This window comes from Mycobacterium sp. 852014-50255_SCH5639931 (assembly GCF_001665605.1).
Classification (GTDB): Bacteria; Actinomycetota; Actinomycetes; order Mycobacteriales; family Mycobacteriaceae; genus Mycobacterium; species Mycobacterium paraffinicum.
This window is the reverse complement of record NZ_LZSV01000035.1, coordinates 1-55,998: the sequence shown is the minus strand read 5'-3', so window position 1 is coordinate 55,998 and position 55,998 is coordinate 1. Positions and strand designations below refer to the sequence as shown.

The following is a 55,998-nucleotide window of genomic DNA, read 5'->3' as shown; positions in this document are numbered from 1 at the left end:
CGCGGCCCGCATGAATGGCGGCACGAAACCGAACACAACCACCGGCCGAAGTACTTCCCGCGACCGGAAAGCGAACGCGGGATCATGCGGCACAAGTCCTACAGCCTGCCCACCTGCACGGTTGAAGAGGCCGCGCTGGAGATGGAGCAGCTCGACTACGACTTCCACCTCTTCACCGAGGAGGGCACGCAGCAGGACAGCGTGCTATACCGCGAAGGCCCGACCGAATACCGCCTGGCACAGGTCAATCCGGGCTCTGCCGATAAGCTGGCGCCGTTCCAGTTGCCGCTGACCGTCAGTTCGCAGCCGGCCCCGCGGCTGGAAGTCCAGCAGGCCATCGAGCGGATCGGCTTGCTCGGCCTGCCGTTCCTGTTCTTCGTCGACGCCGCCCGGGACCGTGGCAGCGTGTTGTATCACCGCTACGACGGACACTACGGGCTCATCGCACCGGCGAGCTGAACGCCAATAGGCCAACCGAAGCCGCGGCGGTCCCGGCAATCCCCCCGTCCGGGACCGCCGCTCCAAACTTTGACATTGTCAGCTTCGCCATTGCCTGTTTGCCGCAGCGTCGGTTGGCATCGGTGTTGGCGGCGATGACCTGAGCATCCTTTCGGTGGCCTTGGTCTGCATGGGTCGTGGTGAGGATGCGGCTGGAGGCTTGCGCCGCTGGGGTCTCGCTGAGGCGGCCCGTAGGGCGTCCATGGCTTGCGCGACTCGTGGATAGACTATGGCGGGGCCGAGCCAGCGGGACACGAAGTGACGCAGAGTGATGCCATCACGTGGGGGCTGTCCTGGATCGACGAGAATTGAATGCAGTGTGCGCAGACTGATTTCAGCTAGTTCGTCGAGTGCGGCTTCGTCGAACCCGTGCTTATCCCAGTCGACGTCGAGCCGATGGAACATCGAGCGTCCGAATGCCCGCGCGGTGTCGGAGGTCAACGAAATATTCGAGCCATCCTGTGCACCATTGCGGAGTAGGTTCTCGATCTGTCGGTCTCCCGCAAGGGTTTCGGCAGCGAAGGCGACTCCTTCGACGATCGCGGCAACCGGTTCGGTCAGCCCGCTGATGTGCTGGGCGAGCTGGTCGAGGAATCCGTTTGCCGAGCGCATGGCGCTGCCGATCAATAGGGCTTCGGTCCCGGGAAAGTAGCGATACACCGTCTGCCTTGTGACTCCCAACATGCGGGCGACGTCGGTGATGCGGATCGGCGAGCCCCGTTGCGCGATAATGTCGTCGGCTGCATCGAGGATCCTGTCGATAGCCTCTTCATCGGTGCCCGGGGCGTTTCCGGACCAGCCGTGGCTACGCACGGGAGAACTCTATCGGCAGGCTTATCGGCCAGCTCATACCCATCACCGGTTTCCAGGGTCTTCGGGTCCGTAGGGCCCGAGGGCGATCGCGGCGGTTTGCTGTGTGGCTTCGATTCGCGGGTAGACGTCGGCCGGGGTATCGGTGTAGTCGTACGCGATCGTCGGCAGTCCGGCGTCGAATACATTGGGGCATAGGACGGCAACGCTCATCGACTCTCCTAGCTCACCGTGCTGGGTGGTGTTCGGGTGGCCTGTTCGCGCGGGACCGCCGCTGGCCGTCGGCGTGCTGCGATGTGGGGGAACAGTGCCACTCCGCTGACGATGATCAGGCCGGCGGTCTGGACGACGATGTACGGCGTGATGCCGCCTTCGTGAGCCACGTTGGCGACCACCATCGCGCCAAGGTTCGCGACGTAGACGAAGATGATGCCCGCGGTGATGCCCTCAGGTGGAGTGTGTGGTCTCGCGGAGTGCAGCGCGGTCACGGCGACCGCGGTGTAGGCGGCCACCAGCAGCATCACGATCGGCCATTGCGGTCCGCCCAGTGCGGTGACGATGACCACCGGGGATATCAGGATCGGACCGAGCATCAGGACAGCCAGCGCAGCCAGTGCCGGGAACGCGCCTAATGCATTGGCGTTCGACCATCGGGCGGCACCGTTGCTTACCGCGACGTCGATTCGCGGTAGTGCCCGCAGCATGATGTAGATGAACACCGCATCCCAGATGCCCTGCCAGCAGAGGTCGAGCAGGGGCCACCCGACCCAGTACTGGAAGAACTTGAAGTTTGGATCCCAGGTCCACCACACGACGTGGCGCAGGTTGCCCTCGATGATGTAGGGCGCGTCGAGGGCTATCATGAACAATCCGCCGGTAACGGCTGCCTGCCATCGCTTTTCGATGCCTAACGCCTCGACGACCTTGAAGCCAGTGAACAGAAAGACCGGGTAGAAGATGACCACGTAGGCGGGCATCATCGTGGTGCCACGCCACAGCGGGAGCACAGGCCAGTTGATCATCAACATGAAGTCGCCCTGCTGATACATGTTGAGCGTGGCCATACCGGCCAGTTCCAGGACGAGCCCGTAGATGGTAGCGGCGATCAGTACTGCGCTGTAGATGCGCCGACCACGACGGAGCTGCACGAAGCTGTAGGCCACCGCCGCCGAAAACATCGTCAGCAGCATCAGATCGCACAGATTGGTTTGCCATGGAAGGTCGGCGGGGTTATTGATCACGATCAGGTTCATGTGCTCACCTGCGAGGACTGGGACTGGACGATTAACCAGAAATGTATGGCCATAGACCATCTGTGTCAATATCATCGCTGCATGGCGACCACAAGACCATACAAATTCTAGACAACGTCTTGTCGCGGACGCGTGGGATCGATAGCCTTGACGCATGACGGACCTACAGGTCAGGCGAGTCCGGTTCGATTTCGCAAGCGCCGATGTCCCGTTCAACTGGCAACCGGAGCGGCCCGCATTCGGAATGCAGTGCAACGTGATCTCTTTCTTCGCACCGGGATTCGAAAAGTTCATCGTCGAAGCGACGCGTGAGGCGATACCGCTGATGCGAAGCACCGCCGACGTCGAGGAGGCCGGGGCCTACTTGCGCCAGGAGGCTCAGCACTCGGCCGCGCATGCCAGCCATCTACGCGCACTCATCAAGCGTTGGCCGGGCCTGCAAGAGACACGAGACGAGGTCATTGCGTCCTACGACCGCCTGACCGCGACCAAACCGCTGGCCTGGCGCCTCGCGTATGCCGCTGTGGTCGAGGCCACGTTCACCCCGTACTTCAAAGTGTTCCTCGACCATGAGGACAAGCTGTTTCGGCCTGGTGACGAACGTGTCGCGTCGCTTTTCCTGTGGCACTTCGTTGAGGAGATCGAGCACCGCAGTTCGGCGTTGATCGTCTACGACGCCGTTCACGGCAGTTACCTGTACCGGCTGTGCACGATCCCTGGGGTGGTCAAGCACATGGGTGAGATCATTTCGATGATCGCGAGTGGCTTCGAGAAGCACGTCCCGAAAGAGGACGGCGGATACTACGGCCGCCTTATGCCAAAGGGGTTGTCGTACGGCGCGATCCGCGAGAGCATCGCTGCCGCGCGAGAGGTCAATAAGACCCGCCGATCGACGTATTCAGGGGTCGGGCGGCGTGAACTGCTGGCGATGCTGGGCGGCCTGGTGCGTTCACAGGCGCCCAACCATGATCCGCAGCACGAGAGATTGCCTGAGTTCGCGGCTGGATGGTTCAAAAAGTACGAGGAAGACCCCAACGTCGCTGCGCGCTGGTATTCCGTCGGCGTTGGCTTGCCGGCCCCGACCGTTCCTCGAATCCGTCAACTGGGTGCCTCGGGGCAGCCCATAACTCATGTTGAAGAGGAGCGGTCATGACTTTGAACCCTGAGACCGATATCCGTTATCTCAATAAGGATCTCACTCGGCGGGCGTTGCGCTTGGTGCTCGATAAGACTACTGACATGGCAGCCGACGTGCTGCACGTTCCGCTGCGCTATTACAACGACCCCAAGCTCACCGAGATCGAGCAGACCCAACTTCTGCGACGCACACCGTTGGCGGTGCTGCCCAGTGCCCAGATCGCAAGGACCAACGACTACGTGGTGCGCTCAGTGATGGGCATTTCGCTGCTGATCACTCGTGACAAGTCCGGCCAGTCGCACGTGTTGCTGAACTACTGCCGCCACCGGGGGGCGATGCCGGCCTGCGGATCGGGCACCGCCGGCCGATTCACCTGCCCCTATCACGCCTGGACCTACACCAACACCGGCGAACTGTCCATGATGCCCGGCAAGTCCGGCTTCCACGGAATCAATCCGCGTGACTACGGGCTCGTTGAGCTACCCAGCCAGGAACGCTACGGCTTCATCTGGGCGGTCCTCACCGCCGACGCTGACATCGACGTCGATGCCCACCTAGGCGCACTCGGACCGCAGCTGGCTGAACTGGATTACGCCTCATTCGGCTACCACGACCACCGCGAGTTCGAATCCGAAGTGTCCTGGAAAGGAGCGCTGGAAGCGTTTGGCGAGGGTTACCACTTTCCCTTCGTGCATGGCGAAAGCCTGATCGGCATGAACGCCCTACCCAACACCGCCGTCTATGACGAATACGATCGACATCACCGACTTGGCTTCCCCTTCAAGTGGATTACCAACCTCGAAACCGATCTCGACGGCTCGTGGGACGTCCGCGACAACATGGGCGTCATCTACTGGATCTACCCCAATCTCATCCTGGCCAACAGCAGCGTCGGCGTGGAAATCATCGACATACTGCCCGCCGGCTCACCCACTCGCTGCACCGTGCGCCACACCTGGCTGGCCCGCGTCCCCGCCATCAACGACGATATGCGGGCGGGCTACGACACCATCTACGACGCCGTACACGCCGCCGTGCGCGACGAAGACTTCGCCATGCTGCCCCAATGTGGCCAAGGCGTACGCCACGGCCAACACGATCACATGATCATCGGCCGCAACGAGGTCGCCGTCCAACACATGATCAGAGTCTTCGCCCACCAACTCGATGTCGCCCTCGAGCCACCGCAACCCGGCGTTTCGATATAACCTCCGGTGCAATAGAACCGGGACGCCGCGGCATTATCGTGATGCCGATTGCTTGGGGTGGTGCACGCCACCGAGCACCGCCTGCCGAATGCGGCCGTCGGGGATCGATGCCCAGAACCGTGGTGGGCCATGGCGGTTCGCGCCTATGCGCCGCGACGACGAGCCCGGTCGCCTGCGGAGTAGCGCAGCAGGGCGCCCACTCCTTCGGCGGGTGCCATCAGCTGACCGGCCCGGACCAACGAGGCGCCCACCGCGATGGCGTTGAAAGGCAACGCCTCGTCGGCCCTTGCCACCCGTGCCACCGGTTCGCCGAGTTCGGACAGCGCGTCGGCGTTGGCCGCGATGGTGGTCAGTGCCTTGCCGGTGACCACAGTGGCATCGCCGAGCTCGCCGACGATCAGCGTGTCGACGTTGCCGTCGCGAAGGGCCCGGCAGGCATCGGCAAGACCTTCGGTCGCCCGTCCGGATCCGCGGCCGATCTCCGCTTCGAATCGTTGGGCCAGGGCGGACATCTCGATGCCACGACGCCGGGCGAACTCCTCGCCCGTCAGCTCGCTCATCTCTTCGTCGTCGCAATGGCTCTTGCGGGTCCCGGCATGCAACTCCGACACGCGTTCGGAGACCCGCTCGGGTAGTTCGGCAACCAGATCCGCGAGCGAACGCACTTCCCCGCACAAGAACACCACTTCGGGATCCGCGTCGTCCACCAGGCGCGTGAGTTCGTCGGCGACCGCACGGCAATTCATTCGAATGGCTTCCTCGGTCGTGTGCTGAAAGTCGCCGTAGCCGTTCCAACCGGCGGTCGTCGGCTTGTGCACCGGATAGCCCCCGCCCTCAACGCTTTCGGAGCTGACGGCACCGCCCCGGTACAGGCTGATGTCCGCCCCGGTACGGTCGATCGCGGCGAACACGTAGGTGGGGCGCCGAATTTCCGAATCGATCAACGGCACGAGGTAGGGATACTCCGACACCCGAATCACCGTGGCCGGCGGCGGGTTGATCAGGTGCTCGTTGATCAGTACATGTTCGGCGGTCGCGATCACCGCGCGGCCGCGCCGTCCGACGGCAGGTCGATGATGCAGCACCGCATCCTCGAGCATGCCGACGATTGCCCCGTCAGCGCCCATCTCGTGCAGATGCTGACGGATGCCGTTCCATTTCGCTTCGAGCTGCTCGGCGGCGTCCAGGGTGTCGTGCGAGTCGTCGAAATATACCGAGGCGAATGGGCCTTTTACTTTTACCAGCCACCTGAGGCGATCTGATTGCATGCCATCCCTCTCCACTGTTGCCATTGCCGATATCCGCCCACCGTATGGACGGTGGACATAAATCCACGAGAGTCGTTAGCCCCCAGCGCCGGGTCTTAGGTCCCGGGCGGAAGGCCTGGTCGTCAACGCTCGTAGAGGGCATCGAGGCGGTCGGAGAATTTGTCGATGACCGCCTTCCGGCGCAGTTTCATGCTCGGTGTCAGATCACCCGACTCAACGGTCAGTTCGCGGTCGGCGATCGTGAACTTCTTGATCTGTTCCCATCGATTCAGTTCGGTGTTCAGGGCGTCGAGGTATCCGGCGATCAGCTGCTGTGTCTTGTCGTCACGCGCAATCTCGGCGAAGGACTTGCCCGCCAGGTCGTTCTTGTTGGCCCAGTCGGTGATCGCCTCGCTGTCGAGGCTGACCAGGGCGACACAGTAGGGCTTGCCCTCGCCGTAGACCACCATCTCGCTCACGTACGGGCATGAGCCTTTGAACCGCGCATCGATCGCCGACGGCGCCACGTACTTGCCCTGGGAGGTCTTGAACATGTCCTTCTTGCGGTCGGTGATCCGCAAAAATCCGTCGGGGTCGACCTCTCCGATGTCGCCGGTGTGGAACCACCCGTCTTCATCCAGCGCCTCGGAGGTGGCGTCCGGCAGGTCGTGGTAGGCGGTCATCAGGCCCGGGCCTTTGAGCAATACCTCGCCGTCGTCGGCGATCTTCACGTCGGTGGCGGGGAATGGCCAGCCCACGGTCCCGAGCCGATAAGCGTTGGGGCGGTTGATGAATGATGCCGCCGCGGTCTCCGTCAGCCCGTAGCCCTCGAGCACGATGATGCCCACGGCGTCGAACCACTGGGCGACGTCGCGGTCCAGCGCGGCGGCGGCGGAGACGAAGAACCGCAGACGTCCGCCGAACCGCTCGCGGATGTTGGTGAACACCAGGCGGTCGGCCACCTTGTAGGCCAGCGATGTCGCAAGCGAGGGCTTTGTACCGGTCTGCCGGGCTTCCGACACCTTGACACCGACCTTGATCGCCCAGTCGAACATCATTTTCGTGAGTCCGCCCTGTTCGGCGATCATGTCCTGGACGCGGGCATGCGCCTTCTCGAAGATGCGTGGTGCCGCGCCCATGATGGTGGGCCGCAGGGCGGCCAGGTTATCGACGATCCGCTCGACGCGGCCGTCGATGGCGGTGGGAAAGCCGATCTGCAGGGGCAATGCGAGCATCACCTTGCCGAACGCGTGCGCCAGTGGCAGCCAAAGGAAATTCAGGTCGGTGGGGCCGAGGATGTCCAGCGAATCGATGGCCGCGGCGGTGTACGTCCACGCGCCGTGCGTCAGCCGCACACCCTTAGGCCGCCCGGTGGTGCCGGAGGTGTAGATGAGGCTCGCCAGGTGATCGGGGCCGACGGCTGCGACCCGCTCGTTGACGGCGTCGGGTGAGTCCGCGAGCAGTTGCTTGCCCAACAGATCCAGGTCGGCGAGGGTGATCACCCAGTCGCCGTCGCCGTTGCCGTCGATGACGACGACCTTGCTGACGTCGGGCAGTTCGGCCCGGTGTTCGATCAGCTTGTCGAGCTGGGCCTGGTTTTCGGCGACCACCACCCGGCTCCCGGAATTGGCGACGATATACGCGACATCGGCGGCGTTCGTCGTCGGATACACGGTGGTGGTGGCGGCGCCCGCGCACATGATCGCGAAATCGACGAGCACCCACTCGTAGCGCGTCGCCGAGGCGAGCGCCACCCGGTCCTCATGCTCGATGCCCAGCGCGATCAGACCCGCGGCGAGATTGCTGACGCGTTCACCGACTTGCTGCCAGGTCACGCTCGCCCAGGTGTGGTCCTGCGGGTAGCGGAAGGCCTCCGCGTGCGGGGTGGCGGCGACACGGTTGACGAACATCTGTGCCACCGAGGGCGCGCGGTTTTCAATCTTGCGGAAATCGGGCCTCTCCATTGAGGCCAGTGGTGCTTTCATAACGCGATCCATTGCTCCCGAAACGTTTACCGATGACATAGGCGAACCGGTATACCGTTCGATCCTGCGGAGCGCGGTGGCTACTCGGTAGTGACGAAAGTCATGTGGGGATCGGCAAACGTCCCCGGGGCACGGGCCCCTGTGCCGGCCGTCAGTCGGCCAGGGCTATCTCGATGGAGAGGCACTCGCCGAGGGCGTGTGCCGCGGACCAATCGCCGCCTTCGACCGCGCGCTCCAGGTCGTCGACCAAGGGGCTGTGGGCGCCGAGCTCCGCCAACCAAGCGGACACGGTCGCGGGTATCTGATGGGCGGGCACTCGGGCAACATGTCCCTCGTGGAGGCGATCGGTCAGCTGATAGATCGCGGCCGTCGACCTGCGCTGCGACCAATGCGGCCGCCACTTCGCTGTATTCATGTTCCCTCCCCGCTAGCCTTAGCGATCTATCCGACCAGCCCTAGAGGTCCGGCCGTAGAGGCCAACAGCACGACTATCGAAAGGCTTTGGTCTTCCTTCCGGCCTGCCGAAGTCCCAGTCCGACAGGGTCTTTTGTCACTACCGTCACCTACTTACTTCTCCGGCGATGGCGGTGCAGGTCGCGTACCGTACATCGGGGAGGGTGCATCGCCACGTTACTCGTTTCGGGCGCACCGGATTACGAAATTGGCGAGATGACCGATTTAGCAATGGATTCGCAATCGGGGCGTGATTCGGGCCGCAGTCTCGGGCTGACGGGCAGGCCGGCGTGAGTGCTGTCGGCGCCGAGGAGCTGGCGGCGCTTCCGGTGTTCGCCGACATTGCGGCGGAGGACCTTACGGCGCTGGCCGCTCTGCTCGAGCCCCTGCACGCCGCACCCGGGGAGGTCCTGATGCGGCAGGGGGAACGAGCGGAGTCCTTCGCGATCATCGCGTCCGGTCGAGTCGTGGTGAGGCACGTCGGTCCGAAGGGCCGGGTCATGACCACCGAGCTGTCATCCGCGACGATCGTCGGCGAGATCGCGTTGCTGCGGCGCGCGACCAGAACGGCGACGGTGACCGCGCGGGAGGACGTGCACGGCTATACCGGATACAGCGCGGCCTTCGACTGCATGCTGGCCATGCCGGCGATCGCCGACCGGATGCTGCGCACCGCGCGGCAGCGGTTGGCCGCGTACATCGCCCCCATCCCGGTGTCGTGCAGGGACGGCGCCCCGCTCTTGCTGCGGCCCGTCCTGCCCGGCGATGCCGAGCGGTTCAAGAGCAGCGGTTCCTTCTCGAAGGAGACGCTGTACCGGCGGTATCAAGGTGGCACCCCAACCGACGCGCGCCTGACGTATCTGTTCGAGGTCGACTATGTGGACCACTTCGTCTGGGTCGTCACCAACGGCCCGGCGGGGCCGGTCGTCGCCGATGCCCGCTTCGTCCGGGATCAAGACGACCCCGTCTCGGCAGAGGTTGCGCTGACCGTGGCGGACGGCTACCAGGGGCGCGGGATCGGTACGCTGCTGCTCGGCGCACTGGCGGTCGCGGCCCGCGTCGACGGCATCAAGCGCTTCCATGGCCGCGTGCTCTCCGAGAATCCGTCCGCGCGCGCGTTGGGCGAAAAGGTGAACGCGTGTTGGGAGCGCGAGGAACCGGGCGTGGTCACCGCGACGGGGGAGATACCGCGCTTTCGCGATCTGCCCCTCGATCGCGGTGTGTACGAGCAGATTCGGCAGGTGGCCCGCCAGGTGATCCAGGCATTCGACTAGCGGACGCAAGTGACAAATGCCCCGCCATCTGATGGCTTTGCGCCCTTATCGGAAGGCCGGAATCGGCCGCAGCATAGGACCTGCTTGCTAGTCGAAGGAGTCGCGCCGACCGATGGCACACCAAGAATGCGCTCCTCCCGTCCTCGCGCTGGTGCGTGGCCTCGTCGAAGAGGTTCACTCGCAGGCCACGCCACCCTCGGTGACGCTTGACAGCTCCTTCGACAACCTGGGCATCGGCAGCCTGGAACTGGCGGAATTGTTGCTGCGCGTGCAGGACGAATTCGGGGTGGCGCTGCCGCCCCACACCCTGGCCAGCGCGGAGACACCGCGCGACCTGGTGGCGGCGCTCAACCCGGTCCTGGGTCGGGGTCACGCCGCGGTGCGCGCGGACCGTGGCGTCGTCTCGCTTCCGGCCACCGCATCGTCCGCGCCGGCGCCCGAATCAGCGCTGACCGTCAACGACGCCCTCAACTGGCACGTCGGTGCGACCCCGGGCCGCATCCACCTCCGGATCCTCGACGATGCGGGTGACCCCCGGAACAGCACCGACATGACCTATGCGGATCTGCACCGCGAGGCGGCCGCGGTGGCGGCCGGACTGATCGCGCACGACGTCATGCCGGGTGACGCTGTCGCGATCATGCTGCCGACCTGCCGGGCGTATTTCGTGACATTCGCCGGCGTGGTCCTCGCCGGCGCGGTGCCCGTCCCGGTCTACCCGCCCGCGCGGCCGTCTCAGCTGGCGGACCACCTGCGTCGCACCGCCGGCATCCTCGCCAATGCACGCGCCACGATGCTCGTCACGGTGCCGGAGGCCGTCGCCCTGGGCCACCTGTTGCGCTCGAACGTCGAAAGCCTGCGTCATGTCCTCGTTCCCGAATCTCTCACGCACGCAGGCGAACACGCACCATCATCGCTTCCCAGGCCGCGGACTGACGACCTGGCGCTGGTGCAGTACACCTCCGGCAGCACCGGGCAGCCCAAAGGGGTCGCGCTGAAGCACCGCAACCTGCTCGCCAACATCCGGGCGATGGGTCGCGCCGCGGCGGCGACCGGGTCGGACACGTTCGTCAGTTGGCTGCCGCTGTATCACGACATGGGTTTGATCGGTGCATGGTTGGGCAGCTTGTACTTCGGCGTCCCGCTGGTCGTGATGAGCCCGCAGGCGTTCCTGATCCGCCCCTCGCGATGGCTGTGGGCGATCCATGCCAACCGTGCCACCATGTCGGCCGGCCCGAATTTCGCCTATGAACTCTGCCTGTCGAAGATCCGCGACGAAGAGATCGAGGGACTCGATCTCAGTTGCTGGCGGCTTGCCTACAACGGCGCCGAACCGGTGAGCGCCGCCACCATCGAACGTTTCGGTGATCGCTTCGCCCCGTACGGGTTTCGCCGGGAAGCGATGACACCGGTCTATGGGCTGGCCGAGTCGTCGGTGGGGCTGGCGTTCCCCCCACTGAACCGAGGGCCGATCATCGACCGGATTCGCCGAGACACCTTCGTCAGGTCCGGGCAGGCCGAGCCCGCCAAGCCCGGGGAGCGGGACCTTCGATTCGTCGCCTGCGGCCGACCCCTGTCCGGGCACGAGATCCGGATCGTCGACGCGGCCGGCAACGAATTGGGTGACCGCCGTGAGGGGCGGGTGGAGTTCCGCGGTCCGTCGGCAACCGCAGGCTATTTCAACAACCCGGCGGCGACGCGCGCACTGTTCCACGACGCCTGGCTCGACACCGGCGACCTGGGGTACACGGTCGAGGCTGACCTGTACGTCACCGGCCGGATCAAGGACATGATCATCCGGGCCGGACGCAACCTGCACCCCGCGGAACTGGAAGAGGCGGTGGGCAACATCCAAGGTGTCCGCAAGGGCTGTGTGGCGGTATTCGCCTCTCCCGATCCCTCCGGTGGCCCCGAGCGACTCGTGGTCATGGCCGAGACCCGAGCGATTCGAGACGACGCGCGCGCCGCGTTACGCTCCGAAATCGCGGCCACTACAGTCGATCTGCTCGGGGTAGCGCCCGACGATGTGGTGCTGGCGCCACCGCGCACCGTACTCAAGACTTCCAGCGGCAAGATCAGGCGGGCCGCCAGCCGGGCCCTCTACCACTCCGGCAAGATCGGTGCGCGACCACGGGCGTTGTGGTGGGAACTGGCACGGCTTCGCCTCCGCGGCGCGATGCCTTCACTGCGCCGCGTTCGTCGCGCGGCGGGCGACGTGGCCTTCGCCGGCTACGCGTGGGCGGTGTACACGATCCTCGGGCTGGCGGTTGCCGCCTCGCTGCTGCTGCTACCGCGGGCGGATTGGCGTTGGCGGGTGGCCCGCGCCGCGGTCCGGTTGCTGGCTCGCCTCACGGGGACGGTGATCACCGTGGATGGCCTCGACCGCTTCCCGGCAGGCGCGTCGATTGCGGTGGCCAACCACCCCAGCTGGATCGATCCGCTGGCACTGGCGTCGGAAATGCCGCAACGGTTTCACTTCGTCGCCGCCGAAGTCCTTGAGCATCAAAGCATCAACGGATTCGTGCTCAGGCGGCTGGGCCACCAGTTCGTGGAACGTCACGAGCGTGAACACGGCGTGGCGGACACCGACCGGCTGGCCGACCTGGTGCGGGCCGGCCAGTCGCTCGTGATCTTCCCGGAAGGCCGCCTTGCCCGCGCCCCGGGGTTGCGCCCGTTTCACATGGGCGCCTTCGTAGTGGCCGCCCGAACCGGCGTGCCCGTCACGCCGGTGGGGATTCGCGGGACCCGGACGATTCTGCGCCCAGAACACCATTTCCCGCGCCGCGGAGCGATCGACATTGCGGTGGGGGAGCCGATCATGCCCTCGGGCGACAGCTGGACCGCTGCGGTCGAATTGCAGCACGCCGTGCGGAACGCCGTCCGGGTGCTATCGGGGGAGTCGGACGTCGAATAGCCTGCGGCAGCGGTCTATTCGTCGTGCTTGCTTACGGCCTGACCGGCGCTGCGCACCACGTTGCGGAAGAATTCGATGCGGGCGGTGACCAGGTCGTCGGCCAGGTCCAGCGCGGCGTCGACGACGGTCTTGCGTCGCGACTGCTCGGGGAGCACCGGACTGATCTGGTCGACGAACTTGCGGACGGCCTCGATGGCGTGCTTGCGGCCGGATTCGACGGATTCCAGCACGTCGTCGGAGAGTTCGGCCCAACGTGGCTCGGTCTTGTGCGGTGCTTCGGTCATGATCTCACTCCTAATCGACAAGGGGTTTTTCGGAGATACTTGTGACGGCTCCGAGGTTACGACCGGCCAGACATCGGCGCGAGTGACAAAAGACCTTTCGCGCCCGGTCATACGGCCCAGACCGGCCGCCCGCCCTCGGCTTGCCGGCCAAGGACTTTCGCGGCCCCGACCGGGCCGTAAGTCCCTAACACGACGATTTCAGCGCCTGCTAATTTGCCACCATGGCGGTACCAACCAACAACGGCGCTTCACGACGCCCGGGCGCTTTGCCGTTGACCCCGCCCGGGGGCGTCGGCCTGGGCAGTGCCGTCAAACCGTTCACGAGCACCGGTCGATATTTCGCCGAGTCATGGCGCGAATACCTCGGCCAAGCCCCTGACGAGCTTCCGATCGCGCGACCCACACTCGCCCTGGCGGCCCAGGCGTTCCGCGACGAGGTCGTCCTGATGGGTCTGAAGGCGCGGCGCCCGATCAGCCGCCCCGAGGATTTCGAGCGCATCACGAGCGAGGTGGCCGCGGGGCTGAAGTTCTATGGCGATCGGGGATGGCTCACTAAGCCGAGGCGATTTTTCGGCACGCCGCCGCCACTTTCGGACGTCACGGTGCGAGAGGTCAAAGGGGGGAGGCGTTCCTTCCACCGCATCTTCTTCGACAGCGGATACCGGCCCCGGCCGGGTGAACCCGGTGCACAGCGGTGGATGGGCTACACCGCGAACGACCGCGAGTACGCCCTGTTGCTCCGCCATCCGCAACCACGCCCATGGCTGGTGTGCATCCACGGAACCGAAATGGGTCGGGCCGCGTTGGATCTCGCCTTGTTCCGGGCCTGGCGGTTACACGAAGACCTCGGGTTGAACGTCGTCATGCCGGTCCTGCCGATGCACGGCCCCCGCGCCCGGGGCCTGCCGAAGGGTGCGGTGTTTCCGGGCGAGGACATCCTCGACGACGTGCACGCGACTGCGCAGGCGGTGTGGGACATCCGGCGGTTGCTGTCCTGGATACGCCGAGAAGAGCCGGAATCGCAGATCGGGTTGAACGGTCTGTCGCTGGGCGGCTACATCACGGCGTTGGTCGCCAGCCTCGAAACCGGGCTCACCTGCGCGATTCTCGGCGTCCCGGTCGCAGACCTGGTCGGGCTGCTGAGTCGGCACTCCGGGCTTGGCCCCGACGATCCGCGCCGCCGGACGATCGAAGCCGCCGAGCCCATCGGGCGGATGACGTCGCCGCTGTCGCTCGCTCCGCTCGTGCCTATGCCGGGCCGCTTCATCTACGCCGGCGTCGCCGATCAGGTCGTGCATCCACGCGAGCAGGTGGTCCGCCTGTGGGAACACTGGGGGAAACCGGAGATCGTTTGGTACCGCGGCGGTCATACCGGCTTCTTCCGTGCGCGACCGGTACAGCGGTTCCTCGAGGCTGCGTTGCAGCAGTCGGGCCTATTGGATGGGGCGGTGCCCCGGCGCGACCGCCCCGCCTAGTCGCGGAGGTGGAGAATGAACCCGCTGGATCCGCTGGACGCGGCGATGATGACCGCGGAGTGGGTGTCCAACCCAATGCACGTCGGTGCCGTGCTGATCCTGTCGCCGCCTGACGGCGCCGGGCCCGACTACGTCGACGAACTGCACCGGAAGACGCTGGGCGGGAACGACCCGATCGATCCGAGGCTCCGCAGGTATCCGCATCGCGGTGTGGAGACCGGTGGCATGTGGGTCTGGCGGCACATGGATTCCGTTGATGTGAGCCGACATTGCCAGCGCCGCACGGTGTCCGGGGATGGGTTCTGGAGGCTGATCGGGGAGCTGGACGCGATGCGCCTCGACTGGAGCCGGCCGATGTGGATGTCGTATCTGATCGACGGCCTCGACGGGGGCCGCTTCGCGTTCTACATCAAGGTGCATCACAGCGTGACCGATGGGGTGGCCGGTTTTCAGATGATCACCGACGCGCTCAGCAGTGATCCCGACCGCCGGTCGATGCCGCCGTTTTACGCCGATTGCCGTCCCGAGCCCTCGCCGCCGGCTTCGGCCGGGTTGGTGTCTCGTCTGGTCGCGCCGCTGCGGTCGCTGACCGGTGCGGCGGCGTCAAGTGCGGGGCTGATCGGGCGGGTGGCCACCGGCGAGGTTGCGACGGTGCTGGATGCCCTGGTCGGGCACACCACGGTGCTGCCCCTGGGGGCGCCCTACACCCGGTTCAACGGCCGCGTGGGTCCCGAGCGCGCGGTCGCCGCGGGCAGCTGGGCGAAAGATCGCATCCAAGCCGTGCGGCAGGCGGCCGGCGTGACCGGCAACGACGTGCTCACAGCGATGGCGGCCGGCGTGGTGCGCCGCTGGCTGACTGATCGCGCGGAACTGCCCAACCGGTCACTGGTGGCCGCCTGCCCCATCACGGTGCGCGACCCCGAGCATGAGGCACGAAACGATCAGCACGGCAACAGGTTTGGGCTGTGGATGTGTCCGCTGGGCACCAACCTGGATGACCCACTGGCCCGGCTGAACGCGATCCATCGATCCATGTCCGAGGGCAAGCACTGGGTGGCCAAACGGGGAGCGGCGGCGTCACTGCTGACGAACGCCGGCAGCATCGCAGCGACGGCAGTCGGCCCGCTGCTGCCGTTCACGCCGAAAATCCGGACCGGATACAACCTGCCGATTTCCCATGTTCGCGGACCGGTAGCCGAAATGTATTGGAACGGCGCTCGAATCGAGGAGATGTATCCGGTGTCGACGGTCTACGACGGTCACGCGCTCAACATCACGACATGCGCGTACGCCGACCGGATCGGGTTCGGCTATGCCGCGGGCCGCGACGTGGTGCCCGATATCGAGACGCTCATCCCGTGGACCGAGGAGTGCCTGGCCGAGCTCGAAGCGGCAGTAGGCGTTGCCGACTGAGCACCGGCGCCAGGGGCCGCTGTCGCAATCAGCCTCGCGCCCGCTGCGAGGCGCGGCCGACGTGGGCCATGATGCGTTCCAGGACGGTATTGGCCAGGTCGCCGTCGTCGGCAACACGCGACAGGCCGCGGCGCCGCAGGAACGTGTCGAGGCGTCGATCGGGGGACCAGTCGGCATAGATCGGGCCGAGATACCGCGATTGCAGGAATTCCGAAGCCAGGATGTCCACGTCAGAGTCGGTCAACGACAACGTTGGAATACCGCCCATAGCCGCCATGCTCCTTCGTTCAGCCGCAACCGCACCAGCCAAGTTACGTCAGACGTCGCCATTATTCCGTCACGCGCAGATTGCGGATAGGGCCCAAAGTCATCACCGGAGCCGGCGCCCGCAACAGCCGTGGTGGGCCCGGGCGACGCTGCCCGGGCCCCGCTTCTGCCGACTATTTCGCGGCGATCTTTACGTGCTTCTCCTCGGGCGCGGGCTGTGAGACCGGCACCGAGACGGTGAGGATGCCTTTGTCGTAGGTGGCCTTGATGTCGTCCTCGTTGGCGTTGGACGGCAGCGATACGGTGCGGACGAACGAGCCGTAGGAGAACTCCGATCGGCCGTCGAACTCCTTTTTCTCGCTGCGCTCGGCCTTGATGGTGAGCTGACCGTCGCGGACGGTGATATCGACGTCCGTGGCCGGGTCGATGCCGGGAATCTCGGCGCGCAGCTCGTAGCGGCCGTCGACCATCTCGTCTTCCAACCGCATGAGCCGGGTGTCGAACATCGGACGGATTCCGGCGAACGACGGGAACGCCGAGAAGAAGTCCGCGAACTCGGGGAACAGCATGTGCGGCTTCTGCGTCGCAGGCAGTGTGCTGGTCATTGTTTTCTCCTGGGATGTCTGTTGTCTGAAACGGACGTCTTCGATCCGACCACGCGAGGGGCCACCACGGTAGGGACGGAAGTCCTTATCTCGTTTCGGGCTACGACTTTTGGGTGTGACGGGGATACTCGAACGATGGTCGGGACAGCGCGGTCCGCGCGGTGGCCGTCGAGCGTCAGGCGCCGGGACGGACGCCTGGTGCCTTTCGATGTGGGCCGCATCGAGACGGCGATCGCTCGGGCCGCGCGGGAGGTCGGACGCCGCGACCCGGACTTGCCCGGCGGGCTGGCCAGGTCGGTGGCCGATGCGCTTGCGGGTCAGGCCCGCAGCGCAATTCCGAGGGTCGAGGAGATCCAAGATGTGGTCGAGGCGCAGCTGGCCGCGGCCGGCCTGGACGACGTTGCCCGCGCTTATGCCGTGTACCGCAGCCACCATGCCGAATTGCGTGCGACCAAAGAGCTGATAGGTGTGCGCGACGAACTCAAATTGAGCGTGGCCGCCGTGACGGTGCTGGGCGAGCGCTATCTGCTGCGCGACGACCGTGGCAGGCCGATTGAATCAACCGGCGAAATGATGGACCGCGTCGCGAACCACGTCGCGCGGGCCGAAGAGCGGTTTCAGTCCGGGTCCTCGGCGGTGTGGGCCCAACGGTTTTCGGCGCTGCTGCGTGACCTCGAGTTTCTACCCAACTCGCCGACGCTGATGAACGCTGGCACCGAATTGGGGCTGCTTTCCGCGTGTTTCGTTCTGCCAGTGGCTGATTCGCTGCGCTCGATCTTCACCGCGCTCGCGCAGAGCGCGGACATACACCAGGCGGGTGGCGGGACCGGCTACGCGTTCACCCACCTGCGACCCGCCGGCGATTCGGTGGCCCGTACCGGCGGGACGGCCAGCGGACCCCTCTCGTTCCTTCGGCTGTTCGATTACGCCGCCGCGGTGATCTCGATGGGTGGCCGCCGACGCGGTGCGTCGATGGCGGTGCTCGACGTATCGCACCCCGACATCTACGACTTCGTCACCGCCAAGTCCCGCTCGGCGAGCGAGCTCAACCAGTTCAATCTGTCGGTGGGCGTGACGGACCGATTTCTGCGCGCCGTCGGGCGCGGCGGCAGCCATCGGCTGGTCAACCCGAGGACGGGCACGACGGTCGCGACGGTGCCCGCGGCCGATCTGTTCACCGCGATCTGCGAGGCCGCACATCAGTGTGGCGACCCCGGACTGGTGTTCCTCGACACGATCAACCGCGCCAATCCGACGCCGGCGTCGGGCCGGATCGAGGCCACCAACCCGTGCGGGGAAGTCCCGCTGTTGCCCTACGAGTCGTGCAACCTGGGTTCGATCAACCTTGCCCGGATGGTCAGCCGCGGCGGCATCGATTGGGATCGGCTCACAGCGGTGACGGAACTGGCCGTGCGCTTCCTGGACGACGTCATCGACGTCAGCCGCTTTCCCTTCCCCGAAGTCGAAGCGGCCACCAAGGCCACCCGCAAGATCGGGCTGGGCGTCATGGGCCTGGCGGAGATGCTGGCCGGCTTGGGCATTCCGTATGACAGCGAGCGCGGAGTTCGCCTGGCCGGCCGGATCGCCCGCACCGTCAACCAGGTCGCACATGGCGCATCCGAGCGGCTGGCTGAGGAGCGTGGACCGTTTCCGGCCTTCCCGGAAAGCCGCTTCGCGGGCTCTGCGCCACGGCGCAACGCCCAGCTCACCTCCATCGCGCCGACCGGCACCATCTCGTTGATCGCCGGGACCAGCGCGGGCATCGAGCCGATGTTCGCGATCGCCTACGTCCGGGCCGTCATCGGGCGACGCCTGCTCGAGGTCAACCCGTGTTTCGACCGGCTCGCCCGCGACCGCGGTTTCTACCATCCCGACCTGATCGCCGAAATCGCCCGGCACGGCGGCGTGCGCGCGGACCGACACGTCCCCGCCGAGGTTCGGGCGGCGTTTCCCACCGCCGGGGAGATCACCCCGGATTGGCACCTGCGGATGCAGGCCGCGGTGCAGCGGCACGTCGACGCCGCGGTGTCCAAAACCGTCAACCTGCCGGCGGAATCGACCGTCGACGACGTCCGCGCGATCTATCTGGCCGCGTGGAAGGCGAGGGTGAAAGGCATCACCGTCTACCGCTACGGCACTCGGGCCGGACAGGTGCTCACCTACGTCGGCGCCGAGGAGGCCCTGCTTGCCGCCGACGCCACGTTCAGCGGCGGCTGCCTGGGGCGCCGGTGCGAATTCTGATCGTGTCCCACGCAGGCCGATTGGCCGCCCGCGCGGGGTCCTAGTGCCCTAGCGGCGGCCGCGGCGGCGCCCTACTTTCGAGCCAGAGACGGCAGTCGAACCGGCTCTGCTCAACGACTTTGGAGGTTTGACGTGCGCGACGCGATCCCAATAGGGCGGATCGCCGGATTTCCGGTGAACGTCCACTGGAGCGTGCTGGTCATCCTGTGGTTGTTCACCTGGAGCCTGGCCAGCACGCTGCCCGGAACCGTCAAAGGATATTCGCACGGCGCCTACTGGTTGGCCGGAGCGTGCGGCGCGCTGGTGCTGCTGGCGTCGCTGGTGGCGCACGAGCTCGCGCATGCCGTCGTCGCCCGCCGCGCCGGGGTGTCCGTGGGGAGCGTGACGCTCTGGCTTTTCGGCGGCGTGACCACCCTCGGCGGCGAGGCCAAGACGCCCAAGGCGGCCTTCCGGATCGCGATCGCCGGGCCGGCCACCAGCCTCGCGCTGGCCGCCGCCTTCGGCGGGCTGGTCGCGGCGCTGCATACCGTGCGCGCCGCTCCCATCGTGATCGGGGTCGCTTCCTGGTTGGCCGCCATCAATCTGCTGCTGGGCCTCTTCAACCTGTTGCCCGGCGCACCCCTGGATGGCGGCCGGGTGCTGCGGGCCATCCTGTGGCGCCGCCACGGGGACAGCGTGCGAGCGAGCATCGGCGCGGCGCACGCCGGACGGGTGGTCGCCTTCATCCTCATCGGGCTGGGGCTGGCCGAATTCTTGTTGGGCGGTGTGGTCGGCGGTGTCTGGCTGGCGTTTATCGGCTGGTTCATCTTCGCCGCCAGTCGCGAGGAGGAGACGCGGATATCGACCCAGCAGATGTTCTCCGGCGTACGCGTCGCCGACGCGATGACCGCCGGGCCGCATACCGCGCCCGGTTGGATCACCGTCGACGATTTCGTCCAGCGCTATGTGCTCGGTGACCGGCATTCGGCGTACCCGGTCGTCGACCGGAGCGGGGCCATCACCGGTCTGATCACGTTGAGTCGGTTGCGTGAGGTCGCGCCCGGCCAGCGCGCCACCGTCACCGTGGGGCAGGTCGCGCAACCGCTGCAAGAGGTGCCGTCAGGCACGCCGCAAGAGCCGCTGACCGCCCTGCTGGAGCGGATGGCACCGGCCGGTCCCCGCAGCCGTGCCCTGGTGTTCGACGGCGCGCAGGTGGTCGGCATCGTTACGCCCACCGATGTGGCGCGCCTCATCGAGGTCTATCGGCTCGCCCACCCAGAAGACGCGAAACCGGCGTCGGCGCAAAGCATTTAGTCGATGTCGCGCGGGGTCAGGGTTTGTGGGCGACGATTGCGACGGCGGCCAGTTGCTTGCGGTGCCGGCGGAACGTGCGGCGCATCGTGAGGACCCGCTTGCGGGCGTCCCGGTGGACCAGCACGTTGCGGGCGAACCGCAGCGCCCCGAGCAGCCCTTCGTCGGCGACCAGTCGGCGCGGCTGCAACAGGGCCATCGGCGCGGTCGCGACGTGGTCAACCACCAGCCCGTGGTCGGCAAGCAGCCCCGACCATTCCGCGACCGTCAGCGGCCGCGCGTTCACCTTGATCGCGCGCGCCAGCGATTGCCGGATGTCGGTGCTGACCTCCTCCGAGACGGTGTCCGGTGTGAGGGCCAATTCGTGGATCGCATACCGGCCACGCGGCCGCAGCACTCGCGACGCCTCGGCGACGATGGCGTGCTTGGTCGCGTCACCCTGCATGCTCAGCATCGCCTCCCCGATGACGACATCCGTGCTCGCATCCGGCAATCCGGTGGCCGCCGCGTCGGCGACCCGGACCGCGCCATTCTCGACGCCGAGTTCGGTGAGCACGCCGCGAACCACGTTGGCCGCGTCGGGATCCCCCTCGGCGCCGACGTACGACCGCGGGTGGCGGGCCAGGATCTCGGTGGCGGTGCGGCCCAGGCCGGGGGCCAACTCGACCACGTCGGCGCCGGCCACCTCGGCGCGGGCCAGCAGTGTGCGGGTGAGCTCGACGCCGCCCGGCCGAAGAACGCGTTTGCCGAGCCGGGCCAGCAGCCAATGGCCCGCGACGGCGTCGTCGGCGCGGCCCGCCGCGGGCAGGGGGGCCCGGGAATCGGGTTGTGGCTTGATCATCAGACCGCCTGCCGCGCAGGGTTTTTCAGAGGTGGCATTCCGGGTTCTCCCAAACGCTCTCGTTTTTACAAGCAATGTTGTGTAAACTCTAGCCCATGACGTACGTGATCGGGAAGCCATGCATCGACGTGATGGATCGCGCCTGTGTGGACGAGTGTCCCGTCGATTGCATCTACGAGGGCGGCCGCGCGCTGTACATACACCCCGACGAATGCGTGGACTGCGGCGCGTGCGAGCCGGTGTGCCCGGTCGATGCCATCTATTACGAGGACGACCTGCCCGAGGAGCTCAGACCGTACCTGGCCGACAACGAGGCGTTCTTCGCTGAAACGCTGCCGGGCCGCGACGCGCCCTTGGGATCGCCGGGTGGGGCGGCCAAGATGGGTCCGCTCGGTGTAGACACGCCTTTGGTGGCCGCTCAGCCGAGGGCTGACCAAGCGGAAGGAGCGTGAGGGTCCCGTGAAGTTGTCGCAGACGTCGATCGGGGAATCCGCCAGCCGCCGCCGGGCGGTCCTGCGGGTGTTGCGGGCGTCGCCCGATCCCATGAGCATCGCCGCCATCGCCGACGTGCTGGGCGTGCACCCGAATACCGTCCGCTTCCACCTCGACAGCCTGGTCGGTGACGGGCAGGTGGAGCACGTCGAGCTGGATCGCAAGGGGCCGGGCCGCCCGCCGCTGATGTTCCGCGCCGTCCGGCAGATGGACCGCGGCGGCACGCGGCACTATCGCCTGCTCGCCGAGATCTTGGCCGTGGCGTTCGCCGGAGAGCGCGACGCCGGTGCCAAGGCGTTGGCCGCGGGCCGGGCCTGGGGGCAAAAACTGGATGCCAGCCTGGAGGCGGTGCCCAGCGAACCCGCCAGCGCCGACGACGCCATCGACCACTTGGTCAACATGCTCGACGAGCTCGGCTTCGCGCCCGAACGCCGGGCGGCCGACGGGGAGCAACAGGTCGGCCTGCGGCACTGCCCGTTCCTGGAGTTGGCCGAAAATCGGACCGCCGTCGTGTGCCCGGTGCATCTGGGCCTCATGCAAGGCGCCATGGAGGCCTGGGGGGCGCCGGTGTCGGTCGATCGGCTCGACGCGTTCGTCGAACCGGATCTGTGCGTGGCGCACCTGGCGCCGCGGACCGCGGCCAAATGAGCACCGGGCCGGCGATCGCGGTTGCGGTCACCTTCGTGTGGCTCGGCATGGTGCTGGCGATCTCGTTCCTGGAAGCTCCGCTGAAATTCCGCGCGCCCAACGTGACGTTGCAGATCGGGCTCGGCATCGGGCGGCTGGTGTTCAGGGGCCTCAACACCGTCGAGGTCTGCTTCGCCCTGGTGCTCGTGGCGATCGTGGCCGGGGGCCCGACGACGATGGGCGTCACCGTCTCGATTTTCGTCGCGGCCGGCGCGCTGGCCGTGCAGTTGATCGCGGTGCGACCCCGACTGACCCGCCGCTCGGACAGAGTGCTCGCCGGGTCGGACGGTCCGCGCTCCCGAGCCCACTACGTGTACGTCGGCTTCGAGGTGGTCAAGGTAATCGCGTTGGTCGTGGCGGGGATACTGCTACTGACGGCCTGATCGTGTCCGTTCAACCGCAAAGGACTCAGCTATGGAATCGATCTCGTTGACCAGCCTCGCGTCCGAAAAGCTGGCCGAGGCCAAGGAATCGCACAGCGGGCGGGCCGCCCACACCATCCACGGTGGCCACAGCCACGAACTTCGGCAGACCGTGCTGGCTTTGCTTGGCGGCCATGAGCTTTCCGAACACGACGGCCCCGCGGAGGCAACGCTGCAGGTGCTGCAGGGCCACGTGCGCCTGACCGCCGGCGGTGACGCCTGGGAGGGTAGAACCGGCGACTATGTAGCGATCCCGACGGAACGGCACGCCCTGCTTGCGGTCGAGGATTCGGTGGTCATGCTGACCGTGCTGAAGACCATTCCGTCGGTTCACTAGCCGGATGCTTTCCACGCCCTGGTCAAGGGAGTTCGGGCTGCGGGTGCCGATCGTCAACGCGCCCATGGGCGGCGTTGCCGGGGGTCGGCTGGCAGCGGCGGTGACCGCGGCCGGCGGCCTGGGCATGGTCGGCATGGGCAGCGTCGCCACCAGGGAACTGCTGCAAACCCAGCTGCAGCACGTGCGGGGATCGTTCGGCATCGGCCTGGTCGATTGGGTGATGCGCACCGAGGCGGGGCTGCTCGAGGATGCCCTGGCCGCGCGGCCGGCTCTGCTGTCGGTCAGTTTCGGAACCGACTGGTCCTGGGTCGCCAAGGCGCACGACGCCGGGATCCCCACCGCCACACAGGTATACGACAGTGTGGGGGCGCGTCAGGCGTCCGACGCCGGCGTCGACATTCTGGTCGCCCGGGGGTCCGAGGGTGGCGGTCACGGTGAGACGAAGCTCGCGACGCTGCCCTTGCTCGACACCGTGCTGGACGCCGTCTCGGTGCCGGTCCTCGCGGGCGGCGGCGTCGCTTCGGCGCGCAGCCTGGCCGCCGTGCTGGCCGCCGGTGCGAGCGGGGCATGGGTGGGCACCCGCCTGGCCGCGTGTCCGGAGGCGCTCTCCGGCGACGGCAGCCGCCGCGCGCTGATCGCGGCCCGGGCCACCGACACAGCGGTCACCCGGGCCTTCGACGTCGCCCAGGCCCGGCCGTGGCCCGCGCGATTCCCGTCCCGGGTGCTGACCAACGACTTCGTCGAGCGCTGGACGGGTAAAGAGGACACGCTCAATCCGCAGGCCTGCGACGACCTCGCGGCCTCCATCGCCGCCGACGACCGCCGGGTCGCGCCCGTGGACGCCGGTCAGGGCGTCGGGATGATCCGCGACGATGCGTCGGTGGCCGAGGTGATCGACGAAATATGTTCGGGCGCACAGCGTTTGCTGAGCACCTGGGGCTCCTAGCGTCCGCCTAGCGGTCGCCGGGGGTGAGCACGACACAACAGCGGTCGGGCCCCGGGCACAGCTGGGCGTCGGGACCGTGCGGCGCGAGGGCATCGGCGACGCCGGTGATGAGCGCGTGGTTCATATTGCAGGCCAGTTCGGTCTGCTCCTGCGCGAGCGCGTGGAACGGGCAATTGGCGAGTTCGATCCTGCGGCCGACGGCGCGGGGTTCGTAGCCGTATCGGCTCAAGACCTTGACGGCGAACTTGAGTCCGGCGGCCGGGCTGGTGGGCCGGCGCGACGTGGCGGCGATGGTCTGCCCGTAGTCATGCGCGACCCCGTTGAGGAGCTCGACAACGGGCGCACCCGTGGAGGAGGACTCGGCAATTGCTTTCGCCATCAAGCGTCCCGCCAATTCGTACTCGCGCTGGGGGAGGCTGACCGCGATGTCGCGGCCCGCCCGGCGATAGAGCTTGGACGTCCGCCCCGCGCCCGGCCCGGATCGGCCGGTCACTCGCGCGTAGTCACTTTCCAGCAGGCCCTCGGCGGTCAACCGATCCAAGTGAAACTTGGCCTGGTGGTTCGCAATCCCAACCGCGTCGGCCGCCTGGTCGCGGCTCACCGGCGCCGGCTGGGCGCACACGAACCGGTAGAGCTCGCGGCGCACCGGGTCGGCGAGCGTCCCGATGCCGGCGGCGTCGCGTTCCAGGGAGTCGTCGTCCAAGTCAACAGCCATTTCTAACGGATAAAACTCTTGACGCTACAGTCTACAGGTTCTAACGTTCAAACTATTATCTGTTAGAAGGAGGAATCCATGAGCACCACCAACGCCACCCCACCGCTCACCGCCCAATTGAAGGACCCGGCGCTGTCGGCGTACTACGCCCTGCGCACCGTTTTCACCATCGCGCCCATAGTCTTCGGGCTGGACAAGTTCTTCAACGTGCTGACCCATCCGCATCACTGGAGCATGTACCTGGCCGGCTGGATCAACGACCTGGTGCCCGGGACCGCCGATCAATGCATGTATCTGGTGGGCGTCATCGAGATCGTGGCCGGCGTGCTGGTCGCCGTTGTGCCGCGATTCGGCGCATGGGTGGTCGCGGCGTGGCTGGCCGGGATCATCGTCGACCTCGTCACCGGGCCGGGCTTCTACGACGTGGCGCTGCGCGACTTCGGTCTGCTGGTCGGCGCCATCGCACTCGCCCGGCTGGCGCAGGGCGTGCACACCGGCAGCATCGGGCGCCGGTAACCGGCCGGCTCAAACCCCGCGCAGATAGCGTTTGGCGATGACGCGCTGGGCCACCGACACCACTGGCCCCGCGGCTTTACTCCACCAGGTCGCGGGCCGCGAGAACGCCGTCACCTCCGCGAACACCGCGGAGGTGACGGGGTCGCGCCGGACGACGAAGCGCTCCTCGCCGGACTCCGGATGTCCCGGCAACGTGCCGTAGGCGAATCCACGGATGTCGGGCTCGTCGACGACGTACACCACGCGGCATGGCGCGGGCAGAAAACCCATGCGCACCACCACAACTGTGCCGACCTCCGCGATGTCGGAGCTGGCCCGCACCCGCAGCCCGGCCCCGTGTTGCATGCCCCAGCGCATGACGGCGTCGGCGGCCCGCTCGAAGCGCTGCTGACCGGTGCCGATCTGACTCTCCGTGTGCAGGTGGCCGTATCCCGCGGGCAAGTTGCCGGATGCGGTCGCCCCCACCTCGGGATAGGTCAGCGGGAGTTCCTCGAGCGCTGCTAAGTCCACCCGCTCAGCTTGCCACGCCGAGATGCGCGGCGACATTTCCGGCGTACGGTCGTAAAAGTGACCGCACAAAACTCGAAAACTGTTGCAGAAGCGTCCGGAACCTTCACCCTCGGCGGCGACCTGACCATAAACCGGCTCGGGTTCGGCGCCATGCGCCTGACCGGCAAGGGTGTCTGGGGCCCGCCGTCCGACCGCGACGAATGCGTCCGCGTGTTGCGCCGCGCCGTCGAGCTCGGCGTGAACTTCATCGACACCGCGGACTCCTACGGCCCCTACATATCCGAGGACATCATTCGGGAGGCGCTGCATCCCTACGAGGGCCTGGTGATCGCGACCAAGGCGGGGCTGCTGCGCACCGGACCGGACGTCTGGATCCCGCTGGGCAACCCGAGCTATCTGCGCCAGGAATGCGAGATGAGCCTGCGGCGCCTGGGCGTCGACACCATCGACCTGTTCCAGCTGCACCGCATCGACCGCGACTTCCCGCTGGCCGACCAGGTGGGCGAGCTGCTGACGCTGAAGAACGAGGGCAAGATCCGCCACATCGGCCTGTCCGAGATCAACGTCGACCAACTCACGGAGGCCCAGCGAACCACCGAGATCGTGTCGGTGCAGAACATGTACAACCTGGCCGCCCGCGGCGCCGAACCGCTGCTGGACGCCGCGACCAGGCAGGGCATCGGCTTCATCCCGTGGTTCCCGCTGGCCGCCGGGCCGCTGGCCGCCCCCGACGGCCCGCTGCAGCGCATCGCCGGCGAGCACCACGCGAGCCCGTCGCAACTGGCGCTGGCCTGGTTGCTGAAACGGTCGCCGGTGATGCTGCCGATTCCGGGCACTTCGAAGGTGGCGCACCTGGAGGAAAACGTGGCCGCCGCCGAGATCACACTGACCGACGACGAGTTCGAAACCCTCTCGGCGGCCGGGGCTCAACAGACGGTCTGACCGCGCCGCGCCTTTCCCGCGCAATACGGTGTGCTGGTGGCGGAACATCAGCAGCACCGCGGCGGCGGGTTCAACCCGCCGGAGCCGACGACCAAGGGCGGGCCCGACTACGGCAGGTTCATCGATGCCGTGCGCACCCTGCAGGACCATGCCCGCGCCGTCGACGCGCCCGACGCGGTGATCACCGAGGCCGCCAACCTGCTGGACAAGGTGTCGACCCTGCTGACTCCGTTCGACGCCGACGAGTGGGCGTCCCCGTCGGGGCGCCGCATGGACCTGCCGATGCGCGGCAACATCCTGTCCGTGCCCATGAAGGCCCGCAAGACCGAGGACGGCCGCATCCAGGGGTCGGCCCGGTTCGCCCGGTTTCACCTGGGCCGCAACGGCGCCGTGCATGGCGGCTGCCTGGGCATGCTGTTCGACAGCGTGCTCGGGTTGACGTCCTCGGTGCTCACCGGGGGTCCCTACCAGCGCACGGCCTACCTGAAGATCGACTACCGCCACATCGTGCCGATCGAGAAGGAATTGCAGTTCGACGCCGGCATCGACCGGGTGGACGGGCGCAAGATCTTCGTCTCCGGCCGGTTGGCCGACGGCGACACGCTGCTGACCGAAGCCGACGCTCTGTTCGTGCGGCTCAAGCCGGGTCAGCCCTGACGGCCCAGCAGGCGCCACAGGTCGTCGGCGTCGGCGTCAATCGCCTCGAAGATGTCGTCACACCGCTCTTGGCCCCACACCGCAGGTCCACTCCCCAAAAGCTTTTCGCGGCTGACGGCGTCGGGACTGGTTTTCACATTGCCGGCTCCGCCGTGGGGAACACCGCATTCGGCCGCTAACTCCTGGCCGTCGCGCAACCTCACCCGCACCCGGGCCGGGAAAGTCATGGTGAACGCGTCAAGCGCTGCCGGCGCCCACAACTGTCCTGTCGCCGCTCGTCCGGCCGCGCCGACTCGGCCATCTCGCAGGGCGCGGAGCAGAGCGATGCCGTCGCCGAGGGCGAAGCGAACGCCCTTGTGTTCCCTGCGAGTTCGCCGGACGGCGCCGAGCAGCCGGCGGGTTGGCGTGCCGACTGTCATAGTGCGAACCGGAAGGAGCGGTGCCATCGCTTCGGCCGTCCGCAAGGTGAGCGACCAGTCGTGCCGCAACGACACCCGGGCGGCGACCTCGGCGAGTTCGCGGTGGTGGCCGGCCAGCCATTCCTCGTTGACTTCGTCCGGCGTGAGCCGGCCGGCAACAAGCGTGGCGGCAACGGTCCACGGGATCGAGAAGTTGATAGTCACCGGTGTGGGCACGCGCTCGGCCGTGTACCCGTGCGACATGGCATCCATCCCGCACGTCAGCACGCCCGCATCGACGACCACCGACGCGACCTCGTCGGGTGGCGGAGGCCCGAGTTCGTGCAGCGCGTCGACGGTCGTGTCGACATAAGCGCAGCCCGGATACCGCTTGACGCTCAGAGTCCGTGTCGCCCAACCGGTGCCGAGCCCACCCAGAAGTGCGGGCAGCGGCGCGTAGGAGAACGCATCGAAGAAGCCTTGCGGGTGGTCAAGGGCATCCAGGGGGCCGGTGACGCCGTTGGCGGCCAGACGGGCGGCCCGGACACCGGCCAGGGTCGGTTCCGCTGCCGTCAGCAGCTTCGAATCGGGGGCCATGAACCCCGGCACGGTGGCGCGCGGAGCCTGGTAGAGAGCAAGGGCCAGGGCATGCGCCAGCCGGCCCGCATCGAGTCCAAGCAGCCGCCCGGCGCCGACGGCCGCTCCGGCGGCATGCACGAACGACCACAACTGACCATTGAGCGGCCCGAGCAGGCAGGCGCCGCCCAGGCGGGCCTCGAGCTCGTTGGCCGCCACCTGGGCGGTTAGTTGCTCGGCCGCCGAGGCGCCGGTCTCGGCGGCGAAGAGTACCGGTACCCATACGGCGGAGTGGCCGGCGTGAGCGAAGCACATGTAGTCGTCGAAGTCGAGCGCGATCGACAACGCGGCCACGGCGTAGAGGGCGTCGTCGACGGCAACGGAACGGTGTAATCCCGGCACCACTGCGGGGCCATCGCCGGCCCAGCTTTCGACACCGGCGAGCACGCGCCGTGACGCGACGTCGCGGGCCGATGCGGCCGTGGCCGCGAACACGGATCGGCGTTGGGTGCGGCACAGGTCGACCACCGCGTCGGGGACATCGTCGAGACGCAGTTCAGCGGCCCACCCCGCCAACCGTTCGATGGTGGTAACCACGCTGGCACGGTAGGCGCACTTCGACCGAGGGGTCAATCAGTGTTGGCCCGGCGGTGTGGGGTGGTGGTCGGCCACACGGATAGCATGGTCGCGATCGTTCCGACATGTCCAAGCCTGGAGAATTGACCCGATGAGTGCCGCCGCACAGCCCACCCCGCAGGCCGATGGCGGCGACCCGCAGCGCCCGGGCGAGCCGGGCTCGCGATCGCCGCAGGCCCCGATCCGGGTTCCTGCCGGCACTACCGCGGCGGCCGCAGTGCGGGAGGCGGGGCTGCCGGGCCGGGGTGCCCCGGACGCGGTCGTCGTGGTGCGCGACGCCGACGGCAAGTTGCGCGACCTGAGTTGGGTGCCCGAAGCCGACGTCGAGGTCGCCCCGATCGCCGCCAACACCGACGAGGGCCGCAGCGTCATCCGGCATTCGGCCGCGCACGTGCTGGCCCAGGCCGTCCAGGGTCTGTTCCCGCACGCCAAGTTGGGCATCGGGCCGCCCATCACCGACGGCTTCTATTACGACTTCGATGTGGCGGAGCCGTTCACCCCCGAGGACCTGGCGGCGCTGGAAAAACGGATGCGCCAGATCGTCAAAGAGGGACAGCTGTTCGAGCGCCGCGTCTACGAGTCCAAAGACGAGGCCCGCTCGGAGTTGGCCAACGAGCCGTACAAGCTCGAACTCGTCGACGACAAGTCCGGCGACCCCGACATCATGGAGGTCGGCGGCGACGAGCTCACCGCCTACGACAACCTCAATCCCCGCACCCGGGATAGGGTTTGGGGCGACCTGTGCCGCGGGCCGCACATCCCGACCACCAAGCACATCCCGGCGTTCAAACTGACCCGAAGCTCCGCCGCCTATTGGCGGGGTGACCAGAAAAACGCCAGCCTGCAACGCATCTACGGCACCGCGTGGGAGTCCCAGGAGGCGCTCGACCACCATCTCGAGCTGCTCGCGGAAGCCCAGCGCCGCGACCACCGCAAGCTCGGCAGCGAGCTGGACCTGTTCAGCTTCCCCGACGAAATCGGTTCCGGGCTCGCGGTTTTCCACCCCAAGGGCGGCGTCGTGCGCAGGGAGCTGGAGGAGTACTCGCGGCGCAAGCACATCGAGGCCGGGTACGAGTTCGTCAACACGCCGCACATCACCAAGGCGCAGCTGTACGTCACGTCGGGTCACCTGGAGTGGTACGCCGACGGAATGTACCCGCCGATGCATCTCGACGCTGAGTTCAACGAGGACGGCACGGTGCGCAAGCCGGGCCAGGACTACTACCTCAAACCGATGAACTGCCCGATGCACCACCTGATCTACCGGTCGCGCGGACGGTCGTATCGCGAACTTCCGTTGCGGCTCTTCGAGTTCGGCAGCGTGTACCGCTACGAGAAATCCGGCGTGGTGCACGGCCTGACCCGGGTGCGCGGCATGACTCAGGACGACGCGCACATCTACTGCACGCGCGAGCAGATGCGCGACGAGCTGGCGTCGGTGCTGCATTTCGTGCTCGATCTGCTGGCCGACTACGGGCTCAACGACTTCTATCTCGAGCTGTCCACCAAGGACCCGGAGAAGTACTCCGGGTCTGACGAGATATGGGACGAGGCCACTGAGGTCCTGCGCGACGTCGGCGTGGCCTCCGGGCTGGAGCTGATTCCCGACCCCGGCGGCGCAGCGTTTTACGGCCCGAAAATCTCGGTGCAGGTCAAGGACGCGCTGGGCCGGAGCTGGCAGATGTCGACCATCCAGCTCGACTTCAACATGCCGGAACGCTTCGAACTCGAATACACCGCCGCCGACGGCTCGCGTCAGCGGCCTGTGCTGATCCATCGCGCGTTGTTCGGGTCCATCGAGCGGTTCTTCGGCATCCTCACCGAGCACTACGCCGGCGCGTTTCCGGCGTGGCTGGCGCCCGTGCAGGTGGTCGGCATCCCCGTCGCCGACGAACACGTGCCCTACCTGGAAAGCATTGCCGTGCAGCTCAAATCGCACGGTGTGCGGGTGGAGGTGGATGCCAGCGACGACCGGATGGCCAAGAAGATCGTGCACCACACCAACCAGCGCGTCCCGTTCATGTTGCTGGCCGGTGACCGCGACGTCGAGGCCGATGCCGTCAGCTTCCGCTTCGGTGACCGCACGCAGATCAACGGTGTGCCACGGGACAGCGCCGTCGACGCCATCGTGGCTTGGATCGCCGATCGCCAAAATGCCGTTCCCACAGCCGAACTCGTAAAGATGGCCGGCGGTGAATAGACAGTGACCGAAGAGGAACGCGCCGACGACGCCATCCTGGACACGGGCGTCGGCCAAAGTGACCACCTGCAACGCCTCTGGACGCCGTACCGGATGACGTATCTGGCCGAAGCGCCGATGAAGCGCGATAACGGCAAGACCGAGCAGCCCTTCACCGACATCCCGCAACTGTCCGACGAGGAAGGCCTGGTTGTCGCGCGCGGCGAGCTCGTCTACGCCGTCCTCAACCTCTACCCGTACAACCCCGGGCACCTGATGGTGGTGCCGTACCGGCGGGTGTCCGAGCTCGAGGACCTCACCGTCGAGGAGAGCGCGGAGCTGATGGCCTTCATGCAGAAGGCGATTCGAGTCATCAAGAACGTGTCGCGGCCGCACGGCTTCAACGTCGGCCTCAACTTGGGCACCTCGGCGGGCGGGTCGCTGGCCGAACACCTGCACGTGCACGTCGTGCCGCGCTGGGGCGGCGACGCGAACTTCATCACCATCATCGGCGGGTCCAAGGTGATCCCGCAGTTGCTGCGCGAAACCCGCCAGCTGCTGGCCACGGAGTGGGCAAACCAGTCATGAGTAAGGTGCCGTTCCTGTCGCGGGCGGCGTTCGCGCGGCTCACCACTCCCACCGCCAGGGCATGCCTGCGGCTGGGATTGACGCCGGACGTGGTCACCGTCCTGGGCACCACCGGATCTGTGGCGGGGGCGCTCACGCTCTTCCCGATGGGCAAGCTGTTCGCCGGTGGTTGCGTGGTGTGGTTCTTCGTGCTGTTCGACATGCTCGACGGGGCGATGGCCCGGGAAAGAGGCGGCGGCACGCGTTTTGGCGCCGTGCTGGACGCCACGTGCGACCGCGTCAGTGATGGCGCGGTGTTCTGCGGGTTGCTGTGGTGGATCGCCTTCGGCATGCACGACAAGCTGCTGGCGGTGGCGACGTTGATCTGTCTCGTCACGTCGCAGGTCATCTCCTACATCAAGGCGCGGGCCGAAGCCAGCGGATTGCGCGGCGACGGCGGCATCATCGAACGACCCGAAAGGTTGATCATCGTGCTGGTAGGTGCCGGTGTGTCCGACTTTCCCTTCGTTGCCTGGCCGCCCGCGCTGCCGGTGGCGATGTGGCTGCTGGCGGCGGCCAGCGTGGTCACCTGCGTACAGCGGTTGCGCACGGTCTGGACCTCGCCCGGCGCGACGGAGCGCATGCCGTGATCCCGGGCATGAGTCTGATCGGCACCCCCCGCCGCCTGGCATCCGGCACCGCGAGCGACTGGGGGTATGCGGCCGGCTGGATGGCGGTGCGGGCGATGCCGGAGTTCGCCGCGCGCACCGTGTTCGGGGCGGGAGCGCGCTATGCCGCCCGCGGCGGCGGCCCGGACCAACTGCGCAAGAACCTGGCCCGCGTCATCGGCGTGCCGGCGGCCGAGGTGCCCGACGAGTTGATGCGGGCCTCGCTGGCCTCCTACGCCCGCTACTGGCGGGAGGCGTTCCGGCTGCCCACGATGGACCATCGCAAGCTGGCGAGCCAGCTCCACGAGTCGGTCGCGGGGCAGGACAATCTGGCGGCGGCGCTGGCCGCGGGCCGCGGCGCGATATGCGCGTTGCCGCACAGCGGCAACTGGGACATGGCCGGGGTATGGCTCGCGCAGACACACGGCACCTTCACCACGGTTGCCGAGCGGCTCAAACCGGAGTCGCTGTACCGGCGCTTCATCGCCTTCCGCGAAAGCCTCGGCTTCGAGGTGCTGCCGCTGTCCGGCGGGGAACGACCACCCTTCGAGGTGCTGTGCGAGCGGCTGCGCGACAACGGGGTGGTATGCCTGATGGCCGAGCGCGACCTGACCCGCACCGGGGTCCAGGTCGACTTCTTCGGCGAACCCACCCGGATGCCCGCGGGCCCGGCGAAGCTCGCGATCGAGACCGGGGCGGCGCTGCTGCCGTCGCATTGCTGGTTCGAGGACGACCGCTCGCGGGTGTGGATGCAGCCGCCGCTGGATTGCAGCAGCGGCGACGTCGGCGTCATCACCCAGGCGCTGGCGGACCAGATCGCCAAGAACATCGCCGTGCACCCCGAGGACTGGCACATGCTGCAACCGCAGTGGCTGGCAGACCTGTCGGAGGCCAAGCAGGCGCGACTCAGGGAGACCTGATGCGGATCGGGATGGTCTGCCCATACTCGTTCGACGTGCCGGGCGGGGTGCAGTCGCACGTCCTGCAGCTGGCCGAGGTGATGCGCCGGCGCGGGCACGAGGTGAGCGTCCTCGCGCCGGCTTCGCCGCAGGCGGCCCTGCCCGACTACGTGGTGTCCGCCGGCAAGGCCGTCCCCATTCCCTACAACGGCTCGGTGGCCCGGCTGCGGTTCGGCCCGGCCACCCACCGCAAGGTCAAAAAGTGGCTTGCCGAAGGCGATTTCGACGTCCTGCACCTGCACGAGCCGAACGCGCCAAGCCTGTCGATGCTGGCCCTGAACATCGCCGCGGGGCCGATCGTTTCGACGTTTCACACCTCAACCACCAAGTCGCTGACGCTGACGGTGTTTCAGGGCATCCTGCGCCCGATGCACGAGAAGATCGTCGGCCGGATCGCCGTATCCGACCTGGCCCGCCGTTGGCAGATGGAGGCGTTGGGCACCGACGCGGTCGAGATCCCCAACGGGGTGGACGTCGACTCGTTCGCCTCGGCACCGCGGCTGGACGGCTACCCGCGGCCGGGCAAGACGGTGCTGTTCCTGGGCCGCTACGACGAGCCCCGCAAGGGCATGTCGGTCCTGCTCGATGCGCTGCCCGGGGTGGTCCAGCGCTTGCCGGATGTGCAGCTGCTCGTCGTCGGCCGCGGTGACGAGGATGAATTGCGCGGCCAGGCAGGCGAATTGGTGAAGCATATTCGCTTTTTGGGTCAGGTCGACGACGCCGGGAAGGCCTCGGCGATGCGCAGCGCCGACGTGTACTGCGCGCCGCACCTTGGCGGCGAGAGCTTCGGCATCGTCCTGGTCGAGGCGATGGCCGCCGGCACCGCGGTGGTGGCCAGCGACCTGGACGCCTTCCGGCGCGTGTTGTGTGACGGCGAAGTCGGGTGCCTGGTGCCGGTCGGCGACGGCGTAGCGCTCGCGGATGCCCTTGTTTCGGTGCTAGAAAACGATGTGCTGCGCGAACGCTACGTGGCGGCCGGTTCGGCCGCGGTCCAGCGCTACGACTGGTCGGTGGTGGCCAGCCAGATCATGCGGGTATACGAGACGGTCGCCGCGTCCGGCGCCAAGGTCGAGGTGGCGAGCTGATGACGTGGCTGATCGTCCCCATCGCGATACTCGTGGGGCTCCTCGCGATATTGGGTGCCTGGGCCTATCAGACGGCCAACCGGCTGGACCGGTTGCACGTCCGCTACGACCTGTCGTGGCAGGCGCTCGACGGTGCGCTGGCGCGGCGCGCGGTTGTCGCGCGTGCGGTCGCCATCGACGCCTACGGCGGCGCCTCGGAAGGCAGGCGGCTGGCCGCGCTGGCCGACGCTGCCGAGGCCGCGCCCCGGCAGGCGCGTGAGTCGTGCGAGAACGAGCTCTCGGCCGCGCTGGCGATCGTCGATCCGGCGTCGCTGCCGACCGGGCTGATCGCCGAGCTGGCCGACGCCGAGGCCAGGGTGGTGCTGGCCCGCCGCTTCCACAACGACGCCGTCCGAGACACCCTGGCACTGCGCGAACGATTCCTGGTGCGGACGCTCCGTCTCGGCGGAACCGCCGCGCTGCCCAGCTATTTCGAGATCGTCGAGAGGCCGCACGCGCTGGCCCACGGGGACCACGGGGTGCTCAGCCACCGTACGTCCGCGCGCGTGGTGCTGCTCGACGAGACCGGCGCGGTGCTGCTGCTGCGCGGTTCGGATCCCGCCATCGCCCGCGATCACGCGCCGAGGTGGTGGATCACCGTGGGCGGCGAGGTGCGCAAGGGGGAGCGGCTGGCCGAGGCCGCCGCCCGGGAGTTGGCCGAAGAGACCGGGTTACGAGTGGCGCCGGCGGAGATGATCGGCCCGGTGTGGCGGCGCGACGAGGTGTTCGAGTTCAACGGCGCCTTGATCGACAGCGAAGAGTTCTACTTCGTGTACCGCACCCACCGGTTCGAGCCGTCCGCCGCGGACCGAACGGACCTGGAACGCAGCTACATCCACGGCCACCGGTGGTGCGATGCCGCTGACATAGCCCGACTGGCCGCGGCCGGTGAGACGGTGTACCCGATGCAGCTGTCCGAACTTCTCACCGATGCGGCCGCGCTGGCCGGCGGCCGGGCGCCGGGCCCGCTGCAATCGATCCGCTGACGCGGTCAGAACCCGCTCGGGAGACCGTTGGAGACCAGCGGTGGCAATCCCGCAAACAGCGGGTTCCCGATTCCGGACACAACGCCTGGGCCGAGATACCCGGCAATGCTCACCGGACCCGGGAAGAACCCGGGCGCATAGCCCAAGTCGACGATCGGCTTGAGGAACGGTTGCAGCAAGTCTGCCAACGGATTTCCGATGATGGGCAGGAACATGCGCAGCGGATCGAGCAGCGGCAACTGCGTGGTGGGCATGAAATAGAAAGTCAGGTTGCCGATCTGCTCGTGGAGGGCGCTGGCGACTTGTGCCGCGGACAGGAAGGGGACCGTGTGGTGCAGATCCAGGAACCCGAAAAGGGCGTTGAGGTCCGACGGGAGCCACAAGGGATGCAGCGGGAAGTCGGCAATCGCGTCGTATTGCAGCGTGAAAATGGAGGTCGCGTAGGACGTCGTCAGCGGGGTGGCGAAATGAAACGCCCCGAAGCCCGGAATGAAGTGCGTCAAGATGCCGCCCATCGGATTGTTCGGATCGGCGAGCAACACGAAGTTCAGCAGGTCCTGACTCGGCCGTAGGGCGGCCGGCAGAGCTTGCAGGTAGCGCATTTCCAGGCTGGCAACGGTCGCGCTCTGCGAATAACCAACGACGACAACGTGATTGCCCACGGCGGTCTGCGTCAGGATTGCACTGTTCAGCGTTGCCACACCCTGGTAGACCGACTTGCCGAAGGTTTCGCTGCCGAGTCCGGTAATCGGCCAAAACTGTTCAGGCGTACGCAAACTCACCAGGGTATACCCGGAGTAATTATGGGCGAGATACGCCTGTTCGATGGACGTCATGTACCTGAGGTCCGGCGACGGGTTACCGGTGCCGCCCATGATCAGCGCGATTTTGTCCGACCCCGTCGACGACTGCATGGCGGCCGCGTTGGTGGCCTCCGTTTCGGCGTACGCGTTCTTCGCGGTGATCAGGGTTTGCACGAACTGGTTGTGAAACAGTTCCGCCTGCGCGCTGAGCGCCTGGTACTGCTGGGCATGCGTGTCCAGCATCGCCGCTACGCGCACCGACACCGAATCCGTGGCCGGCGGTAGCACTCCCGTCGTCGGGGCGGCCACGGCCGCGTTCGTCGCCTCCATGGACGAGCCGATCGTTTGCAGCTCGTCGGCGGCCGTCACCATCGCGTCGGGGTCGGTGATCACGAACGACATCGGCGCTCCCCCTGACTAACTCGGCACCGCACGCGATGCCAGACCTTCGCGCGTTCCGGTGATCGAATGTGTGGCCGTGGCCGTCCCTCGCCCGGGGATGCCCGTGGAGGGCAGGTGTGGCGTGGTGGACAGACTCGCCGAAATGGGGCTGACCGGGGCACTGGGTGCCAGGGTGGCCGCGGGAGTCGGGGCCGTCGCCGGCGCCGCGTCGGCCCAGGTCGCCGGGACGGACAGCGGCCCAATCGAGCCGGCCCGGCCCGTACTGGCCGAGACCACGCGCCCGGCGAGCTGCGCGGTCATGGGGCCGCCGGTGCCCGGACTGACCGTCGACGCCATGACCGGATCCATCGCGGGGACGCTGCCGGCGCCGCTCAGCAACGGATTGGTGCCGGACATCAGCTGGCCCACCATCATGTTCATGGGTTCCATCGCGAACTGGGCGGGCGTCGAGAGCATCTGCAGCTGCGACATCGGGTTCATCAGCTGCTGGGTCAACGTCTGGGTCAGGGCCTGAAACAGCTGCTCCCCGAAGGAGGTGAAGGTCGGGGTGGGCAAGCCCGTCAGGGTGAGGGGTGGGTTGCTGAACGGCGTCCACGTCGCCTCGGCCGCCCGGGTGCTGGCGTCGTAGGCGGTCATCGCCGTCACGTCCTGGGCCCACATCTCGGCGTACTGGGCTTCGGTCGCGGCGATAGCCGCGGTGTTCTGGCCCAGGAGGTTGGTAGCGATCAGCGACATCAGCAGGGCCCGGTTGGCCGCGACCACCTCCGGGGGCACCGTCGCGGCGAACGCCGCCTCGAACGCGGCGGCCGACAGCCGGGTCTGGTTGGCCACCAGCTCTGCATGTGCCGACGTCGTGGTCATCCACTGCACGTACGGGGCGGCGGCCGTCGCCATCGTCATCGACGCGGGACCCTGCCATGCCCCACCCGTCAGGGTCGACACCGTCGACTGGAAGGAACTTGCCGCGGAGCCCAACTGGGCGGCCAACGCGTCCCACGCCGCCGCCGCTGCCCACATCGAACCCGAGCGCGGTCCCGCATACATCCGCGCGGAGTTGATCTCCGGCGGCAAGAGCACGAAATCCGGCAACATCCTGACCCCTCCTCAGCCAGGTCGGCGGCCGCCATCCCCGTTATCAGGCGGCCCGCAATCCGTCGCGTTCGAAGACCCGATGTGAGCAAACTAACCATGAAGTGTGTAGCAAGGGGTCGATTTACGGGCCTAGGGCCAATCGGCCCCTTTTTGTGGGTCCACAGTGGGAAAACTCGTCTCCCGCCCCCACTAGACTGGGGCGACAACGGTTGAAGGAGATCAGCAGTGGATACCGCCGCGTCACCCAACGGCAGCGGACGAACCGGCACCGCGCGCGTCAAGCGCGGCATGGCCGAGATGCTCAAGGGCGGCGTCATCATGGACGTCGTCACCCCGGAGCAGGCCCGCATCGCGGAGGGCGCGGGCGCCGTCGCCGTGATGGCGCTGGAGCGGGTGCCCGCCGACATCCGCGCCCAGGGCGGCGTGTCGCGGATGAGCGACCCAGACATGATCGAGGGCATCATCGCCGCGGTGACGATCCCGGTGATGGCCAAGGCGCGTATCGGGCACTTCGTCGAGGCGCAGATCCTGCAGAGCCTCGGCGTCGACTACGTCGATGAGTCCGAGGTGCTGACTCCGGCGGACTACACCCACCACATCGACAAGTGGAAGTTCACCGTGCCGTTCGTGTGCGGGGCCACCAATCTGGGCGAGGCCCTGCGCCGCATCAGCGAGGGCGCGGCGATGATCCGGTCCAAGGGCGAGGCAGGCACCGGAGACGTCTCGAACGCGACCACGCACATGCGGGCGATCGGTGGCGAGATCCGGCGGCTGACGTCGATGTCGGAAGACGAATTGTATGTGGCCGCAAAGGAATTGCGGGCGCCCTACGACCTGGTCGTCGAGGTGGCCCGGGCCGGCAAGCTGCCAGTCACCCTGTTCACCGCGGGCGGCATCGCCACCCCCGCGGACGCGGCGATGATGATGCAGCTCGGAGCCGAGGGCGTCTTCGTCGGCTCGGGGATTTTCAAGTCGGGGGATCCCGCGCAGCGTGCCGCCGCCATCGTCAAGGCCACCACCTTCTACGACGACCCGGACGTGCTGGCCAAGGTGTCGCGCGGCCTCGGCGAGCCGATGGTGGGCATCAACGTCGAGCAGATCGCTCAGCCCCATCGGCTGGCCGAACGCGGCTGGTAAGCCGAGGCTATTGGTGGCGATCGAAGAGATCCTTGATCTCGAGCAACTCGAGGTCAACATCTACCGCGGTCGGGTGTTCAGTCCGGAGTCGGGATATTTCCAGCGCACGTTCGGTGGCCACGTGGCCGGGCAGTCACTGGTCTCGGCGGTGCGCACGGTCGACCCGCGCTATCAGGTGCACTCGCTGCACGGTTACTTCCTGCGACCCGGGGACGCCAACCAGCCCACGGTCTTCATCGTCGAGCGCACCCGCGACGGCGGCTCCTTTGCCACCCGGCGCGTCAACGCCATCCAGCACGGCGAAATCATCTTCAGCATGGGGGCGTCCTTCCAGACCGACCAGGAGGGCATCCACCACCAGGACGTCATGCCGGCCGCGCCGCCGCCCGACGGGCTGCCCGGGCTGGACTCGATCAAGGTGTTCGACGACGCCGGCTTCAAGCAGTTCGAGGAATGGGACGTCTGCATCGTGCCGCGCGAGCGCCTGCAGCTGTCGCCCGGCAAGGCCTCCCAGCAGCAGGTGTGGTTTCGCCACCGCGACCCGCTGCCGGATGACCCGGTGCTGCACATCTGCGCGCTGGCCTACATGAGCGACCTCACTCTCCTGGGGTCGGCGCAGGTCAACCACCTCGACGTCCGCCAGCACCTGCAGGTGGCGTCGCTGGATCACGCGATGTGGTTCATGCGGGCGTTCCGGGCCGACGAGTGGCTGCTCTACGACCAGTCGTCGCCGTCGGCCAGCGGCGGTCGCTCGCTATGCCAGGGCAAGATCTTCACCCAGTCCGGCGAGATGGTGGCGGCGGTCATGCAGGAGGGGCTGACCCGCTTCCCGCGCGGATTCCAGCCGTGAGCCGTCCCCTGATCGGGGTGCTGGCGCTGCAGGGCGATACCCGCGAGCACCTGGCGGCGCTGCGCGAAGCCGGGGCCGAGTCGATGCCGGTGCGCCGCCGCGCGGAGCTGGAGAAGGTCGACGGGCTGGTCATTCCCGGTGGCGAATCCACCACCATGAGCCACCTGCTGCTCGACCTCGACCTGTTGGAGCCGCTGCGCGGGCTGCTGGCCGACGGGCTGCCGGCCTATGGGGCGTGTGCCGGCATGATCCTGCTGGCCAGCGAAATCCTCGACGCCGGCGCGGGCGGCCGGGAGGCGCTGCCGCTGCGTGCGATCGATATGACCGTGCGGCGCAACGCCTTTGGGCGACAGGTTGACTCGTTCGAGGGCGACATACCGTTCGTCGGTTTGGACGGTCCGGTGCGCGCGGTGTTCATCCGCGCCCCCTGGGTGGAGCGGGCCGGCGACGACGTGCAGGCGCTGGCCGAAGCGTCGGGGCACACGGTCGCGGTGCGGCAGGGCGCGAAGCTGGCGACGGCGTTTCACCCCGAGATGACCGGCGACCGGCGCGTCCACCAGCTCTTCGTGGACATCGTCAATGGCAACGCCTGACGCACCTTCGTGACGGCGCATACCCGCGTTCTTGTGACTGCTGGGGCGGCTGGGCCGCCAGGGGAGCGGCCGGGCAATCGCCGCCGGCCGTCCACGTAGACTCGGCTGGCGAACTTTCGAAGACAGAAGAGGTAAGAGACACCAATGAGCGGCCATTCCAAGTGGGCCACCACCAAGCACCAGAAGGCCGTCAAAGACGCGCGCCGAGGCAAGGAGTTCGCCCGGCTCATCAAGAACATCGAGGTCGCCGCGCGGACCGGCGGTGGGGACCCGGCGGGCAACCCGACGCTCTACGACGCCATCCAGAAGGCGAAGAAGACCTCGGTGCCAAACGACAACATCGAGCGTGCCCGCAAGCGCGGCGCCGGCGAGGAAGCCGGCGGCGCCGACTATCAGACGATCATGTACGAGGGCTACGGGCCCAACGGCGTGGCGGTGCTGATCGAATGCCTGACCGACAACCGCAACCGCGCGGCCGGCGAGGTCCGGGTGGCGGTGACCCGCAACGGCGGCACCATGGCCGATCCGGGCTCGGTCTCGTATCTGTTCACCCGCAAGGGCGTCGTCACGCTGGAGAAGAACGGGCTCACTGAAGACGACGTGCTGACGGCGGTTCTCGACGCCGGCGCCGAGGACGTCAACGACCTCGGTGAGAGCTTCGAGATCATCTCGGAGCCAACCGATCTGGTCGCGGTGCGCACCGCCTTGCAGGACGCCGGGATCGACTACGAGTCCGCCGAGGCCAGCTTCCAGCCTTCGGTCAGCGTGCCGGTGGACGTCGACGGCGCCCGGAAGGTGTTCAAGCTCGTCGACGCCCTAGAGGACAGCGACGACGTGCAGAACGTCTGGACCAACGTCGATTTGTCGGACGAGGTGCTCGCCGCTCTCGACGAGGAGTGAGCCAGATCTAGTCGTAACCGTGCCGCATGTCGTCGACGATCCGCGGATTGTCCAGCGTCGACGGCTCGAGCGGGCGGGGGCGGGTGTCGTCGGGAAACACCGTGGCGGCGTCGAGGACGTGCTGGTTCAGGAAACGCAGCGGGGGCGCGTTGGGCGGCACGGTGGGCGTGGGCGCGCTTCCCCCACGGCGCGCCAGCGCGAAACCCCAGTCACCGAACGTCGGCACATACACGTGGTATGGCGTCACCGCGTAGCCGGCCGCGCGGATGGACGAGGCGGTGCGCCAGAACGCGGTCTGCGTCGAGAACGGGCTGCCCGCCTGCACGACCATCAGGCCATCTTCGGCGAGCGCGTGCCCGACAAGTGCGTAGAACTCGGTCGAATACAGCCGGCCCAGGACCGGGGTGTCGGGGTCGGGCAGGTCGACGATGACCGCGTCGAAGCCGCCGGGCGGGACGACGTCCGGATGCGGCGAGCGCAACCAGCGCATCGCGTCGTCGATCACCACCTTGACCCGCGGGCTGTCCAGCGAGCCGCCGTTGGCCCTGCGCATCGTGGTGCGCGCCAACTGAATCACCGCGGGGTCGAGCTCCACCTGCACGATCCTCGTGAGGCCCGGCTGACGCAGTAACTCGCGGGCCACCAGCCCGTCGCCGCCCCCGAGGACGAGGACCGATCGCCCGCTCGCCCCGAGCGCGGGGTAGACCAGGCTTTCGGTGTAGCGGTACTCGTCCCGGGTGGAGAATTGCAGGCCCCCGTCCAGGTAAAGGCGCATGTCGTTACCGCGCTGGGTGACGACGATCTCCTGGTAGGCCGAGTGTTGGTAGGCGATGATCGGGTCGGCGTAGAGGCGCTGCCTGCTCGTGGTCTCGATGTCGGCCGAACGCGCCAGCAGCGTGACGAGGAGGGCGAGCGCGGCGGCGAGCGCGCACAGCGCCGTCGCCAGTTGGCGGGCCGAAACGACCCGGCGCAGCACGAAGATCGCCACAACGGCCGCCGCCAGGAGATTGACGATGCCGGTGGCCGCCGCGCCGCGGATCATGCCCAGCTGCGGCAGCAGCAGGAACGGCCACAGCAGTCCGCCCAGCAGCGCGCCGAGGTAATCGGCGGCGTTGAGGTTGGCCAGCGTCCGGCCGGTGTCGGGCGCCTCGCCACTGCGGCCGCGCTGCAGCATCGTCATCAGCAGCGGCACCTCGGCGCCGACCAGCCCACCGATCAGGGCGGTGCCCACCGCCAGCATCCACATCGACTCGTCGTCGATGAAGGCGAACACCATGTACAGCGCCGCCGCGGACAACCCGCCGACGATGCTCAGCAGCACCTCCACCGCGATGAACGCGATCGCCGCGTGCGCCAGCAGCGGCTTGACCAACAGGGCGCCCACGCCGAGCGCGGCGATGTAGCCCGCGACGATCAGTGAGGTGGCGACGATGCCGCCGCCGTTGAGGCTCGCCGCCAGCGTGAGCAACGCGAGTTCGTAGACGATGCCGGACGCCGCACATGCCGCTACGGCGGCCAGCAGCACGGCGCGCCAGCGCACCGAAGGCTCCGCGGGCCGGCTCACCTCTGGCACCGGCAGATCAACGGACGTCATGACACCGCAGCGGCCGTGACCCCTCCCACGGCGAGCAATATCAGCGCCACCGCGAACGATCCCGGATGCAGCTCCGGCTCGTCGATGTGCTCGTGGAAACTGCCCGGTATCAAAAGGTGCATCGTGAGCAGCGCTATCCCCAGCAGGATCACGCCCATCAGCCCGTACACCGCCACGCCGACGAGCCCCTGGCCCAGCTGGCTATAGCTGTTCGCGATGGCGGTGATGATGACCATGGACAGGGCGATATACATCGCACCCGCGACCATGACGGCGTTGGGGCGGCGGTCGATGAACACCAGCCGGCGCAGATTGCCGGGGGTCAACACGTCGACCGCGTAGAACCCGACAAGCAGCACTGCCATGCCCACCAGGAAGTACAAAATCGTTGCGACTGCGCCCTTCAGGACGGGGTTGAGGTCGACGGTGCCGATCTCGACGGCGAGGTACATGGTTTTCTCCTTTGTGGTGGTGAGCCGTCACTTGGTTCCGCCGGGGCCGCCGGGCGTACCTCCGGCGCCGCCCGAGGGTGAGCCGGGGGTGAATCCGGGGCCCAGGAAGATGAAGGCGCCGTGGCTGTATCCGGCGTTCAGGCCTTCCAGGCGGATGCTGCACGGGCGATTGCCGTCGGGGCCGACGATCACGATGTTGCTGCTGTAGCGCAGGTACTCACTGTCGCCGTTGGCGGCCCGCGCCTCGGGGGCCTGATACTCGGCGAGCGTGTCGGCCACGTCGTCGGGAGGTCCGCTGCATTCGTAGCGCTTCCCGTTCGCGTCGTGGGAGTACTCGTGATAGTGGCTCGCCATGTAGGAAGCAATGTTCTTCTGCGACAAGATGATTCCGGGCACCAGGCAGGCGACGGCGGCGACGGCCAGCGCACCGGCGATGACGAACAGGCGATTGCGGCTCACGGGTGCCACCGGCTCACCGTGTGGACCACGTCGCCGCCGGATCCAAAAGGACTGCGCGGGTAGAGGTGCCAGGTCTGCCAATACCAGCCGGCGCCGTCGGGTTCGGCGGCCAGCGCGGTCAGCGCGGCGTCGTCGCCGGGGAAAGTGCCACCGAGCCAACCCTTTTCCCGCGCACACCGGTCACGAAGGTCGCGCGCCATGCGGCGGAAGGCCGCCTCGTCGTAGGAGTCGGTGCGGGACTGCAGGGAGTAGCCGGGCGCGGCCGTGTGCTCCGGGAGGTCGACGCCGAGGCCGCGTGCCGTGCAGGAGACCTCTTCGGAGAACCGGTCCGCGCCGTGCTCGACGGTGACGACGTGCGATGCGCCCAGGACCCCCAGCCGCAGGGCGCCGCCACCGGGGTGGTGCAGAAGGCAGGTCGCCAGCGGCGGCGGTGCGGGCGCGTTGAGCGCGAGTCCGAGCTTCTGCCCGGAGACGTCCGAAGGGGCCACGGCGAGTTGATGAAGGGGCACCGACGCGCCCTAGGGGGACGAGGGCGGGGGCGCCGGATACACGGTCAGCTCGCCCGTCAGCACGGGCTTGCCGGTCGAAACCTCCCACGGCATGCCGGGCGCCCAGCGCTCGAACGAGAGCAACGCGGACTCGTCGGAGTTGGCGCAGTCGACGAACTCCATCTCGCCGCCCGCCGGCAGGCCCGTGGTGCCCTCGGTGGTGAACGAGGCGCGACCGCGTTCGGACTCGTGAAACGTCACCCCGTCGACGACATAGGAGTCGCCCGGCTGCAGCTGGATGTCCTTGCGGCTGACCCACATCGCCAGCTCGAGGCGCCCGTCGTCCTCTTCGACGCTGAACCAGATCGGCTGGTCGCCGCCCTCCAGCAGATGCTCCCACCACACGAACGGGCCCTCGCGATACGTCACCGATCCGCGGACCACGTAGTCGACGCCGCCGTAGCTGACGATCGCGCCGGGGCCGAGTTGCCGGGGGCCGAACTCCGGCATCGCGTTGAACGAGAGGGGATCCTGGCGTCCGCGCGGCGGGGCCGGTTGCTTGGGGCGCCGCAAAGCGATGACCAACACCACGATTGACGCGATGAACAGGACGATCGCGATAATGACCAGCAGTGATCCCACGCAAACCCTTCCGTTGCCACATTGCTTGAGCGAACGTGGGGTAAAGCTAACAGCTTTTGCGCGGGTTCGGCGCTGTAACGTCCCGAGCCGGGAATCGGCGGCGCCGCCGCGTGTCCTCCGCGGAGCCGTCGCCCCCGGCCGCTAGGGTATCGAACAGCTGTTCTACAGGTGGGAGCGGGCAATGCGCGTGATGGGCGTCGACCCCGGACTGACCCGATGCGGACTGTCGGTGGTGGAAACTGGGCGCGGGCGGAACGTGGTCGCGCTCGACGTCGACGTGGTGCGGACCCCGTCTGATGCGCCGCTGGCCCACAGGCTGCTGGCCATCAGCGATGCCGTCGAGCACTGGCTGGCCACCCATCAACCGGATGTCGTGGCCATCGAGCGGGTGTTCTCCCAGCTGAACGTCTCAACGGTGATGGGCACCGCGCAGGCCGGCGGGGTCGTCGCGCTGGCGGCCGCCAAGCGCGGCATCGACGTGCACTTTCACACCCCGAGCGAGGTGAAGGCAGCGGTCACCGGCAACGGCGCCGCGGACAAGGCTCAGGTCACCGCGATGGTCACCAAAATCCTTGCGCTGCAAGCCAAACCGACCCCGGCCGACGCCGCCGACGCGCTGGCGCTGGCGATCTGTCACTGCTGGCGGGCGCCGATGATGGCCCGGATGGCCGCGGCCGAGGCGCTGGCCGAGCAACAGCGGCATAAGTATCTGGCCAAGCTCAAGGCCGCGCGATGATCGCGTCGGTGCGCGGCGAGGTGCTCGAGGTGGCGCTCGACCATGCGGTGATCGAGGCCGCCGGCGTCGGCTACCGGGTGAACGCGACCCCGTCGACGTTGGCGACCCTGCGCACCGGGACCGAGGCCCGGCTGATCACCGCGATGGTGGTCCGCGAGGACTCGATGACGCTGTACGGATTTGGAGACTCCGACACCCGCGACCTCTTCCTGACGCTGCTGACGGTGTCGGGCGTAGGGCCACGGCTGGCCATGGCGACACTGGCGGTTCACGACGCCGCGGTGCTGCGGCAGGTGCTGCACGACAGCGACGTCACCGCGCTGACCCGGGTGCCCGGGATCGGTAAACGCGGCGCCGAGCGGATGGTGCTCGAGCTGCGGGACAAGGTCGGCGCCGTCGCGGCGGGCGCACCGGGTGGCGCATCCGTGGTGAACGGGCACGCGGTCCGGGGGCCGGTGATCGAGGCCTTGGTCGGTCTGGGCTTCGCCGTCAAGCAGGCCGAAGAGGCCACCGACAAGGTGCTGGCCAGCGAGCAGGACGCGACGACGTCCGGCGCCCTGCGCGCCGCCCTGTCGCTGCTGGGTAAGTCGCGATGACCCGCGCCGGCGACGATGCAGTTGGGGTACCGCCAGCCTGCGGGGGACGGAGCGATGAGGTGGGGGCACCACCCGCTTGGGGGGGAGGGCGGCGCAAATGACCGACGACTACGCCGACCGCGAGCTTTCCCCGGCGCTGGCCGTCGGGGAGGGTGACGTCGACGTCAGCCTGCGGCCGCGTTCGCTGCAAGAGTTCATCGGCCAGCCGCGGGTGCGCGAACAGCTCCAACTGGTGATCGAGGGAGCCAAGAACCGCGGCGGCACACCGGATCACATCCTGCTGTCAGGTCCGCCCGGGCTGGGCAAGACGTCGCTGGCCATGATCATCGCGGCCGAACTGGGGACGTCGTTGCGGGTGACGTCGGGCCCCGCGCTGGAACGCGCCGGCGACCTCGCGGCCATGCTGTCCAACCTGGTCGAGCACGACGTGCTGTTCATCGACGAGATCCACCGCATCGCGCGGCCCGCGGAGGAAATGCTGTACCTGGCCATGGAGGACTTCCGGGTCGACGTGGTGGTGGGTAAGGGTCCCGGCGCGACGTCGATTCCCCTGGAGGTGGCGCCCTTCACCCTGGTCGGCGCGACCACCCGGTCCGGCGCGTTGACCGGCCCGCTGCGCGACCGGTTCGGCTTCACCGCGCACATGGACTTCTACGAGCCAGCCGAGCTGGAGCGGGTGCTGGCCCGCTCCGCCGGCATCCTGGGTATCGAGCTGGGCGCCGAGGCGGCCGAGGAGATCGCCCGGCGCTCGCGCGGCACACCGCGCATCGCCAACCGGCTGCTGCGCCGGGTCCGGGACTTCGCCGAGGTCCGCGCCGACGGGGTGATCACCCGCGACGTCGCCAAGTCCGCGCTGGCGGTCTATGACGTCGACGAACTCGGCCTGGACCGGTTGGACCGGGCGGTGCTGTCGGCGCTGACCCGCAGTTTCGGCGGGGGGCCGGTCGGGGTTTCGACGCTGGCGGTGGCCGTCGGCGAGGAGGCCGCCACCGTCGAGGAGGTGTGCGAGCCGTTCCTGGTTCGCGCCGGGATGGTGGCCCGCACCCCCCGGGGCCGGGTGGCCACCGCTCAGGCGTGGACCCACCTGGGCATGAGCCCGCCGGCGGGGGCGGCCGGTTTGGGCCAACCCGGTCTGTTCGACTAGCGGCGTAGGCGGGCGAAGCGGGCCGCCACGGTCGGCGGCCTGCCCTTGCGGCCAAATCGTGACCTTTCCGCCGGACCGGTGCGCGCACGTGCGCCGGCGGGATCCGGCCTGCTCAGAGGGCCGCCACCAGCGCCGCGCGCACCTAGGTGAAGGGTCGCAGCAAACCACATGCGCGGCCCGCAGCAGGTTATACGTAGGCGCCGCCGGGTAACCAGGCTCACAACAGCAATACCTGTTGAAGGAGATTCTGATGAGGACCACGCGCTACGACTATGAACGCCCTCGCGCGCTGTACATGCCGCGCACCCGCGGCGCGCTGACCGGCCTGCTCCTGATTCTGTTGGGTGCCTGGGGCGCATTGGTGCCGTTCTTCGGGCCCAACATCGATTGGGCGTACATGTCCGACCCGGCATGGACGTGGACGACGACCAAGGGCTGGCTCGAGGTGCTTCCCGGGGCCGCTACGGCAGCGGGCGGCCTGCTCGTGCTGTTGTCCGGTAACCGGGCCAGCGCCGTGTTCGGCGGCTGGCTGGCGGTCGCCGGCGGCGCCTGGTTCGTGGTGGGCCGCGCGTTCGCGTCGACGCTGGGCATCGGGGGCCTCGGTCAGCCCGTGGCGTCGACGGACCTGAAGCGAGCCCTGCTCGAGATCACCTACTTCACCGGCCTGGGCGCCCTGATCGTGTTCCTGGGCGGGGCGGCCGTGGCGCGCCTGGCGGTTCGGCACGCACGCGATGTCATGGTGAGGGAACCGGCGCCAGTGGCCGGGGACGCCGTACCGGCGGGTGAGCCCGCCATGTACGACGAGACTCACGGCGTGACGCGGGCGCGGGCGGACGCAACGGCGCCCGAGCCGGAGCCCCGCGGGCGGGGCCTGTTCCACCGCCGCCACCACGCCGGCGTGTAGGGCGGTAACTAGCAACTCGGGAGGCGCCGGTAGCCGTTGGCTACCGGCGCCCTTTCGCGTCAGGGCACTCCGCCACCCGCAGATCGGTAGAGTCACCGGCGCCGGGACATGCGGGATGCTTGCGTGACCATCGCGCGGGCCTCGAAACAAGCGAGGAGGAGCGATGATCGCCGCCGGGTTGGTATTCGCCGCATTGGCGGCGTTATTGCACATCTACATCTTCGTGATGGAATCGTTGACCTGGACCTCGCCGCGCACCCGTGCCACGTTCGGCACCACGGCCGAGGAGGCCGAGACCACCAAGCTGCTGGCCTTCAACCAAGGCTTCTACAACTTGTTCCTGGCGGTGGTCAGCGGCCTGGGCATTGTCGCGATCGTCTTGCGGCACAACGCCGTTGGTGCGGCCCTGATTTTCGCCGGTGTCGGTTCGATGGCGGCGGCCGCGGTGGTGCTGCTCTTGTCCGCGCCGGAGAAGGCGCGCGCCGCGGTGACGCAGGGCATCTTCCCGGTAATCGCGATCGTGCTGCTGCTGCTCGGACTTCAGCAGTAACAGCAGCCTCATCAGCACCAATAGTCACGGGGCACGGTGGTTTTCGCGCGCCCGATGGGTTACGACTAGAAACCGCCGGGTACCCATCTCCGGCCGGAAATAGGCCCGGTATTCAACGAGGGGAAGTCATGAAATACGCAGAAGACGGCCAAACCCGCGGGCTGAGCATGCCGCGTTCGCGTGGCGCGGTCAGCGGATTGCTCCTGGTCATCTTGGGAGCTTGGGGGGCGTTAATACCGTTTGTCGGACCGCGCTTCAATTTCGCCTACACACCCGATCGGGAGTGGGCGTGGAGTTCGGCTCGTGGGTGGCTCGAGGTCCTGCCGGGAGCCGCGACCGTGCTGGGCGGTCTGTTGTTGATCGTCGCTGGAAATCGGGTGGCGGCCATGCTGGGCGGATGGCTGGCGGTGCTGGCCGGCGCCTGGTTCGTCGTCGGTGGTCAGCTCGCGCCGCTGCTGGGAATCGGCTCCGCCGGTGACCCGGTCGCCGCCACCGAGCGCAAGCGTGCGGTGCTCGAGGTCACCTATTTCTCCGGACTGGGCGCGCTGATCGTCTTCGTCGGCGGTGTCGTGCTGGCCCGCACGGCCGTGCGGCTGGCGCGTGACGTCCAGCCCATCGCGCCGGCGGCAGCCGCGTCGGCGCCGGGCGTCGAGCCCTACCGCGACTCGGCGTACGAGCCCGCCGAGGTGTCCTCCGGCGCGTTGACCAAGCCGCGCACGGCTGCCGACCCGGAGCCGAAGCGGGGGTGGCGTCGCCATCGCCCGGCGTCGGGTGCCAACGCCGCGTACCTGCGCTGGCCGCACCCACAGCAGTAACCGATTCAGCTAGAACAGCGATCGCCCAGTCCGCGACGGACTGGGCGATCGCTGTCTTGTGCTTACAGCAGTCCGAGCAACTGCAGGTCGGTGATGTACTTGACGATGATCGGCGCCGAGACATGTGGAATGTCTTTGTCGGGGCCGATCTTCGCCTCCTGCACCGCGGCGCGGAAGCGGTCGGTCGGTGCCATCGATCCGTTGATCGGCTTCTCGGGCTGCTGGTAGTTGTGCAGCAGCGGCAGCAGCGAGTACTGGCGTTGCCGCTCGGCCAGGCCCCGCATCGTCTGATCGAACCGCCGCAGCCATTCGCCGTAGTCGGAGATCCGCTGGATCCCATATCCGGCGTCGATCAGCCAGTCGACGTACTCGTCGAGCCCGATGCCGTCGTCGTACGGGTTCATCACGTGGTACGTCTGGAAGCCGTCCCCGGTGTCCAGCAGCTGCGTCCCCAGCGTGGAGATCGCCGCGGCGATGAACTCGACCGGCAGGCCGTCGTAGTGCGAACGCTGACGGTTCCCCTCGGCGTCCAGCTCGTAGAACGAACCGGGTGCGACACCGGTGGCGACCAGGCTCAGCATCAGCCGGGTGAACATGTCCGGCAGGTTGAGCTGTCCGGCGTAGGTGGTGTCGGCCAGGATCATGTCGCACCGGAATACCGCGACGGGCAGTCCGCACAGGTCGTGCGCCTCGCGCAGCAGCACCTCGCCGGCCCACTTGCTGTTGCCGTAGCCGTTGGCGTAGTTGTCGTTGATCGCGCGGGTCGCGCTGATCTGCCGGACGTCGGCGTCCTCGACGAACTCGCCCGGCTTGATCTGGTCACCGACGCCGATCGTCGACACGTAGGTGTACGGCTTCAGCTTGGTGGTGAGCGCGATCCGGATCAGTTCGGCGGTACCCACCGCGTTCGGGCCGAACAGCTCGCTGTACGGCAGGACGTGGTTGACCAGAGCGGCCGGGTCGACGATCAGGTCGACGGTGTCGGCCAGCCGCTGCCAGGTCTGCTGGTCCAGGCCGAGATTGGCCTCGCCCTTGTCACCGGCGATGACTTCGAGGTGGTCGGCGGCGAGTTCCTGATAGTGCGTCACCAACTTCGGGTCGCCGTGCGGGGAGCCCACGCCGAAGGTCTTGTCCAGCCGGCCGCGAGCCTCGTCGTCGGACTTGGCGCGGACCAGCGCAATCACCTTGCCGTCCACCATGTCCATGCGCTCGAGCCATTCCAGCGCCAGGTAGCGGCCCAGGAAGCCGGTCGCGCCGGTCAACAGCACCGTCCGCACCTCGGTGGTGGGCTCGGGCAGGCTGGGCGCGGCGGCCAGCGTCTCGGCCTCGAGGAACTTGTCCAGGGTGAGGTCGCCGGCGTGCACCGTGGTCGCGTCGCGACCGTGCACTGCGGCGAAGGTCGGCCGCTTGGTGCCCTGGCGCTCGCCCTCGATGTAGTTGGCGATGGCCTGCAGGTCGCTGGCCGGGCTGACGATGACGCCCACCGGGACGTCGATGTCGAAGATCTCGCGCAGCAGGTTGCCGAACGTCAACGCCGACAACGAGTCTCCGCCCAGATCGGTGAAGCGCGCGTCGGGGGTGAGCTCGGTGCTCGCCGTGCCCAGCATTGCGGCCGCGGCCCGGCTCACCGTCTGCAGCACCGGTGCGTTCGCGCCGTTGCGGCGCAATTCGGCGAGCTCGTTGGCCTGCCCCTCGGCGAGCTCGGCGTAGAGCTGCTCGAGCCGCTCGCCGTAGTGCTGCTTCAGCTTCGGCCATGCCAGCTTGCGGATGCCGGTCAGCAGACCGTTCTCCAGGCTGAACGGTGTGGTCTCGATGATGAAGTCGCGCGGCACCTCGTAGGACTGCAGGCCCACCTGACGGGCGACGTTCTGCAGCGAGTCGGCGATCTTCGGCTTGAGCGTCTCGAGGTCGCCCGAGGCCAGCGCCTCCTCGGTGGGCACCACGACGGCCACCAGGTAGGGCTGGGAGCTGTTGCCGTAGACGTAGATCTGGCGCACCAGCGGGCTGTTGCCGAACTCGGCCTCGAGCTTGGCAAGGGTCACGAACTCGCCCTGCGCCAGCTTCAGCACGTTGTTGCGGCGGTCGACGTACACAAGCTTGTCGGGCGCGATCTCGGCGAATACGTCACCGGTGCGGTAGTAGCCGTCCTCGTCGAACACGTTGGCGGTGGTCTCGGCCCGCTTGTAGTAGCCGGGGAACATGTTCTCGGTGCGCAGCAACAGCTCACCGCGCGGGTGCGGCCGGTCGGTGCTGAAGTAGCCCAGGTCCGGCACGTCGACGAGCTTGTAGTCGATCACCGGCGGGCGCTGAATCTCGCCGTCGAACAGCACCATCCCGGCCTCGGTCGAGCCGTAGCCGTCCATCAGGTGCATCTCGAGCAGGGACTCGACCCAGGTGCGCAACTCCGGCGAGGTCGGGGCCGAGCCCGTCATCGCGAAGATGAACCGCCCGCCCAGCAGGTACTGGCGCTGCTCGGCCAGGACCTCCGCCGCGACCGCTGCGCGGTCGGCACCGTCGGCCAGCCGCCGCTCCACCTGGCGCTGGAATTCGCCGAACAGGGTCTCCCAGATGCGCGGCACGAAGTTCAGCTCGGTCGGCCGCACTAGTTCGAGGTCCTCCAGCAGCGTGGAGAGGTCGCTCTTGGCGGCGAAGTAGGCGGTGCCGCCGTTGCCCAGCGTGCCGTAGAGGATGCCGCGGCCCATGACGTGGCTCATCGGCATGAAGTTGAGGGTGATCGACGCGGCGCTTTCGCCGAACCAGTTCCTGCTGCCCCGGCGCCAGATCTTGGCGACGTTGCTCTGCGGGTACATCGCGCCCTTGGGTGCGCCGGTGCTGCCGGAGGTGTAGATCAGCAGGGCCAGCGGGTCGTCGGAGTCGGGCACCGCGATGGCGGCCTCCGGCAGCGCCTTGCCGCGCTCGAGCACCTCGGCCAGCGTCTCGACCAGCACGCCGGCGTCTGCCAGCCGCGTGCGCGCGGTTTCCACGGCCTCGCGCTCGTCGTCGACCTCGGGGTGGTAGTCGAACGCCACCAGCTTGGCGGGCCGGTGGCCGCTCAGGATCAACTCCACGGCCTCGGGCAGCTGGTTCACGCTCGCCGCGATCACAGTGGGCTCGGTCTCGGTCACGATCGGCTGCAGCGACGTAAGCGACGCGCTGGTCTGCAGCGGCACCGACACCGCGCTGATGACGGCCAGCGCCATGTCGATGGTGGCGTAGTCGACGCTGTTGAAGCCCAACACACAGACCCGGTCACCGACGTGTACCTCGTCGTTGGCCCACGCGCGGCCGAGCGCTTCGACGCGGTCGCCCAGCTGGCGGTACGTGATGGTCTCGTAGCGGGGGAGCAGCTCCAGCCTGGTGCGTCCGGTCGCCGCGTCCTCGACGTACTCCACCACGCGGTGCGCGAGGGCCGGCCGGTCCGCATACCCCTCGAGCACGGTCCGGATGACCTGCGGGAGTGGCATCCCGGGCTTTTCGACGGCGGCCTCGACCGCCGGGTCGGGGCGCGCGGCGGCGAACTGCGGGTCGTTGGCGGTCAGGTCCTCGATGCGGCGCTCGAGCCGCTCGTCGCGATTGGTGGTCGACATAAACAAATTCCCTTGCAATGAAAGATAGTGAGTCGTTTTTCGCGCCGATGCGCTGACGGTTAGAACGTTAGCTAAAGTAACGTTATTCCACCATGGGCTCGCCGCGGCGGACGTTGTGAGATTGCCCACGCGGGCTGATGAGTCCCCAGGTCCTTACAGGTCGCCCAGGAGCCGGCCGAGGATGTCGAGCCCCTCGTTGAGCAGCTCGTCGCTGATCGGCAGCGGCGGCAGCAGCCGGATGATGTTGCCGAACATGCCGCAGGTCAACACGACGACCCCGGCGGCGTGGGCAGCGGTGGACAATTTCTGAGTCAGCTCCGCGTCGGGTTCCGAGGTCCCTGACTTCACCAACTCGATGGCGATCATGGCGCCGCGGCCACGCACATCGCCGATCCGGTCATCGCTGGCCTGCAGACGCAACAATGGTTCGGTGATCAGCCGTTCCAATTGTTGAGCGCGCTCTATCAGTCCGTCGCTTTCGATCGTGGTGATGGTGGCCAGTGCTGCCGCACAAGCGATTGGGTTACCGCCGAATGTGCCGCCCAAACCGCCGACGTGCGATGCGTCCATGATCGGCGCGCGGCCGGTGACCGCCGACAGCGGCAGCCCGTCGGCGATGCCCTTGGCGGTGCAGATCAGGTCGGGTTCGATGCCCTCGTGCTCGCAGGCGAACATCGCGCCGGTGCGCGCGAAGCCGGTCTGTACCTCGTCGGCGATGAACACCACGTCGTTGTTGCGGCACCAGTCGAGCAGGGCGGGCAGGAATCCCTCGGCGGGCACGATGAATCCGCCCTCGCCGGCGATAGGTTCGATGATGACGGCGGCGAGGCTGTCGGCACCGACCTGGCTCTCGATCACGTCGATCGCCCGCGCGGCGGCCTTCGCCCCGTCGGTGGCCAGCTCCTTGTCGAGCAGTCCGTCCCGATAGGGGTAGGACACCGGGGCGCGGTAGACCTCCGGCGCGAACGGGCCGAAGCCGCTCTTGTAGGGCTTGGACTTGGCGGTCAGCGCCATCGCCAGGTTGGTGCGGCCGTGATAGGCGTGGTTGAACGCCACGACGGCGGGCTTGCGCGTGTACGTGCGCGCGACCTTCACGGCGTTCTCGACCGCTTCGGCGCCGGAATTGAACAACACCGAACGCTTCTCGCCGGAGCCCGGCGTGATCCGGTTGAGCTCCTCGGCGACGGCGATGTACTGCTCGTACGGCGCGACCATGAAACAGGTGTGAGTGAACTCGGCGACCTGCGCGCGCACGGCCTCCACCACCCGGGGTGCGGAATTGCCGATGGTGGTCACCGCGATGCCCGACGCCAGGTCGATGAGCCGGTTGCCGTCGACGTCCTCGATGATGCCGCCGGAGGCGCGCGCGACGAACACCGGCAGCGAGACGTTCACCCCATGGGACACCGCCGCGGCCCGCCGTTTGGTCAGTTCCAGCGAAGCGGGACCGGGGATTTCGGTGACCAGCTGGCGAGTCTGCTCGAGGCCGGCCACGATTTCCTCCTCACCGCGGCGCGCCTGTCACGTCGCCACTAAAGCCTATCCGGCGCGGCGCCATCGGGCCTCCCGCGCACCGCGGCGGTCGAGAGCGACCTGCGGCAATGGCACACTGGCCGGTACGAGGTGCGCGGCCCGCGGGCCGTCCGGCACCCGGCGACAAGAAATGCCTTAAACGCCACTACGAAAGACAGGCCCGTTCATGGAGAGTTTGATCCTGTTCCTGCCCTTCCTACTCATCATGGGTGGGTTCATGTACTTCGCGTCGCGGCGCCAGAAGCGCGCGATGCAGGCCACCATCGACCTGCACGAGTCACTGCAGCCGGGGGACCGCGTCCACACGACGTCCGGTCTGGAGGCGACGGTCGTCGCGATCACGGAGGACACCATCGATCTCGAGATCGCCCCCGGCGTGGTGACCACGTGGATGAAGCTGGCCATCCGCGACCGGATCCTGCCCGACGACGATGAAGACCTGGCCGACGGTGACGACTCCAACGACTTGGCAGAATCCGACGAGGGTCGGGTTACCAAGGATTCCTGACGGAAGATCCCGCCGCCGCGGCGGACCGCTTGCGCAACGGGCGCGCGCGCGGCACTAGGCTCTGTTCCGGGCTCTGTCCGGGGTAAGAACCGCTACTCGAGGAGATAGAAGGAACGTGGCATCGTCTTCGGCGCCGGTGCACCCTGCCCGCTACCTGTCGGTTTTCTTGTTGCTGCTCGTCGGCGTCTACCTGTTGGTGTTCCTGACCGGGGACAAGCGTGCCGCCCCCAAGCTCGGCATCGACCTGCAGGGCGGTACCCGCGTCACGTTGACCGCCCGCACCCCGGACGGGTCGCGCCCGAGCCGGGATGCGCTGGCACAGGCACAGCAGATCATCAGTGCGCGGGTCAACGGGCTTGGCGTGTCCGGCTCCGAAGTGGTTGTCGACGGCGACAACCTGGTCATCACCGTGCCCGGCAATGACGGCAACGAGGCCCGCAACCTGGGCCAGACAGCCCGCCTCTACATCCGCCCGGTGCTGAACTCGATGCCGGCGCAGGCCGTCCAGCCCAAGCCCGCCCCGAAGGCGCAGCCACCGGGGCAGGCCCCGCCGCCGGGCCAGCCGGCGCCCGGCCAGGCGCCCCCACCGGGCCAAGCGCCGCCGCCGGGCCAGCCCGCACCCGCTCAGCCCGCGCCGCCGGGCGGCCGGCCGCCGGCCCAACCGCGGCCCTATCCCCAGGACCTGTCTCTTATACACATC

The 55,998-nt window shown here is 67.8% G+C and carries 55 protein-coding genes and 3 pseudogenes (1 of these 58 only partly in view); 36 read left to right on the top strand and 22 right to left on the bottom strand.

Annotated elements, in window-relative coordinates; all coding sequences use genetic code 11:
- Positions 1-459, top strand: the 3' portion of a protein-coding gene (locus A5758_RS21115; RefSeq protein WP_067205790.1) for an HPF/RaiA family ribosome-associated protein. It extends 345 nt beyond the left edge of the window; 459 of the gene's 804 nt are visible here — the last part of the coding sequence; its start codon lies off the left edge, out of view; its stop codon occupies positions 457-459.
- A 186-nt stretch (positions 460-645) separates the two neighbouring features.
- Here A5758_RS21115 and A5758_RS21110 read toward each other — a convergent pair.
- The 3 genes and pseudogenes from A5758_RS21110 to A5758_RS21105 all read right to left on the bottom strand — a co-directional run.
- Positions 646-1,311 (bottom strand): annotated as a pseudogene (locus tag A5758_RS21110) (TetR/AcrR family transcriptional regulator); the annotation flags it as partial.
- Positions 1,312-1,353: 42 nt separating this feature from the next.
- Complete coding sequence (locus A5758_RS25920; protein WP_197504007.1) at positions 1,354-1,521, bottom strand: hypothetical protein; 168 nt, start codon at positions 1,519-1,521, stop codon at positions 1,354-1,356.
- Between the two features lie 8 nt (positions 1,522-1,529).
- Positions 1,530-2,561: a hypothetical protein gene (locus A5758_RS21105; RefSeq protein ID WP_067205787.1), complete on the bottom strand. Its 1,032-nt coding sequence runs from the start codon at positions 2,559-2,561 to the stop codon at positions 1,530-1,532.
- 154 nt (positions 2,562-2,715) lie between these two features.
- Between A5758_RS21105 and A5758_RS21100 the strand changes: the two genes are divergently transcribed.
- A complete protein-coding gene (locus tag A5758_RS21100) occupies positions 2,716-3,714 on the top strand; it encodes a metal-dependent hydrolase (protein ID WP_067744028.1) in 999 nt (332 codons plus the stop codon).
- Positions 3,711-4,907, top strand: a complete 1,197-nt coding sequence (locus tag A5758_RS21095; RefSeq protein ID WP_067744025.1) for an SRPBCC family protein — start codon at positions 3,711-3,713, stop codon at positions 4,905-4,907. Before A5758_RS21100 ends, A5758_RS21095 begins: the two co-directional genes overlap by 4 nt.
- A gap of 143 nt (positions 4,908-5,050) precedes the next feature.
- Here the strand turns inward: A5758_RS21095 and A5758_RS21090 are convergent, their stop codons facing one another.
- From A5758_RS21090 to A5758_RS21080, 3 genes are all read right to left on the bottom strand, one after another.
- The gene (locus tag A5758_RS21090; protein WP_067744022.1) at positions 5,051-6,175 is read right to left on the bottom strand and encodes a Vms1/Ankzf1 family peptidyl-tRNA hydrolase; all 1,125 of its coding nucleotides are present in this window, start codon (positions 6,173-6,175) and stop codon (positions 5,051-5,053) included.
- Positions 6,176-6,297: 122 nt separating this feature from the next.
- Entirely contained in the window at positions 6,298-8,139 is a 1,842-nt protein-coding gene (locus tag A5758_RS21085) for a long-chain fatty acid--CoA ligase (protein WP_067744020.1), read from the bottom strand.
- A 151-nt stretch (positions 8,140-8,290) separates the two neighbouring features.
- A complete protein-coding gene (locus tag A5758_RS21080; RefSeq protein ID WP_067205775.1) occupies positions 8,291-8,554 on the bottom strand; it encodes a hypothetical protein in 264 nt (87 codons plus the stop codon).
- A 328-nt stretch (positions 8,555-8,882) separates the two neighbouring features.
- On the opposite strand from A5758_RS21080, the gene A5758_RS21075 reads away from it, so the two are divergent.
- Together A5758_RS21075 and A5758_RS21070 are read left to right on the top strand one after the other, a co-directional pair.
- Positions 8,883-9,866, top strand: coding sequence for a cyclic nucleotide-binding domain-containing protein (locus A5758_RS21075; RefSeq protein WP_067744017.1), 984 nt, complete (start codon positions 8,883-8,885; stop codon positions 9,864-9,866).
- A gap of 112 nt (positions 9,867-9,978) precedes the next feature.
- On the top strand, positions 9,979-12,780 hold the full coding sequence (locus tag A5758_RS21070; RefSeq protein ID WP_067744014.1) for an AMP-binding protein: 2,802 nt from the start codon (positions 9,979-9,981) through the stop codon (positions 12,778-12,780).
- Between the two features lie 14 nt (positions 12,781-12,794).
- On the opposite strand, the gene A5758_RS21065 is transcribed toward A5758_RS21070, so the two are convergent.
- On the bottom strand, positions 12,795-13,064 hold the full coding sequence (locus tag A5758_RS21065; protein WP_067205764.1) for a hypothetical protein: 270 nt from the start codon (positions 13,062-13,064) through the stop codon (positions 12,795-12,797).
- 221 nt (positions 13,065-13,285) lie between these two features.
- Between A5758_RS21065 and A5758_RS21060 the strand changes: the two genes are divergently transcribed.
- Together A5758_RS21060 and A5758_RS21055 are read left to right on the top strand one after the other, a co-directional pair.
- Positions 13,286-14,539: a S9 family peptidase gene (locus A5758_RS21060; RefSeq protein ID WP_067744011.1), complete on the top strand. Its 1,254-nt coding sequence runs from the start codon at positions 13,286-13,288 to the stop codon at positions 14,537-14,539.
- 15 nt (positions 14,540-14,554) lie between these two features.
- Positions 14,555-15,952, top strand: a complete 1,398-nt coding sequence (locus A5758_RS21055) for a wax ester/triacylglycerol synthase family O-acyltransferase (RefSeq protein ID WP_067744008.1) — start codon at positions 14,555-14,557, stop codon at positions 15,950-15,952.
- 28 nt (positions 15,953-15,980) lie between these two features.
- Here the strand turns inward: A5758_RS21055 and A5758_RS21050 are convergent, their stop codons facing one another.
- Together A5758_RS21050 and A5758_RS21045 are read right to left on the bottom strand one after the other, a co-directional pair.
- Entirely contained in the window at positions 15,981-16,196 is a 216-nt protein-coding gene (locus A5758_RS21050) for a hypothetical protein (RefSeq protein WP_197504021.1), read from the bottom strand.
- Positions 16,197-16,392: 196 nt separating this feature from the next.
- On the bottom strand, positions 16,393-16,824 hold the full coding sequence (locus A5758_RS21045; RefSeq protein ID WP_067744002.1) for an Hsp20/alpha crystallin family protein: 432 nt from the start codon (positions 16,822-16,824) through the stop codon (positions 16,393-16,395).
- Positions 16,825-16,959: 135 nt separating this feature from the next.
- Between A5758_RS21045 and A5758_RS21040 the strand changes: the two genes are divergently transcribed.
- Positions 16,960-19,065 carry an adenosylcobalamin-dependent ribonucleoside-diphosphate reductase gene (locus A5758_RS21040; RefSeq protein ID WP_067743999.1) on the top strand — a complete coding sequence of 702 codons (2,106 nt, stop codon included), beginning with the start codon at positions 16,960-16,962 and terminating at the stop codon, positions 19,063-19,065.
- A 132-nt stretch (positions 19,066-19,197) separates the two neighbouring features.
- A complete protein-coding gene (locus A5758_RS21035) occupies positions 19,198-20,358 on the top strand; it encodes a site-2 protease family protein (RefSeq protein ID WP_067205746.1) in 1,161 nt (386 codons plus the stop codon).
- A 16-nt stretch (positions 20,359-20,374) separates the two neighbouring features.
- Here the strand turns inward: A5758_RS21035 and A5758_RS21030 are convergent, their stop codons facing one another.
- Entirely contained in the window at positions 20,375-21,196 is an 822-nt protein-coding gene (locus A5758_RS21030) for a class I SAM-dependent methyltransferase (RefSeq protein ID WP_067205743.1), read from the bottom strand.
- Between the two features lie 95 nt (positions 21,197-21,291).
- On the opposite strand from A5758_RS21030, the gene fdxA reads away from it, so the two are divergent.
- The 5 genes from fdxA to A5758_RS21005 are packed head-to-tail and all read left to right on the top strand — an operon-like array spanning position 21,292 to position 24,080.
- On the top strand, positions 21,292-21,648 hold the full coding sequence (gene fdxA, locus A5758_RS21025; protein WP_067205739.1) for a ferredoxin: 357 nt from the start codon (positions 21,292-21,294) through the stop codon (positions 21,646-21,648).
- A gap of 7 nt (positions 21,649-21,655) precedes the next feature.
- Entirely contained in the window at positions 21,656-22,336 is a 681-nt protein-coding gene (locus A5758_RS21020; protein WP_231987374.1) for a metalloregulator ArsR/SmtB family transcription factor, read from the top strand.
- Positions 22,333-22,758, top strand: a complete 426-nt coding sequence (locus A5758_RS21015; RefSeq protein WP_067205886.1) for a hypothetical protein — start codon at positions 22,333-22,335, stop codon at positions 22,756-22,758. Before A5758_RS21020 ends, A5758_RS21015 begins: the two co-directional genes overlap by 4 nt.
- 31 nt (positions 22,759-22,789) lie before the next feature.
- Positions 22,790-23,134, top strand: coding sequence for a cupin domain-containing protein (locus tag A5758_RS21010; RefSeq protein WP_067205733.1), 345 nt, complete (start codon positions 22,790-22,792; stop codon positions 23,132-23,134).
- A 4-nt stretch (positions 23,135-23,138) separates the two neighbouring features.
- Positions 23,139-24,080, top strand: coding sequence for a nitronate monooxygenase family protein (locus A5758_RS21005; protein WP_067743996.1), 942 nt, complete (start codon positions 23,139-23,141; stop codon positions 24,078-24,080).
- Between the two features lie 7 nt (positions 24,081-24,087).
- Here A5758_RS21005 and A5758_RS21000 read toward each other — a convergent pair whose 3' ends face one another.
- Positions 24,088-24,795 carry a metalloregulator ArsR/SmtB family transcription factor gene (locus tag A5758_RS21000; protein WP_156622730.1) on the bottom strand — a complete coding sequence of 236 codons (708 nt, stop codon included), beginning with the start codon at positions 24,793-24,795 and terminating at the stop codon, positions 24,088-24,090.
- Positions 24,796-24,873: 78 nt separating this feature from the next.
- Between A5758_RS21000 and A5758_RS20995 the strand changes: the two genes are divergently transcribed.
- Entirely contained in the window at positions 24,874-25,311 is a 438-nt protein-coding gene (locus tag A5758_RS20995; protein ID WP_067205722.1) for a DoxX family membrane protein, read from the top strand.
- A gap of 9 nt (positions 25,312-25,320) precedes the next feature.
- Here A5758_RS20995 and A5758_RS20990 read toward each other — a convergent pair whose 3' ends face one another.
- Positions 25,321-25,821, bottom strand: a complete 501-nt coding sequence (locus tag A5758_RS20990) for a DUF1990 family protein (protein WP_067744689.1) — start codon at positions 25,819-25,821, stop codon at positions 25,321-25,323.
- 57 nt (positions 25,822-25,878) lie between these two features.
- Here A5758_RS20990 and A5758_RS20985 point away from each other — a divergent pair, with 57 nt between their 5' ends.
- Both A5758_RS20985 and A5758_RS20980 read left to right on the top strand, forming a co-directional pair.
- Positions 25,879-26,763 carry an aldo/keto reductase gene (locus tag A5758_RS20985; RefSeq protein ID WP_067743990.1) on the top strand — a complete coding sequence of 295 codons (885 nt, stop codon included), beginning with the start codon at positions 25,879-25,881 and terminating at the stop codon, positions 26,761-26,763.
- 30 nt (positions 26,764-26,793) lie between these two features.
- Positions 26,794-27,420: a PaaI family thioesterase gene (locus tag A5758_RS20980; protein WP_067743988.1), complete on the top strand. Its 627-nt coding sequence runs from the start codon at positions 26,794-26,796 to the stop codon at positions 27,418-27,420.
- Here A5758_RS20980 and A5758_RS20975 read toward each other — a convergent pair.
- Positions 27,411-28,991, bottom strand: a complete 1,581-nt coding sequence (locus A5758_RS20975; RefSeq protein ID WP_067743985.1) for an MmgE/PrpD family protein — start codon at positions 28,989-28,991, stop codon at positions 27,411-27,413. The two genes, A5758_RS20980 and A5758_RS20975, sit on opposite strands and share 10 nt — an antisense overlap.
- 130 nt (positions 28,992-29,121) lie before the next feature.
- Here A5758_RS20975 and thrS point away from each other — a divergent pair, with 130 nt between their 5' ends.
- From thrS to A5758_RS20945, 6 genes are read left to right on the top strand one after another with little or no spacing between them, the layout of a single operon-like run.
- Positions 29,122-31,230: a threonine--tRNA ligase gene (gene thrS, locus A5758_RS20970; protein ID WP_067743982.1), complete on the top strand. Its 2,109-nt coding sequence runs from the start codon at positions 29,122-29,124 to the stop codon at positions 31,228-31,230.
- A 3-nt stretch (positions 31,231-31,233) separates the two neighbouring features.
- Positions 31,234-31,797 carry an HIT domain-containing protein gene (locus tag A5758_RS20965; protein ID WP_067205710.1) on the top strand — a complete coding sequence of 188 codons (564 nt, stop codon included), beginning with the start codon at positions 31,234-31,236 and terminating at the stop codon, positions 31,795-31,797.
- Positions 31,794-32,426 (top strand): phosphatidylinositol phosphate synthase, encoded by a 633-nt coding sequence (gene pgsA / locus A5758_RS20960; RefSeq protein WP_067743979.1) that lies wholly within the window; start codon positions 31,794-31,796, stop codon positions 32,424-32,426. The genes A5758_RS20965 and pgsA overlap by 4 nt, the downstream gene beginning before the upstream one ends.
- An 8-nt stretch (positions 32,427-32,434) precedes the next feature.
- The gene (locus tag A5758_RS20955) at positions 32,435-33,364 is read left to right on the top strand and encodes a phosphatidylinositol mannoside acyltransferase (RefSeq protein WP_067744684.1); all 930 of its coding nucleotides are present in this window, start codon (positions 32,435-32,437) and stop codon (positions 33,362-33,364) included.
- Positions 33,364-34,488, top strand: a complete 1,125-nt coding sequence (locus tag A5758_RS20950; RefSeq protein WP_067205704.1) for a glycosyltransferase family 4 protein — start codon at positions 33,364-33,366, stop codon at positions 34,486-34,488. The genes A5758_RS20955 and A5758_RS20950 overlap by 1 nt, the downstream gene beginning before the upstream one ends.
- A complete protein-coding gene (locus A5758_RS20945) occupies positions 34,488-35,513 on the top strand; it encodes an NUDIX hydrolase (protein WP_067743976.1) in 1,026 nt (341 codons plus the stop codon). The genes A5758_RS20950 and A5758_RS20945 overlap by 1 nt, the downstream gene beginning before the upstream one ends.
- A gap of 5 nt (positions 35,514-35,518) precedes the next feature.
- Here A5758_RS20945 and A5758_RS20940 read toward each other — a convergent pair whose 3' ends face one another.
- Positions 35,519-36,718, bottom strand: coding sequence for a PE-PPE domain-containing protein (locus A5758_RS20940; protein ID WP_067743973.1), 1,200 nt, complete (start codon positions 36,716-36,718; stop codon positions 35,519-35,521).
- Positions 36,719-36,733: 15 nt separating this feature from the next.
- Positions 36,734-37,810 carry a PPE family protein gene (locus A5758_RS25915; RefSeq protein WP_156622729.1) on the bottom strand — a complete coding sequence of 359 codons (1,077 nt, stop codon included), beginning with the start codon at positions 37,808-37,810 and terminating at the stop codon, positions 36,734-36,736.
- Positions 37,811-38,098: 288 nt separating this feature from the next.
- Between A5758_RS25915 and pdxS the strand changes: the two genes are divergently transcribed.
- The 4 genes from pdxS to A5758_RS20910 all read left to right on the top strand — a co-directional run bounded on the left by pdxS (position 38,099) and on the right by A5758_RS20910 (position 41,290).
- Positions 38,099-38,947 carry a pyridoxal 5'-phosphate synthase lyase subunit PdxS gene (gene pdxS / locus A5758_RS20925; protein WP_231987378.1) on the top strand — a complete coding sequence of 283 codons (849 nt, stop codon included), beginning with the start codon at positions 38,099-38,101 and terminating at the stop codon, positions 38,945-38,947.
- Between the two features lie 13 nt (positions 38,948-38,960).
- Positions 38,961-39,797, top strand: a complete 837-nt coding sequence (gene tesB, locus A5758_RS20920; RefSeq protein ID WP_067205689.1) for an acyl-CoA thioesterase II — start codon at positions 38,961-38,963, stop codon at positions 39,795-39,797.
- On the top strand, positions 39,794-40,390 hold the full coding sequence (pdxT, locus tag A5758_RS20915; RefSeq protein ID WP_067743963.1) for a pyridoxal 5'-phosphate synthase glutaminase subunit PdxT: 597 nt from the start codon (positions 39,794-39,796) through the stop codon (positions 40,388-40,390). Before tesB ends, pdxT begins: the two co-directional genes overlap by 4 nt.
- A gap of 144 nt (positions 40,391-40,534) precedes the next feature.
- Positions 40,535-41,290: a YebC/PmpR family DNA-binding transcriptional regulator gene (locus A5758_RS20910; RefSeq protein ID WP_067205682.1), complete on the top strand. Its 756-nt coding sequence runs from the start codon at positions 40,535-40,537 to the stop codon at positions 41,288-41,290.
- A gap of 7 nt (positions 41,291-41,297) precedes the next feature.
- On the opposite strand, the gene A5758_RS20905 is transcribed toward A5758_RS20910, so the two are convergent.
- The 5 genes from A5758_RS20905 to A5758_RS20885 are packed head-to-tail and all read right to left on the bottom strand — an operon-like array spanning position 41,298 to position 44,925.
- Complete coding sequence (locus tag A5758_RS20905; protein WP_067205677.1) at positions 41,298-42,884, bottom strand: polyamine aminopropyltransferase; 1,587 nt, start codon at positions 42,882-42,884, stop codon at positions 41,298-41,300.
- Positions 42,881-43,336 (bottom strand): DUF350 domain-containing protein, encoded by a 456-nt coding sequence (locus A5758_RS20900; RefSeq protein WP_067205674.1) that lies wholly within the window; start codon positions 43,334-43,336, stop codon positions 42,881-42,883. The genes A5758_RS20905 and A5758_RS20900 overlap by 4 nt, the downstream gene beginning before the upstream one ends.
- Before the next feature lie 27 nt (positions 43,337-43,363).
- Positions 43,364-43,795: a DUF4247 domain-containing protein gene (locus tag A5758_RS20895; protein WP_067744681.1), complete on the bottom strand. Its 432-nt coding sequence runs from the start codon at positions 43,793-43,795 to the stop codon at positions 43,364-43,366.
- Entirely contained in the window at positions 43,792-44,304 is a 513-nt protein-coding gene (locus A5758_RS20890; protein ID WP_067743961.1) for a DUF2617 family protein, read from the bottom strand. Before A5758_RS20890 ends, A5758_RS20895 begins: the two co-directional genes overlap by 4 nt.
- 9 nt (positions 44,305-44,313) lie before the next feature.
- Positions 44,314-44,925 (bottom strand): DUF4178 domain-containing protein, encoded by a 612-nt coding sequence (locus A5758_RS20885; protein ID WP_066950007.1) that lies wholly within the window; start codon positions 44,923-44,925, stop codon positions 44,314-44,316.
- Positions 44,926-45,106: 181 nt separating this feature from the next.
- Between A5758_RS20885 and ruvC the strand changes: the two genes are divergently transcribed.
- From ruvC to A5758_RS20855, 7 genes and pseudogenes are all read left to right on the top strand, one after another.
- Entirely contained in the window at positions 45,107-45,661 is a 555-nt protein-coding gene (ruvC, locus tag A5758_RS20880; RefSeq protein ID WP_067743958.1) for a crossover junction endodeoxyribonuclease RuvC, read from the top strand.
- Positions 45,658-46,257: a Holliday junction branch migration protein RuvA gene (gene ruvA, locus A5758_RS20875; RefSeq protein ID WP_067743955.1), complete on the top strand. Its 600-nt coding sequence runs from the start codon at positions 45,658-45,660 to the stop codon at positions 46,255-46,257. The genes ruvC and ruvA overlap by 4 nt, the downstream gene beginning before the upstream one ends.
- A pseudogene (locus A5758_RS26585) lies at positions 46,254-46,328 on the top strand (hypothetical protein); the annotation flags it as partial. The gene ruvA and the pseudogene A5758_RS26585, both read left to right, overlap by 4 nt.
- Before the next feature lie 26 nt (positions 46,329-46,354).
- Entirely contained in the window at positions 46,355-47,401 is a 1,047-nt protein-coding gene (gene ruvB, locus A5758_RS20870; RefSeq protein ID WP_067205653.1) for a Holliday junction branch migration DNA helicase RuvB, read from the top strand.
- 250 nt (positions 47,402-47,651) lie between these two features.
- A complete protein-coding gene (locus A5758_RS20865) occupies positions 47,652-48,305 on the top strand; it encodes a hypothetical protein (protein ID WP_067743952.1) in 654 nt (217 codons plus the stop codon).
- A gap of 163 nt (positions 48,306-48,468) precedes the next feature.
- Complete coding sequence (locus A5758_RS20860) at positions 48,469-48,855, top strand: DUF1304 domain-containing protein (protein ID WP_067205648.1); 387 nt, start codon at positions 48,469-48,471, stop codon at positions 48,853-48,855.
- A 128-nt stretch (positions 48,856-48,983) separates the two neighbouring features.
- Positions 48,984-49,670, top strand: a complete 687-nt coding sequence (locus tag A5758_RS20855; RefSeq protein WP_067743949.1) for a hypothetical protein — start codon at positions 48,984-48,986, stop codon at positions 49,668-49,670.
- A gap of 62 nt (positions 49,671-49,732) precedes the next feature.
- On the opposite strand, the gene car is transcribed toward A5758_RS20855, so the two are convergent.
- Both car and gabT read right to left on the bottom strand, forming a co-directional pair.
- A complete protein-coding gene (car, locus tag A5758_RS20850; RefSeq protein WP_067743946.1) occupies positions 49,733-53,257 on the bottom strand; it encodes a carboxylic acid reductase in 3,525 nt (1,174 codons plus the stop codon).
- A 153-nt stretch (positions 53,258-53,410) separates the two neighbouring features.
- Positions 53,411-54,751, bottom strand: a complete 1,341-nt coding sequence (gabT, locus tag A5758_RS20845) for a 4-aminobutyrate--2-oxoglutarate transaminase (RefSeq protein WP_067743937.1) — start codon at positions 54,749-54,751, stop codon at positions 53,411-53,413.
- A 205-nt stretch (positions 54,752-54,956) separates the two neighbouring features.
- Here gabT and yajC point away from each other — a divergent pair, with 205 nt between their 5' ends.
- A complete protein-coding gene (yajC, locus tag A5758_RS20840; protein WP_067743934.1) occupies positions 54,957-55,298 on the top strand; it encodes a preprotein translocase subunit YajC in 342 nt (113 codons plus the stop codon).
- A 115-nt stretch (positions 55,299-55,413) separates the two neighbouring features.
- Positions 55,414-55,998, top strand: a pseudogene (locus tag A5758_RS20835) (protein translocase subunit SecD); the annotation flags it as partial.

Excerpts from the sequence above, each read along its gene's own strand:
- A5758_RS25920 (WP_197504007.1), bottom strand. The coding sequence starts at position 1,521 with ATGAGCGTTGCCGTCCTATGCCCCAATGTATTCGACGCCGGACTGCCG.
- A5758_RS21105 (WP_067205787.1), bottom strand. The coding sequence starts at position 2,561 with ATGAACCTGATCGTGATCAATAACCCCGCCGACCTTCCATGGCAAACC.
- A5758_RS21100 (WP_067744028.1), top strand. The coding sequence starts at position 2,716 with ATGACGGACCTACAGGTCAGGCGAGTCCGGTTCGATTTCGCAAGCGCC.
- A5758_RS21095 (WP_067744025.1), top strand. The coding sequence starts at position 3,711 with ATGACTTTGAACCCTGAGACCGATATCCGTTATCTCAATAAGGATCTC.
- A5758_RS21090 (WP_067744022.1), bottom strand. The coding sequence starts at position 6,175 with ATGCAATCAGATCGCCTCAGGTGGCTGGTAAAAGTAAAAGGCCCATTC.
- A5758_RS21085 (WP_067744020.1), bottom strand. The coding sequence starts at position 8,139 with ATGAAAGCACCACTGGCCTCAATGGAGAGGCCCGATTTCCGCAAGATT.
- A5758_RS21080 (WP_067205775.1), bottom strand. The coding sequence starts at position 8,554 with ATGAATACAGCGAAGTGGCGGCCGCATTGGTCGCAGCGCAGGTCGACG.
- A5758_RS21070 (WP_067744014.1), top strand. The coding sequence starts at position 9,979 with ATGGCACACCAAGAATGCGCTCCTCCCGTCCTCGCGCTGGTGCGTGGC.
- A5758_RS21065 (WP_067205764.1), bottom strand. The coding sequence starts at position 13,064 with ATGACCGAAGCACCGCACAAGACCGAGCCACGTTGGGCCGAACTCTCC.
- A5758_RS21060 (WP_067744011.1), top strand. The coding sequence starts at position 13,286 with ATGGCGGTACCAACCAACAACGGCGCTTCACGACGCCCGGGCGCTTTG.
- A5758_RS21055 (WP_067744008.1), top strand. The coding sequence starts at position 14,555 with ATGAACCCGCTGGATCCGCTGGACGCGGCGATGATGACCGCGGAGTGG.
- A5758_RS21045 (WP_067744002.1), bottom strand. The coding sequence starts at position 16,824 with ATGACCAGCACACTGCCTGCGACGCAGAAGCCGCACATGCTGTTCCCC.
- A5758_RS21040 (WP_067743999.1), top strand. The coding sequence starts at position 16,960 with ATGGTCGGGACAGCGCGGTCCGCGCGGTGGCCGTCGAGCGTCAGGCGC.
- A5758_RS21030 (WP_067205743.1), bottom strand. The coding sequence starts at position 21,196 with ATGATCAAGCCACAACCCGATTCCCGGGCCCCCCTGCCCGCGGCGGGC.
- fdxA (WP_067205739.1), top strand. The coding sequence starts at position 21,292 with ATGACGTACGTGATCGGGAAGCCATGCATCGACGTGATGGATCGCGCC.
- A5758_RS21015 (WP_067205886.1), top strand. The coding sequence starts at position 22,333 with ATGAGCACCGGGCCGGCGATCGCGGTTGCGGTCACCTTCGTGTGGCTC.
- A5758_RS21010 (WP_067205733.1), top strand. The coding sequence starts at position 22,790 with ATGGAATCGATCTCGTTGACCAGCCTCGCGTCCGAAAAGCTGGCCGAG.
- A5758_RS21005 (WP_067743996.1), top strand. The coding sequence starts at position 23,139 with ATGCTTTCCACGCCCTGGTCAAGGGAGTTCGGGCTGCGGGTGCCGATC.
- A5758_RS21000 (WP_156622730.1), bottom strand. The coding sequence starts at position 24,795 with ATGGCTGTTGACTTGGACGACGACTCCCTGGAACGCGACGCCGCCGGC.
- A5758_RS20995 (WP_067205722.1), top strand. The coding sequence starts at position 24,874 with ATGAGCACCACCAACGCCACCCCACCGCTCACCGCCCAATTGAAGGAC.
- thrS (WP_067743982.1), top strand. The coding sequence starts at position 29,122 with ATGAGTGCCGCCGCACAGCCCACCCCGCAGGCCGATGGCGGCGACCCG.
- pgsA (WP_067743979.1), top strand. The coding sequence starts at position 31,794 with ATGAGTAAGGTGCCGTTCCTGTCGCGGGCGGCGTTCGCGCGGCTCACC.
- A5758_RS20955 (WP_067744684.1), top strand. The coding sequence starts at position 32,435 with ATGAGTCTGATCGGCACCCCCCGCCGCCTGGCATCCGGCACCGCGAGC.
- A5758_RS20950 (WP_067205704.1), top strand. The coding sequence starts at position 33,364 with ATGCGGATCGGGATGGTCTGCCCATACTCGTTCGACGTGCCGGGCGGG.
- A5758_RS20945 (WP_067743976.1), top strand. The coding sequence starts at position 34,488 with ATGACGTGGCTGATCGTCCCCATCGCGATACTCGTGGGGCTCCTCGCG.
- A5758_RS20940 (WP_067743973.1), bottom strand. The coding sequence starts at position 36,718 with ATGTCGTTCGTGATCACCGACCCCGACGCGATGGTGACGGCCGCCGAC.
- A5758_RS25915 (WP_156622729.1), bottom strand. The coding sequence starts at position 37,810 with ATGTTGCCGGATTTCGTGCTCTTGCCGCCGGAGATCAACTCCGCGCGG.
- pdxS (WP_231987378.1), top strand. The coding sequence starts at position 38,099 with ATGGCCGAGATGCTCAAGGGCGGCGTCATCATGGACGTCGTCACCCCG.
- A5758_RS20910 (WP_067205682.1), top strand. The coding sequence starts at position 40,535 with ATGAGCGGCCATTCCAAGTGGGCCACCACCAAGCACCAGAAGGCCGTC.
- A5758_RS20905 (WP_067205677.1), bottom strand. The coding sequence starts at position 42,884 with ATGACGTCCGTTGATCTGCCGGTGCCAGAGGTGAGCCGGCCCGCGGAG.
- A5758_RS20900 (WP_067205674.1), bottom strand. The coding sequence starts at position 43,336 with ATGTACCTCGCCGTCGAGATCGGCACCGTCGACCTCAACCCCGTCCTG.
- ruvC (WP_067743958.1), top strand. The coding sequence starts at position 45,107 with ATGCGCGTGATGGGCGTCGACCCCGGACTGACCCGATGCGGACTGTCG.
- ruvA (WP_067743955.1), top strand. The coding sequence starts at position 45,658 with ATGATCGCGTCGGTGCGCGGCGAGGTGCTCGAGGTGGCGCTCGACCAT.
- ruvB (WP_067205653.1), top strand. The coding sequence starts at position 46,355 with ATGACCGACGACTACGCCGACCGCGAGCTTTCCCCGGCGCTGGCCGTC.
- A5758_RS20865 (WP_067743952.1), top strand. The coding sequence starts at position 47,652 with ATGAGGACCACGCGCTACGACTATGAACGCCCTCGCGCGCTGTACATG.
- A5758_RS20860 (WP_067205648.1), top strand. The coding sequence starts at position 48,469 with ATGATCGCCGCCGGGTTGGTATTCGCCGCATTGGCGGCGTTATTGCAC.
- A5758_RS20855 (WP_067743949.1), top strand. The coding sequence starts at position 48,984 with ATGAAATACGCAGAAGACGGCCAAACCCGCGGGCTGAGCATGCCGCGT.
- car (WP_067743946.1), bottom strand. The coding sequence starts at position 53,257 with ATGTCGACCACCAATCGCGACGAGCGGCTCGAGCGCCGCATCGAGGAC.
- yajC (WP_067743934.1), top strand. The coding sequence starts at position 54,957 with ATGGAGAGTTTGATCCTGTTCCTGCCCTTCCTACTCATCATGGGTGGG.